The 57,671-nt window shown below is 55.2% G+C and carries 55 protein-coding genes (2 of these 55 cut by a window edge); 40 read left to right on the top strand and 15 right to left on the bottom strand.

Annotated elements, in window-relative coordinates:
• The 5 genes from dapE to map all read right to left on the bottom strand — a co-directional run.
• Positions 1-357 carry the 5' end (the start) of a succinyl-diaminopimelate desuccinylase gene (gene dapE, locus CJD38_RS05810; protein WP_107939366.1) on the bottom strand. 777 nt of this gene lie to the left of the window's left edge, so 357 of the gene's 1,134 nt are visible here — the first part of the coding sequence; its start codon is at positions 355-357; its stop codon lies beyond the left edge, outside the window.
• 58 nt (positions 358-415) lie between these two features.
• Positions 416-2,500, bottom strand: coding sequence for an LTA synthase family protein (locus CJD38_RS05805; protein WP_107939365.1), 2,085 nt, complete (start codon positions 2,498-2,500; stop codon positions 416-418).
• Positions 2,501-2,600: 100 nt separating this feature from the next.
• A complete protein-coding gene (dapD, locus tag CJD38_RS05800) occupies positions 2,601-3,422 on the bottom strand; it encodes a 2,3,4,5-tetrahydropyridine-2,6-dicarboxylate N-succinyltransferase (protein ID WP_107939364.1) in 822 nt (273 codons plus the stop codon).
• Between the two features lies 1 nt (position 3,423).
• Positions 3,424-6,105, bottom strand: a complete 2,682-nt coding sequence (glnD, locus tag CJD38_RS05795) for a [protein-PII] uridylyltransferase (RefSeq protein WP_107939363.1) — start codon at positions 6,103-6,105, stop codon at positions 3,424-3,426.
• Positions 6,105-6,890 carry a type I methionyl aminopeptidase gene (map, locus tag CJD38_RS05790; protein WP_107939362.1) on the bottom strand — a complete coding sequence of 262 codons (786 nt, stop codon included), beginning with the start codon at positions 6,888-6,890 and terminating at the stop codon, positions 6,105-6,107. The genes glnD and map overlap by 1 nt, the downstream gene beginning before the upstream one ends.
• A gap of 182 nt (positions 6,891-7,072) precedes the next feature.
• Between map and rpsB the strand changes: the two genes are divergently transcribed.
• The 26 genes from rpsB to CJD38_RS05655 all read left to right on the top strand — a co-directional run bounded on the left by rpsB (position 7,073) and on the right by CJD38_RS05655 (position 36,375).
• Entirely contained in the window at positions 7,073-7,897 is an 825-nt protein-coding gene (gene rpsB / locus CJD38_RS05785) for a 30S ribosomal protein S2 (protein ID WP_107939361.1), read from the top strand.
• Between the two features lie 137 nt (positions 7,898-8,034).
• Positions 8,035-9,069 (top strand): translation elongation factor Ts, encoded by a 1,035-nt coding sequence (tsf, locus tag CJD38_RS05780; RefSeq protein ID WP_107939360.1) that lies wholly within the window; start codon positions 8,035-8,037, stop codon positions 9,067-9,069.
• Between the two features lie 88 nt (positions 9,070-9,157).
• Positions 9,158-9,880, top strand: a complete 723-nt coding sequence (pyrH, locus tag CJD38_RS05775) for a UMP kinase (protein WP_107939359.1) — start codon at positions 9,158-9,160, stop codon at positions 9,878-9,880.
• A gap of 18 nt (positions 9,881-9,898) precedes the next feature.
• Complete coding sequence (gene frr, locus CJD38_RS05770; protein WP_107939717.1) at positions 9,899-10,456, top strand: ribosome recycling factor; 558 nt, start codon at positions 9,899-9,901, stop codon at positions 10,454-10,456.
• A gap of 6 nt (positions 10,457-10,462) precedes the next feature.
• Complete coding sequence (gene uppS, locus CJD38_RS05765) at positions 10,463-11,182, top strand: polyprenyl diphosphate synthase (protein WP_206362896.1); 720 nt, start codon at positions 10,463-10,465, stop codon at positions 11,180-11,182.
• A 67-nt stretch (positions 11,183-11,249) separates the two neighbouring features.
• Positions 11,250-12,068, top strand: a complete 819-nt coding sequence (locus CJD38_RS05760; protein WP_107939358.1) for a phosphatidate cytidylyltransferase — start codon at positions 11,250-11,252, stop codon at positions 12,066-12,068.
• Positions 12,068-13,261 (top strand): 1-deoxy-D-xylulose-5-phosphate reductoisomerase, encoded by a 1,194-nt coding sequence (dxr, locus tag CJD38_RS05755; protein ID WP_107939357.1) that lies wholly within the window; start codon positions 12,068-12,070, stop codon positions 13,259-13,261. Before CJD38_RS05760 ends, dxr begins: the two co-directional genes overlap by 1 nt.
• A complete protein-coding gene (gene rseP, locus CJD38_RS05750) occupies positions 13,254-14,600 on the top strand; it encodes an RIP metalloprotease RseP (RefSeq protein ID WP_107939356.1) in 1,347 nt (448 codons plus the stop codon). The genes dxr and rseP overlap by 8 nt, the downstream gene beginning before the upstream one ends.
• Before the next feature lie 41 nt (positions 14,601-14,641).
• Complete coding sequence (bamA, locus tag CJD38_RS05745) at positions 14,642-16,930, top strand: outer membrane protein assembly factor BamA (protein WP_240783538.1); 2,289 nt, start codon at positions 14,642-14,644, stop codon at positions 16,928-16,930.
• Positions 16,931-17,086: 156 nt separating this feature from the next.
• Positions 17,087-17,611: an OmpH/Skp family outer membrane protein gene (locus CJD38_RS05740; RefSeq protein ID WP_146165931.1), complete on the top strand. Its 525-nt coding sequence runs from the start codon at positions 17,087-17,089 to the stop codon at positions 17,609-17,611.
• A 121-nt stretch (positions 17,612-17,732) separates the two neighbouring features.
• The gene (gene lpxD / locus CJD38_RS05735) at positions 17,733-18,779 is read left to right on the top strand and encodes a UDP-3-O-(3-hydroxymyristoyl)glucosamine N-acyltransferase (protein ID WP_107939354.1); all 1,047 of its coding nucleotides are present in this window, start codon (positions 17,733-17,735) and stop codon (positions 18,777-18,779) included.
• On the top strand, positions 18,772-19,242 hold the full coding sequence (fabZ, locus tag CJD38_RS05730) for a 3-hydroxyacyl-ACP dehydratase FabZ (protein ID WP_240783537.1): 471 nt from the start codon (positions 18,772-18,774) through the stop codon (positions 19,240-19,242). Before lpxD ends, fabZ begins: the two co-directional genes overlap by 8 nt.
• 2 nt (positions 19,243-19,244) lie before the next feature.
• Positions 19,245-20,039 (top strand): acyl-ACP--UDP-N-acetylglucosamine O-acyltransferase, encoded by a 795-nt coding sequence (gene lpxA / locus CJD38_RS05725; RefSeq protein ID WP_240783536.1) that lies wholly within the window; start codon positions 19,245-19,247, stop codon positions 20,037-20,039.
• Positions 20,040-20,047: 8 nt separating this feature from the next.
• Positions 20,048-21,187, top strand: coding sequence for a lipid-A-disaccharide synthase (lpxB, locus tag CJD38_RS05720; RefSeq protein WP_107939351.1), 1,140 nt, complete (start codon positions 20,048-20,050; stop codon positions 21,185-21,187).
• A 2-nt stretch (positions 21,188-21,189) separates the two neighbouring features.
• The gene (gene rnhB / locus CJD38_RS05715; protein WP_107939350.1) at positions 21,190-21,801 is read left to right on the top strand and encodes a ribonuclease HII; all 612 of its coding nucleotides are present in this window, start codon (positions 21,190-21,192) and stop codon (positions 21,799-21,801) included.
• The gene (dnaE, locus tag CJD38_RS05710; protein WP_240783535.1) at positions 21,774-25,385 is read left to right on the top strand and encodes a DNA polymerase III subunit alpha; all 3,612 of its coding nucleotides are present in this window, start codon (positions 21,774-21,776) and stop codon (positions 25,383-25,385) included. The genes rnhB and dnaE overlap by 28 nt, the downstream gene beginning before the upstream one ends.
• Before the next feature lie 7 nt (positions 25,386-25,392).
• Positions 25,393-26,370, top strand: coding sequence for an acetyl-CoA carboxylase carboxyltransferase subunit alpha (locus CJD38_RS05705; protein ID WP_107939349.1), 978 nt, complete (start codon positions 25,393-25,395; stop codon positions 26,368-26,370).
• An 874-nt stretch (positions 26,371-27,244) separates the two neighbouring features.
• Complete coding sequence (gene tilS, locus CJD38_RS05695) at positions 27,245-28,555, top strand: tRNA lysidine(34) synthetase TilS (protein ID WP_107939347.1); 1,311 nt, start codon at positions 27,245-27,247, stop codon at positions 28,553-28,555.
• Positions 28,556-28,582: 27 nt separating this feature from the next.
• Entirely contained in the window at positions 28,583-30,211 is a 1,629-nt protein-coding gene (locus CJD38_RS05690; RefSeq protein WP_107939346.1) for a 3-(methylthio)propionyl-CoA ligase, read from the top strand.
• A 132-nt stretch (positions 30,212-30,343) separates the two neighbouring features.
• A complete protein-coding gene (gene pyrG, locus CJD38_RS05685; RefSeq protein ID WP_107939345.1) occupies positions 30,344-32,056 on the top strand; it encodes a CTP synthase in 1,713 nt (570 codons plus the stop codon).
• Positions 32,053-32,886 (top strand): 3-deoxy-8-phosphooctulonate synthase, encoded by an 834-nt coding sequence (kdsA, locus tag CJD38_RS05680; RefSeq protein ID WP_107939344.1) that lies wholly within the window; start codon positions 32,053-32,055, stop codon positions 32,884-32,886. Before pyrG ends, kdsA begins: the two co-directional genes overlap by 4 nt.
• A 43-nt stretch (positions 32,887-32,929) precedes the next feature.
• A complete protein-coding gene (gene eno, locus CJD38_RS05675; RefSeq protein WP_107939343.1) occupies positions 32,930-34,213 on the top strand; it encodes a phosphopyruvate hydratase in 1,284 nt (427 codons plus the stop codon).
• 9 nt (positions 34,214-34,222) lie between these two features.
• Positions 34,223-34,498, top strand: a complete 276-nt coding sequence (gene ftsB / locus CJD38_RS05670) for a cell division protein FtsB (protein ID WP_107939342.1) — start codon at positions 34,223-34,225, stop codon at positions 34,496-34,498.
• Positions 34,499-34,516: 18 nt separating this feature from the next.
• Positions 34,517-35,227, top strand: a complete 711-nt coding sequence (ispD, locus tag CJD38_RS05665; RefSeq protein WP_107939341.1) for a 2-C-methyl-D-erythritol 4-phosphate cytidylyltransferase — start codon at positions 34,517-34,519, stop codon at positions 35,225-35,227.
• Positions 35,224-35,715, top strand: a complete 492-nt coding sequence (gene ispF, locus CJD38_RS05660) for a 2-C-methyl-D-erythritol 2,4-cyclodiphosphate synthase (protein WP_107939340.1) — start codon at positions 35,224-35,226, stop codon at positions 35,713-35,715. The genes ispD and ispF overlap by 4 nt, the downstream gene beginning before the upstream one ends.
• A 27-nt stretch (positions 35,716-35,742) precedes the next feature.
• Positions 35,743-36,375, top strand: coding sequence for a TetR/AcrR family transcriptional regulator (locus CJD38_RS05655; protein ID WP_240783534.1), 633 nt, complete (start codon positions 35,743-35,745; stop codon positions 36,373-36,375).
• Between the two features lie 598 nt (positions 36,376-36,973).
• On the opposite strand, the gene CJD38_RS05650 is transcribed toward CJD38_RS05655, so the two are convergent.
• Entirely contained in the window at positions 36,974-37,516 is a 543-nt protein-coding gene (locus CJD38_RS05650) for a Smr/MutS family protein (RefSeq protein WP_107939339.1), read from the bottom strand.
• A gap of 212 nt (positions 37,517-37,728) precedes the next feature.
• Here CJD38_RS05650 and surE point away from each other — a divergent pair, with 212 nt between their 5' ends.
• The 8 genes from surE (at position 37,729) to recJ (ending at position 45,914) form a co-directional block, all read left to right on the top strand.
• Positions 37,729-38,475 carry a 5'/3'-nucleotidase SurE gene (gene surE / locus CJD38_RS05645; protein WP_107939338.1) on the top strand — a complete coding sequence of 249 codons (747 nt, stop codon included), beginning with the start codon at positions 37,729-37,731 and terminating at the stop codon, positions 38,473-38,475.
• Positions 38,472-39,149, top strand: a complete 678-nt coding sequence (locus tag CJD38_RS05640) for a protein-L-isoaspartate(D-aspartate) O-methyltransferase (protein ID WP_107939337.1) — start codon at positions 38,472-38,474, stop codon at positions 39,147-39,149. The genes surE and CJD38_RS05640 overlap by 4 nt, the downstream gene beginning before the upstream one ends.
• Positions 39,150-39,154: 5 nt before the next feature.
• Positions 39,155-40,051: a peptidoglycan DD-metalloendopeptidase family protein gene (locus CJD38_RS05635; protein ID WP_107939336.1), complete on the top strand. Its 897-nt coding sequence runs from the start codon at positions 39,155-39,157 to the stop codon at positions 40,049-40,051.
• A 266-nt stretch (positions 40,052-40,317) separates the two neighbouring features.
• Positions 40,318-41,631: a homoserine dehydrogenase gene (locus CJD38_RS05630; RefSeq protein ID WP_107939713.1), complete on the top strand. Its 1,314-nt coding sequence runs from the start codon at positions 40,318-40,320 to the stop codon at positions 41,629-41,631.
• Between the two features lie 30 nt (positions 41,632-41,661).
• Positions 41,662-42,279 carry a GNAT family N-acetyltransferase gene (locus CJD38_RS05625; protein ID WP_107939335.1) on the top strand — a complete coding sequence of 206 codons (618 nt, stop codon included), beginning with the start codon at positions 41,662-41,664 and terminating at the stop codon, positions 42,277-42,279.
• A 26-nt stretch (positions 42,280-42,305) separates the two neighbouring features.
• On the top strand, positions 42,306-43,412 hold the full coding sequence (gene thrC / locus CJD38_RS05620) for a threonine synthase (RefSeq protein ID WP_107939334.1): 1,107 nt from the start codon (positions 42,306-42,308) through the stop codon (positions 43,410-43,412).
• 40 nt (positions 43,413-43,452) lie between these two features.
• Positions 43,453-44,217 carry a sulfite exporter TauE/SafE family protein gene (locus CJD38_RS05615; protein WP_107939333.1) on the top strand — a complete coding sequence of 255 codons (765 nt, stop codon included), beginning with the start codon at positions 43,453-43,455 and terminating at the stop codon, positions 44,215-44,217.
• A complete protein-coding gene (gene recJ, locus CJD38_RS05610; RefSeq protein ID WP_206362894.1) occupies positions 44,214-45,914 on the top strand; it encodes a single-stranded-DNA-specific exonuclease RecJ in 1,701 nt (566 codons plus the stop codon). The genes CJD38_RS05615 and recJ overlap by 4 nt, the downstream gene beginning before the upstream one ends.
• Here the strand turns inward: recJ and CJD38_RS05605 are convergent.
• From CJD38_RS05605 to CJD38_RS05580, 6 genes are all read right to left on the bottom strand, one after another.
• Entirely contained in the window at positions 45,911-46,678 is a 768-nt protein-coding gene (locus CJD38_RS05605; protein WP_107939332.1) for a hypothetical protein, read from the bottom strand. The two genes, recJ and CJD38_RS05605, sit on opposite strands and share 4 nt — an antisense overlap.
• Positions 46,675-47,886 (bottom strand): SufS family cysteine desulfurase, encoded by a 1,212-nt coding sequence (locus tag CJD38_RS05600; protein ID WP_107939331.1) that lies wholly within the window; start codon positions 47,884-47,886, stop codon positions 46,675-46,677. Before CJD38_RS05600 ends, CJD38_RS05605 begins: the two co-directional genes overlap by 4 nt.
• On the bottom strand, positions 47,886-48,941 hold the full coding sequence (gene sufD / locus CJD38_RS05595) for a Fe-S cluster assembly protein SufD (RefSeq protein ID WP_107939330.1): 1,056 nt from the start codon (positions 48,939-48,941) through the stop codon (positions 47,886-47,888). Before sufD ends, CJD38_RS05600 begins: the two co-directional genes overlap by 1 nt.
• Entirely contained in the window at positions 48,942-49,685 is a 744-nt protein-coding gene (sufC, locus tag CJD38_RS05590) for a Fe-S cluster assembly ATPase SufC (protein WP_107939711.1), read from the bottom strand. It abuts the gene before it with no gap.
• A gap of 141 nt (positions 49,686-49,826) precedes the next feature.
• Entirely contained in the window at positions 49,827-51,278 is a 1,452-nt protein-coding gene (sufB, locus tag CJD38_RS05585) for a Fe-S cluster assembly protein SufB (protein WP_107939329.1), read from the bottom strand.
• 2 nt (positions 51,279-51,280) lie between these two features.
• On the bottom strand, positions 51,281-51,745 hold the full coding sequence (locus CJD38_RS05580) for an SUF system Fe-S cluster assembly regulator (RefSeq protein WP_107939328.1): 465 nt from the start codon (positions 51,743-51,745) through the stop codon (positions 51,281-51,283).
• 83 nt (positions 51,746-51,828) lie between these two features.
• Here CJD38_RS05580 and CJD38_RS05575 point away from each other — a divergent pair, with 83 nt between their 5' ends.
• A complete protein-coding gene (locus CJD38_RS05575; protein WP_107939710.1) occupies positions 51,829-52,272 on the top strand; it encodes an acyl-CoA thioesterase in 444 nt (147 codons plus the stop codon).
• A gap of 21 nt (positions 52,273-52,293) precedes the next feature.
• Here CJD38_RS05575 and CJD38_RS05570 read toward each other — a convergent pair whose 3' ends face one another.
• The 3 genes from CJD38_RS05570 to CJD38_RS05560 all read right to left on the bottom strand — a co-directional run bounded on the left by CJD38_RS05570 (position 52,294) and on the right by CJD38_RS05560 (position 53,924).
• Entirely contained in the window at positions 52,294-52,755 is a 462-nt protein-coding gene (locus tag CJD38_RS05570; protein WP_107939327.1) for a hypothetical protein, read from the bottom strand.
• A gap of 225 nt (positions 52,756-52,980) precedes the next feature.
• Positions 52,981-53,412, bottom strand: a complete 432-nt coding sequence (locus tag CJD38_RS05565; RefSeq protein WP_107939326.1) for a DUF3293 domain-containing protein — start codon at positions 53,410-53,412, stop codon at positions 52,981-52,983.
• On the bottom strand, positions 53,409-53,924 hold the full coding sequence (locus CJD38_RS05560; RefSeq protein WP_107939325.1) for an alpha/beta fold hydrolase: 516 nt from the start codon (positions 53,922-53,924) through the stop codon (positions 53,409-53,411). Before CJD38_RS05560 ends, CJD38_RS05565 begins: the two co-directional genes overlap by 4 nt.
• A gap of 6 nt (positions 53,925-53,930) precedes the next feature.
• Between CJD38_RS05560 and CJD38_RS05555 the strand changes: the two genes are divergently transcribed.
• The 5 genes in view from CJD38_RS05555 to phoB are tightly spaced (at most 58 nt apart) and all read left to right on the top strand, a layout consistent with a single transcriptional unit that may run on beyond the window.
• Positions 53,931-54,224, top strand: a complete 294-nt coding sequence (locus CJD38_RS05555) for a hypothetical protein (protein ID WP_107939324.1) — start codon at positions 53,931-53,933, stop codon at positions 54,222-54,224.
• Positions 54,221-54,517: a hypothetical protein gene (locus tag CJD38_RS05550; RefSeq protein ID WP_107939323.1), complete on the top strand. Its 297-nt coding sequence runs from the start codon at positions 54,221-54,223 to the stop codon at positions 54,515-54,517. Before CJD38_RS05555 ends, CJD38_RS05550 begins: the two co-directional genes overlap by 4 nt.
• 22 nt (positions 54,518-54,539) lie before the next feature.
• The gene (locus CJD38_RS05545; RefSeq protein WP_107939322.1) at positions 54,540-55,955 is read left to right on the top strand and encodes an alpha/beta hydrolase family protein; all 1,416 of its coding nucleotides are present in this window, start codon (positions 54,540-54,542) and stop codon (positions 55,953-55,955) included.
• 42 nt (positions 55,956-55,997) lie between these two features.
• Positions 55,998-57,116: a beta-ketoacyl-ACP synthase III gene (locus CJD38_RS05540; RefSeq protein WP_107939321.1), complete on the top strand. Its 1,119-nt coding sequence runs from the start codon at positions 55,998-56,000 to the stop codon at positions 57,114-57,116.
• A gap of 58 nt (positions 57,117-57,174) precedes the next feature.
• Positions 57,175-57,671, top strand: partial view of a phosphate regulon transcriptional regulator PhoB gene (gene phoB, locus CJD38_RS05535; protein WP_206362893.1) — the 5' portion only. Its footprint extends 196 nt past the window's final position; only the first 497 of its 693 coding nucleotides appear in the window; it begins with the start codon at positions 57,175-57,177; its stop codon lies off the right edge, out of view.

Here is a 57,671-nt window from a genome sequence, read left to right as displayed (position 1 = left end):
TTTTACAAAACGTTCAACTGCACAAACCATCGCGGCGAGGCCGCTCTTCATATCGGCAGCACCGCGGCCGTAGAGAATGCCGTCGCGAATCTCAGGCGTGAATGGATCGCTGTTCCACTGATCCAACGGGCCAGTCGGTACGACATCGGTATGGCCAGCCAAAATCATCAGCGGCGCACCGCTACCGAGAGTGGCCCAAAGATTGATAACACCTTCGGAGTTAATCCACTCCAGCTTGAAGCCGAGTTTGCTCAAACGTTCGCCGATCAAATCGCAGCAGCCAGCATCGTCTGGCGTGAGCGAGCGGCGCGAAATGAGTTCGCGGGTGAGATCCAGTGTCGGTGATGAGGTGGTCATAGCAACATTTAAACTTCTTTAGATGGCCATTGAGTTAGTGCAAGGGCACGCTGGAAATTCAGGGCTGTTGATGCACTGATTTCTCACAACGCATGCTGGTACTTGGCTGAAGCAACTCGCTGCGGATGTTCCAGTCTAACAGTGCAACATACGCTTTTTCTCGCAGTACCTGCGCTTTCATGCGCTCTGGCACGGTGTTTTCAGGATAGGGCTCAAAAGCCTTTCCGTCTGCCGTCCAGCGCAGGTAAAGAGGATGAGTAATATCCTGCACCGCACCATCCTCGCTGATCATATGGCGATATTCACTCAGCGATACGCCGACAGGATCCAAGGTTGGTGACAGCAGATTTTGTCCCGCAGAGAAGTAGCAGGCATCAGACAGCGAGTGTTGATACAGAGTCGAAAAGATATCGCGATGGCTCGCGTGTCGCTCCATATCGACCACATGCGTCGGGCGCAGGCGTTGAGGAATGTGCAGGAAAAGTGGCACGCCATAGGTGTAATGCATCTGCACATCGCCGGTGAACTTAAACAAATTGCGTGTGTAGTGATCGCCGCTTGCAGCGACCAAGGTTTTTTCTGCGAGGCCATCTGCATACAGCGCATCCATAAATCCGCCCAATGCGTCGTTGGCGTATTGATAGGTTTGCAGAATGCTGAGACTAGTCTCCGTGTCCTCGTTCAACTTGTTTCCGAATGCCGCCAGATTGATCGGATAAAGCGAATAGGTTTTGGGAACGACATAAGGAGGGTGGTTGGTTTGCGTGTTCATGTAGATGAACAGCGGCTTGCCTGTCGCCTCCGCTTTTTTGAGCAGGATGTTTGCGAACTGGAACATATAGGCGTCTGGCACGCCCCAAGCACCGATCTCACGTGCAGCCTGTGGGAAGTGCGTAATGATGTCGTTCATATCGAGAACTTCATCAAACCCTTGCTGAATCAAAACGCGATTCACACTGCGCCAACTGCGTTTGCCCGAGGTCAGAAAGATAACGTGATAGCCAGCATTTTTGTACGGCAGCGCAGCCGAGGTCTGCAACTGCGTCAAACCATTGCGTCCCAGAGCGAGCGGGGTAACGGGCGAGTTAAATAAGATGGCCTCGTAGGTCGCGCCAGTGCCGTTTTGAGCCGAGAGCAGATTTTTAAATAAATAATCTTTCTTGGTGTGCGCGCGCAGGCGGCCGAGCAAATCGTTGCTCGGACTATCAAAGTCCATCGCATAACGACCCCAGGATTCCATCTGAGCAAAGATCACATTAGGGCGGGCGTTTGCCAACTCGGCATTTAGCGGAGTTCTTAGGTAAAGCGCCTTTAAAATTTCGCTCTCGTCCGAAGCTGTCAGGCCATAGGCTTTTGCCGCTTCAGCCGGAGAGTGAAAGCCGAGCGCGCGCAATCCCACCATAGGATCTTTATCAATCTGATCGCTCTCACGATCATGGATTGCAATGCGCATTGCCCATGGACCATTCGGAACGATCTGATTGATCTGTTCGAACGGACTTACGGCAACTTCACTTTGGCGCAGCGGAAAAGTACCAAGACTGCCACGAGCAAATCCCACGAACAGCAGAAGCGTTGCGAAGCAAGCGATGACACTGACCAAACGGCCGCGGTGCGCAATCAGAGCGTCTGCTTGTTTGCTGATGACATTCCAGATTTTGTACAGAATCCAGTTAAGGACTAATACGGCAGCCAGCAATTTGATGATCGGGTAGTCCTGCCAAACCGACGTCAGCACGGCGAAGCTGTCGTAGTCCGCCAAGCCAAAAATAATGACGTTGATCGGAGACTGGTAGTAGCCGATATAGAAATGATTGATCAGGGCGAGAAGCACGGTCGTGATAATGACGACTGCGCCCCAGATCGAAATCAATTGGTGAAGATATTTTTGCGGCTTGGGAAAATTTTTCAGTCCCAATAAAAATAGTTCGCAAAGCAAGACTGGCATCGCGAGAAACGATGCAATTTTTAAGTCGAAGCGAAATCCGGTGATGAAGGCGTGTTTGACGTGAATTGCGGGCAGATGCTCAGGACGCACGTATGCGTACCAATCCCAAACGCGGAACAGCAGTAAGGTTATTCCCAGCAGTCCCCAGAGAATCAAGGATCGATTAAACGCGCGGGATTGAATCATATTGTCCATAAGGCGGCTGATTGAGACGCAGTATTCTTTTTGCTAAAAATCGATGGGCTTCGCATTGCGAAGCCCATCGACGAACCTACGGTATCTGAATCTTTGCGAGTTACAGATCGCGCAACAAAGCGTTGATGCCAACTTTAGCGCGGGTTTTAGCGTCTACGCGCTTCACGATAACGGCGCAGGTAAGGTTGTACCTGCCGCCATCTTTAGGCAGTGAGCCCGCGACCACAACAGCGCCAGCAGGTACGCGGCCATAGCTGATTTCGCCGGTTTCGCGATCGTAAATCGGCGTGCTTTGGCCGATGAAAACGCCCATCGAAAGCACTGCGCCTTTTTCAACGATGACGCCTTCAACGACTTCTGAGCGAGCGCCGATAAAGCAGTCGTCTTCGATAATTGTTGGGCTGGCCTGTAGAGGTTCCAGAACGCCGCCGATGCCGACGCCGCCTGAGAGATGCACGTTAGAACCAATCTGTGCGCAGGAACCAACCGTAGCCCAGGTATCCACCATGGTGCCGGAGCCGACATAGGCGCCGATGTTGACGTAGGACGGCATCAAGATTGCGTTCGGTGCGATGAATGAACCTTTGCGTGCAGCAGCAGGCGGCACGATGCGTGCGCCTTGTGCAACGAAGTCCGCTTCGGACCAATCAGCAAACTTCAAAGGTACTTTGTCATAGCCATGCAAGCGGCCCATTTCCACCGGTGCATTGTTATGCAGGCGGAAGTAGAGCAGTACGGCTTTCTTTAGCCACTCGTTGACCTTCCAGCCGTCGGCGGTAGGCTCGGCAACGCGAACTTCGCCTTTGTCCAGAAGACAAATGGTTTTATCTACTGCGCTGCGCAGAGTGGCATTGCACTTGTCGAGCGTGTCGCGCTGTTCCCAGGCAGATTCGATGATTTTCTGGAGTTCGTCTTTATTCATTTTAGTTGGCTTCAGTACGGTTGAGTGTGCGGGTGATGACTTCGCGGAGTTCTTCGATGACTTTCTCATCGAGAAGTGGGCGATGCATCCGATCAGTGATAAAGAAAACGTCTTCAGCGCGCTCGCCAATCGTGCCGATCTTAGCGGCGTCGAGCAGGATGCCGCGCTTCTGGAACACGCGGCCGATCATCGACAGCAGACCAGGTTGGTCGGCGGTGACAAGTTCAAGAATCGTACGCTTGCGCGCTTGATCCTGACTGAAATAAATCGTCGTCGGCGTGTTGAAGTGCTTGAGCTTATGTGAAGTGCGACGGTTCACATCGACGATGGAAATATCTGGATCGCTCAGCACTTTGCGTAGTGCATCGCGAATTTCATCGTAGCGATGTGCGCCATCAATCGGTGAGCCGTCGCCTTCCATCACCATGTATGAATCCAGCGTGTAGCCGTCGTCCGTGGTGTTGAGACGTGCGTCCAAAATGTTCAAGCCGAGGCGAGCGAGAACGCCCGTGGTGAGGCCAAACAAATGGTCGCGGTCGCGCGTGTATATGAAGACGGTCGTACCGCGGTCGGCGAGGGGCTCCACCAAAACCAGCGGCAATTTTTCTTCGGTGCTGGAGAGAATTTCTGGCAGGTGCCAAGCCAATTCTTCTGGCGTGTGGCGCAAGAAATAATCGTTTTCGAAACGCGCCCAAACTTCTTTCGCTTGTTGCGGATCAACGCCTTTGGCAGCGACGAGCGTGAGTGCGCGGCTGCGCTGTTCAGCAACCATCTCTGCTTCATTGACTGGGTTGTGCAGGCCACGTTCGAGTGCGCGAGCAGTCGCGTTGTAGAGATTGACCAGCAAGCTTTCGCGCCAGGAATTCCACAGTGCTGGGTTGGTGCCGCGAATGTCTGCGCAAGTGAGCAGGAACAGATAATCGAGCTTGCTGCGATCAGCGATCTTGCGAGCAAAATCGGAAATCACTTTTGGATCTGTGATGTCTTGTTTCTGAGCGGTGAGCGACATCAACAGATGGTTTTTCACCAGCCACGAAACAATCGCAGCATCGCCGTGCGAGAGACCGTGATTGAGGCAAAACTCTTCAGCTTCTTGTCCGCCCAATTCAGAGTGATCGCCACCACGACCTTTGGCCATGTCGTGGAAGAAAGCGCCGAGATACAGCACTTCCGGCTTGGTGAGGCGATCCATCACGTCGCTGCAGAAAGGGAACTCATCACGGAAACGCTTCATCGCAAAACGTCGTGCGTTGCGCAGAACGTAGAGTGTGTGTTCGTCGACGGTGAGCGTGTGAAACAGGTCGTACTGCATCAGACCGATGATTTGACCGAACGCAGGTAGATAGCTGCCCAACACGTTGTAACGATTCATGCGGCGCAGATTGCGTGTGAGGCCACGGCCTTCGCGGAACATTTCGATGAACAAGCTGCGTGCGCGTACGTCTTGGCGAACTGTATCGTTGATCAATCGAGCATCGCGCAGAATCAAACGCAAGGTACTGGCGCGGATGCCTTCAATTTTTGGATTTTGCTGCATCAGCAAAAAGATTTCGATCAGCGCATGCGGATGTTGTTTGAACACATCTTCACTACGCACTTCAATGAAGTTGCGACGCACTTCAAAGCGAGGGTTCAGTGCTTTCGGTTCTTCGCGAACTTCAGCATGCAGAATCGCTTCGTCGAACAGCTGCAACAACACGTCGTTGAGGCATGACAGTGATTTGATCGTGCGGTAGTAAAGCTGCATGAACTGTTCGACGGCGCGATTGCGGTCGGAGTCCACATAGCCAAACAATGCAGCGACTTTAATCTGATGATCGAACAGCAAACGATCTTCGCGACGGCCGGTGATCATGTGCAGCGAAAAGCGCACACGCCAGAGGAAATCTTGGCCAGCGAAAAGCTCGTCGCATTCTTGTTTTGTCAGGAAGCCGCGATCACGCAGTTCAATCAGATTGCGTGCGCCGAAGTGGCGCTTGGCAACCCAGCCAACGGTGTGAATATCGCGTAGACCGCCGGGGCCTTCTTTGACGTTCGGTTCCAGCTTGTAGCCGGTGTCGTCGTACTTTTTGTGACGTGCCGCTTGCTCATCGCGCTTGGCGCGATAGAACTCATCAGCGGGCCAGAGTTTGTCTGGCGCGATGGCAGTTTGCATGGCGCTGTAAAGGCGCATATCGCCGATCAGCGGACGCGCTTCCATCATGTTGGTCATGACGGTGATATCGCCATCCGCCTGCTGACGGCAATCATCAACTGTGCGCACGCTCTGGCCGACTTCGAGGCCAATGTCCCAGCCAAATGCAGTGAGCTGTTCCAGTGACTGGCGGTATTGCTCCAGCGCGCCGGGCTCGTGCAGCAACAGAATGTCGATATCCGAGTGCGGCAGCAGTTCGCCACGGCCGTAACCGCCGACAGCAATCATCGCCAAACCCTGCGGATTTTCTGGCAGAAACTTCAGCCAGGCTTCACGCAAAACTTCATCAACCAAATGGGCGCGGGCGTGGACCAGCGAGTCCGCAGGCATGCCTTCGTGAAACAGCGTGAATAGGCGCTCGCGGCCCCAAGTAAGGGTGTCGCGGAAGGCGGCGATAGAGCGGCCATCCAGATGCAGGCGAGCGCGGATTTTTGGCGTGCTAAAAATCGACGCGGCTTCGTCTTCGGCGAGTTCGATTTCTGCGCCCATTAGACGACTTCCCCTGCGCGCAGGGTCAGTACTTCATAGCCGGTTTCGGTCACGAGAATGGTGTGCTCCCATTGGGCGGACATTGAGTGATCTTTGGTGACCACGGTCCAGCCATCAGGCAGGAGTTTAACGTCGACTTTGCCGGCGTTGATCATAGGTTCGATGGTAAAGGTCATGCCGGCTTGTAATTCAACTCCCGTGCCAGCTTTGCCGTAATGCACGACTTGCGGGTCTTCGTGGAAAATTTGGCCAATGCCATGACCGCAATATTCCCGGACCACGGTGAAGCCGCGGGCCTCGGCGTATTTCTGAATCACGGCGCCGATATCGCCCAGTTTGGCGCCTGGACGCACCACTTTGATGCCTTCGATCATCGCTTCGCGCGTGGTTTCAGCCAGACGTTTGGCCAACACGGTGGGCTCGCCGACATGGAACATCTGGCTGGTATCGCCATGCCAGCCGTCTTTGATGACGGTGACGTCGATGTTCAAAGAATCGCCTTTTTTCAAGGTCTTAGGGCCGGGAATGCCGTGGCAGACCACGTGGTTGACCGATGTGCAGATCGATTTTGGGAAGGGCACGCGGCCGTTGCCGCCGCCGTAGTTCAGCGGGGCAGGGATGCACTTGAGCGTATTGACGATGTAGTCGTGGCAACGGCGATTCAGTTCATCGGTGCTGACGCCCGGTTTTACATATGGCGCAATCATGGTCAGCACGTCCCCGGCGGCGGCGCCCGCGGCGCGCATCATCTGCTGTTGTTCGGTGTTTTTTATAGTGATCGACATGGGCCGGAGCTAGGGGAAACGCAGGGGAACGCGTTGTTTTCAAAGGGTCGCTATGGTATAAAGCGCGCCCTTCAAAGGCAATTCGGCAATCCTGCCGCACTGTACTTTGATTAATCCAAACGCGTCGGTCTTGGGTGCTTGCACTTCGACGCGGTTTGCTATCAACCCAAGGAGTTGTACACATGTCGAATATCACTATGCGACAGTTGCTGGAAGCGGGCGTCCACTTTGGACACCGCACCCGCTACTGGAACCCGAAAATGGAAGCTTACATTTTCGGCGAACGTAACCGCATTCACATCGTTAACCTCGAACAGACCCTGCCGATGCTGAAGGACGCTTGCTCCTTCGCTGGCAAGCTCGCCGCCAACGGCGGCCGTATCCTGTTCGTAGGCACCAAGCGCGCTGCACGTGAGGCAGTTGAAGCCGAAGCGCTGCGTTGCCACATGCCGTATGTTTCCCAGCGCTGGCTGGGCGGCACGCTGACCAACTTCAAGACCATCAAGGGCTCGATCAAGCGCCTGCACGAGATGGAAAAAGCAATTGAAGATGGCAGCATCAATCGTCTGACCAAGAAAGAACAGCTCAACCACACTCGCGAAGTTGAAAAACTGCGCAAGTCGCTGGGCGGCATCAAGAACATGCCGAGCCTGCCGGACTGCCTGTTCGTTATCGACACCGGTTACGAAAAGAACGCGATTGCTGAAGCCAAGAAGCTCGGCATTCCGGTTATCGCCGTCGTCGACACCAACAACGATCCGCAGCCTGTTGACTACGTGATCCCAGGTAACGACGACGCAACCCGCGCCATCAAGGTCTACACCGCCTGCCTGGCTGAAGCCATTCTCGAAGGCCGTGGTTCGAACCCGAACCTCAAGCCTGACGAATATGTGCCAGAGCCAGAAGTGAAGATGGAAGCACCACGCAAACCGCGTCCGCGTAAGCCTGGCGAAAAAGATGGCAAGAACGACCGTGGTTCGCGCGGCCGTCGTGGCGCCGAAGCCTAAATCGTAGGCGAGCGGGAAGAGACTTCAATGTCTCTTCCCGTTCTGTTTTAGGCCTGCTGTTTTAGGCTCAATTTAGTTTCAAGCCAGATTTATTCCTCATCTGCTGCCTCAATGGCGGCAATAAAGATTTGATACCTATGACAACTCCAATTACTGCATCACAGGTTAAGGAACTCCGCGAGCGCACTGGCGCTGGCATGAGCGACTGCAAAAAAGCGCTCGAAGCCACCGGTGGCGACATCGACAAAGCCGCTGAAAAGCTGCGCACGGACGGCATGGCCAAGGCTGACAAGAAAGGCGGCCGTACGGCTGCTGAAGGCGTGATCGCGATGGCATCTGACGCCGGCTCGGTTGTGCTGGTTGAAGTGAACTCCGAAACCGACTTCGTCTCCAAAGGCGACGAATTCCAGGGCCTCGCTGCTGCTGCCGCACAGGCTGCACTCAAGCACAAACCTGCTGACCTCGCTGCGCTGTTGGCGCTCGACGTTGGTGGCGAAACGCTGGAAGAAAAGCGCCGCGCACTGATCGCCAAACTCGGCGAAAACATGACCATCCGTCGTTTTGAGATCGTGAACAAGGCAGCTGGCGAAATCGCCGCCTACCTGCACGGCACCAAGATTGGCGCGGTCGTGGCCTTGAACACGGGCAGCGCGGAAGTGGCCAAGGACGTTGCGATGCATGTCGCTGCTTCCAATCCACGTTTCCTCGACGTTTCGCAGATCTCGGCCGAAGTTCTGGCTACCGAGCGCCGCATCATCGAAGCCACGGTTGCGCAGGAACAGGCCGAAGCCAAGGCTGAGTCCGACAAGCTGGCCGGGTTCCTTAAAGAAATGGATGGCGAGAAGACCAATGGTCACTATGACGGCCTCTCCGCTGAAGGCAAGAAGGAATGGGATGACGAGTACGCCACGATCAAGAAGAAGTTCGGTGGTGGTTACAAGGCGAAACCTGCTGAAATCCAGTCCAAGATGCTCGACGGCAAGGTTGCCAAGTTCGTGAACGAAATCACCCTGCTGGGTCAGCCTTTTGTTAAGAACCCAGACGAGACGGTTGAAAAGCTGCTCGCGTCGCAGAAAGCCAGCGTCGCACGCTTCGTGCGTTTCGCTGTCGGCGACGGCATCGAAAAGGCTCAAACTGACTTTGCAGCAGAAGTGGCTGCAGCAGGCGGTTAAGTCCTTCTTTGCGGTAAACTATCGGTAAATCTGAGGCCCCGGAAACGGGGCCTCTTTCTAGGCGAACCAGAACGCGAGGATTCCTGACTTGAGTACAAAGCCAGCTTACAAACGAATCCTGTTGAAGTTATCCGGCGAAGCCCTGATGGGTAGTTCGCAGTTCGGCATTTCCTCTGAGGTGATGACCTTTCTCGCTAACGAGATCAAGGGCATCGTTGATGCGGGTGTTGAAGTTGCACTGGTGGTCGGTGGCGGCAACATCTTCCGCGGCGAAGGTCTGGCCCGCGGCGGCATGGACCGCATCACTGGTGATCACATGGGCATGTTGGCTACCGTGATTAACGGCCTCGCCATTCAAGACGCGATTGAACGCATCGGCCTGCAAGCACGTGTGCAGTCTGCACTGCGCATCAACGAAGTTTGCGAAGACTACATTCGCCGCAAAGCACAGCGTCATCTCGAAAAAGGTCGCGTGGTGATTTTTGCTGCCGGTACTGGCAACCCTTTCTTCACGACCGATTCCGCTGCGGCATTGCGTGCGGTTGAAGTCAGCGCTGATCTGTTGTTGAAAGCGACCAAGGTCGACGGCATCTACACCGCCGATCCTAAGAAGGATCCGAAGGCCACCAAGTATTCGACGCTGACCTACGATCAGGCGCTAGACCAGCGTTTGAGCGTGATGGATCAGACCGCGCTGGTGCTTTGCCGCGATAACAAAATGAAATTGCGGGTCTATGACATGGACCGCCCGGGCGCTCTGATGAAGATCGTGATGGGCGACGACACCATTGGCACGCACGTAACCGTCTAATTTTTGGAGACGATGGAAATGGTAAACAAGATCAAAGCCGACGCCACTGCCCGTATGCAGAAGTGCCTCGACAACCTCAAGACTCAGCTGACCAAGCTGCGCACTGGCCGCGCCAATCCCGCGCTGCTGGATCATGTGCGCGTCGATTTTTATGGTTCGGAAGTTCCTATTTCGCAGGCCGCTCAGGTCACGGTTGAAGACGCTCGTACGATCTCAATCACGCCTTATGACAAGACGCTGCTCGGTCTGATCGAGAAAGCCATTCTGGCTTCAGATCTGGGCCTGACGCCGAACACCGCTGGCACCACGATTCGCATCAATATGCCGCCGCTGACGGAAGAACGTCGCCGTGAGCTGACCAAAGTTGTGAAGACTGAAGCGGAAGAAGCCAAGATCGCGATTCGCAATGTGCGTCGTGATGCTAACCAGGCGGTGAAGGATCTTGGCAAGGCTAAGACCATCACCACCGACGAAGAAAAGCGCGCTGAATCCGATATTCAGAAGCTCACCGATCAGCATGTGGCCAAAGTTGATGAAACGGCTGCAACGAAAGAAAAAGATTTGATGGCGATGTGATCTGACGTGAGCAAGTCTTCACCTTCGCTGCCAAAGTCGTCCGCACCGCGCCATGTCGCGGTGATCATGGATGGCAATGGCCGTTGGGCAAAGCAGCGTTTGCAGCCACGCGCAATGGGGCATCGTGCGGGCGTTAAGAGCGTGCGCAAGATTGTTCGTGGGGCGCATAACGCCGGCGTTGAAGTGCTGACGATCTTTGCGTTTTCGCAAGAAAACTGGCGTCGCCCGCAAGAAGAAGTGAGCTTGCTGATGCAGCTCTTCGTGAAGACCTTGTCGCGTGAAGTGGACTCGATGCACAAGAACGGCATCAGCATTCGCTTCATTGGCGATCATCGTGATTTTGCACAAAGCCTGCGCGATGAAATGGCGCGTGCCGAACAACTCACTTTGCATAACACCTCACTTAAGTTGGTGGTGGCGGTGGGTTATGGCGGGCAGTGGGATATCGCACAAGCGGCAAAGCGTTGTGTCACGCTGGGTCGTGAAATCAATGTCGAGAACATCGAAGAGTACTTAGATACCGCAGGTCTGCCGGCGCCGGATTTGATGATCCGTACTGGCGGTGAGCAGCGAATCAGCAACTTCTTGCTGTGGCAGCTGGCCTATACCGAGCTGTTCTTTACCGACACGCTGTGGCCTGATTTCAATGAAGCCGAATTCAAGGCAGCAATCGCGTGGTTTGCTGGACGCGAACGGCGCTTTGGCCGAGTGCCTGAAGCGGCTTAAGTCGCTTTGAAAACCGCCATGGATAGCGCATCCTTACATCTGCAACTCACCGGATCGGACCAATAACATGTTGATGCAGCGCGTGATCACCGCCTTGCTGTTATTACCCGTGCTGTTGGGCATGATCTGGTTTGCGCCAACGCCTTGGCTTTATGTCTTCTTTTCTGCCGCTGGTCTGATGATCGCGTGGGAGTGGACCGGCCTGATGCGTTGGTCGGGGCATAGCGCCAAGCGCTATCTCTATGTGGCTGCAATGGCGATTGTGTTGTTTGCGGTTTGGGCTGCTCCGATTGAATACCGCCCTTGGTTGTTCGGTGTGGCTGCGGTTTGGTGGGTGTTTAGCTTCATTCTCGTCTCAGGATTCCCGCAGAATTTTCAGCGCCACCCACCATCTGATATTGCGATGAGTTTGTTGGGCTTGCTGCTTATTTCTTCAACGCTATTGGCGCTGGCAACACTGCATGCCATGCCCAATGGCGTGATGCGTTTGATCTATTTGTTCTTCCTGATTTTCGCTGCAGACACCGGCGCATATTTCGCAGGCCGCACGTTTGGTAAGCACAAGCTGGCGCCGAATGTGTCGCCTGGCAAAACCATTGAAGGCGCGATTGGCGGTGTGCTGCTCTGCGGTGCATGGTCGCTTGTGGGCGGGCATTACATTTTTCAGGCACAAGGCGATGCGCTGATCGCATTGTTCGTGCTGAGCATGGTGATTGCGGTGTTCTCGATTGTGGGCGACCTCACCGAAAGCATGTTCAAGCGCCATGCAGGTATCAAAGACAGCGGCAATATCCTGCCCGGTCATGGCGGCATTCTTGATCGCGTCGACAGCATTCTGTCCGCTGCACCAGTGATGGTGCTGGGCCTGCTGTTACTCAATATCTGATGCAAAACCTCGTCGTCCTAGGCGCTACTGGAACAATCGGGCGCAACACACTCGACGTTGCGCAGCGGCATAGCGACAAGCTGCGTGTTCTGGCGCTGACAGCCAATACCGACGACGCCGCTTTATTTGAACTGTGCCAAGCATTCTTGCCGCGCATTGCGGTGATGGCAGATGCAGCCGCAGCGCAGCGTCTTGAAGCCAAGATCAAATCCGCAGGTCTCAAAATTGAAGTGGGAACTGGCGTCGATGCGCTAGTTGCAGTTGCTGCACATGCTGAAGCTGATCAGATCATGTCGGCCATTGTTGGCGCAGCGGGCTTGTTGCCGACGCTGGCCGCTGTGCAAAAAGGTAAGCGCGTTCTGATTGCCAACAAAGAACCGCTGGTGATGGCGGGGCGTTTGCTGATGGATGCGGCGGATCAATCTGGCGCCACCATCATCCCGATTGATTCTGAACACAACGCGATCTTTCAGTGCTTGCCTGCGGCGTATCGCTGCGGCGCAGTGCCTAAGGGCGTAAAGCGTTTGGTGCTGACGGCATCCGGCGGCCCGTTCCGTGAAACGCCTTTAGCGGATTTGCCCAAGGTCACGCCTCAGCAGGCGGTGCGTCACCCCAATTGGGTGATGGGCCAGAAGATCTCGGTGGACTCCGCCACCATGATGAACAAAGGCTTGGAGCTGATTGAAGCGGCGACTTTGTATCGTCTGCCTGCCGCCCAGCTTGAGGTGGTGATTCACCCTGAGAGCGCGATTCACTCATTAGTTGAGTACGTCGACGGCTCGATGCTGGCCCAACTTGGTCAGCCCGATATGCGCGTGCCAATTGCTCATGCGCTGGCTTGGCCAGAGCGCTGGGAGTCGGGTGTAGATGGCCTTGATCTTGCTGCTTTGGGACGTATGCGCTTTGAGCCAGCGGACACGCAGCGCTTCCCCTGCCTGCGTTTGGCACGTGAGGCTTTGATTGCGGGCGGCAATGCCGCAAATGTATTGAACGCAGCGAACGAAATCGCTGTCGAAGCGTTTCTTAAGGGGAAACTTACGTATACCGGTATCGCAGAAATGATCGAAAGCTGCCTGAATGCTGATCACCAAGCTGTAGCGTCTGACCTTGCCGGCATTCTTGCCGTCGATGCTTGGGCCCGTGATTGGTCTATGAGTTGGCTCAATTCTGGACAGAAGGTCATCCATGCTTAATTTGGTTTGGAGCGTTGGCGGGTTTCTGGTCGCGATCGGTATTCTGGTCGCCTTTCACGAATTCGGTCACTACTGGGTTGCTCGACGCTGTGGCGTCAAAGTTCTGCGCTTCTCACTAGGCTTCGGCAAACCGCTGTGGACCCGCACCAGCAAAGATGGCGTGGAGTGGGTTGTATCCGCTCTGCCTTTGGGCGGCTACGTCAAAATGCTGGATGAGCGCGAAGGCGAAGTCCCCGCGAACGAACGTCACCTCGCCTTCAACACACAGAGCCTTGGCAAGCGCGCACTGATTGTGGCGGCCGGCCCCATATTCAATTTTGCACTGGCGATCCTGTTTTACTGGGCCGTCTTTATCCTTGGCGTTGAAGGCATCAAGCCGCTTCTTGCAGAGCCACCGGCTGCCTCTATTGCGGCCAAGGTTGGGTTGCATCAGGGCGACCAGGTTTTGCGCATCGGCGATGTTGAAATTGCCACTTGGAACAAACTCCGTACAGAACTGCTGAGCCGTGCGCTGGAAGGCAAGCCTGTGCCTGTCGTGATCAAGACCAGCGGCGGCGAGACCCGCGAGCTAGTGATTGATCTGGCCGCAGTCCGAGTGGATCCGGAGTTTCTGTTTAACGATCTCGGTTTTGAGGTTTTTCAGCCTGAGATTCCCGCCCTGATTGAAAGCGTGGTCAAAGGCGATCCAGCAGACGATGCTGGCTTGAAGACCGGCGATCTTTTCCTGTCCTTTAACGGCACGCCTGTGACCTCTTGGCAGCAGTGGTCCAAATGGGTGCGTGCGCATCCCGGCGAAGTGGCCAAAGTTCAGGTTAAGCGCGGCAATGAGACACTGGAACGCAACCTCATCATCGGCCATGGCGATCAAGGGCTTGGCAAGATTGGCGCGCGCGTAGCAGTCCCGCCTGAGTTGTGGCAGGATTTGCGCGCTGAAGACCGGCTTAACCCGATTGCCGCCGTTCCTGCGGCGATACGGTACACCGGGCAGATGTCTATGCTGACCTTGAAAATGCTCTGGCGCATGGTGCTGGGGGATGTTTCGATCAAGAACGTCAGCGGTCCCATCCAGATCGCAGAGGTGGCAGGAATTACTGCCCAAGTCGGCTTTGTGCCGTTCTTGGCTTTTATGGCCATTGTTAGTGTGAGTTTGGGTGTATTGAATTTGTTACCGGTGCCGCTGCTGGATGGCGGGCATCTGTTGTATTACGCGGTCGAAGCGGTGAAAGGATCACCGGTTTCTGAACGCATGATGGAGATGGGGCAGCGCTTGGGGGTGACCTTCTTGGTAGCCTTAATGGGGTTAGCGTTCTACAACGATATTGCGCGCCTGCTGAACTGAACTAAAACTAATTACGAACTGAACGCGGAACTACTAGAACAATGAGATTCAGCAAGACCGCTTTGTTGACCGCGGTAGCAGCTCTGCTGCTAGCGGGACAAGCCTTCGCGTTCAGCGCGTTTACGATTAAAGAGATTCGCGCTCGTGGTCTTGAGCGTCTCGATATCGGCACCGTACTGACGTATCTGCCCTTGTCTGTTGGTGACGAGCTTAACGACACCACCTCGCGTCAAGCGATCCGTGCGCTCTACCAGACCGGGCTGTTCCAAGATGTTCAGTTGGAACGTGACGGCGATGCGCTCGTTATTGCGGTGAAAGAGCGTCCTGCAATCACCACGTTTAAGATCGAAGGCAACGACAAGATCGGCGGCGATGAGCTGAAGAAATCGCTGAAAGATCTCGGCATGGCCGATGGCGAGTTGTTCAAGCGCGAACTGCTCGATCAAGTGGAACAAGAACTGCGTCGTCAGTACTACGCCAATGGTTATTACGATGTTGCTATCGATACCAAGGTAAAAGACGAATCCAATAATCGCGTGTCGGTCAACATCAAAGTGACTGAAGGTAAAGTCACCAAGATTAAAGACATCAACGTCATAGGCAACAAGGCCTTCAAGACGAAGGATTTGTTAGCGCAGTTCAAGCTTGAACGTACGCACTGGATTCCGTTTCAGAAGACCGACCGTTACTCCAAGCAGCAGCTCGGTGGCGACTTGGAAGCACTGCAGTCTTATTACCAAGATCGCGGCTATCTGAAGTTTGATGTGCGCTCCGTGCAGGTTGCGCTGACGCCAGACAAAGAATCGATTTACGTCACGATCAACGTTGATGAAGGTTCGGTCTACAAAGTTAAAGGCCACAAGTTCTCGGGTGAGATTATTCTCAACGAGACATTCTTGAATGTTCTGCTCTCAACGCCAGATGGCAGCACCTTCTCGCGTAAAGAAGCCACCGAAAGCGCAAATCGTATTGAAGCTGCGCTGTCTGATATTGGTTATGCCTTTGCCAAGGTCACGCCGATTCCGGATGTGGATGAAGAAAAGAAGCTGATCACGATTAATTACTACGTTGAGCCGGGCAAGCGCGCGTATGTACGCCGCATTACTTTTGCTGGCCATGGCACGACTAACGATGAAACGCTGCGTCGCGAAATGCGCCAGCTTGAAGCTTCACCATTCTCCAAGAGTGCTGTTGAGCGTTCACGCGTACGTTTGACTCGCTTGCCGTTTATCGAAGAAGCAGAAGTCGATACCAAACCAGTAGCGGGTTCTGATGATTTGGTTGATATCGCATTCCGAATCAAAGAACGTGCGCCTGGTTCTGTGCAGTTTGGTGTGGGTTTCTCGGGTTCTCAGGGCTTCCTGATCAACGGCAGCCTCACGCACACCAACTTCTTGGGTACGGGTGATCGCGTTGAATTGGCGCTGGATCACAACGCTATTTCTAAGAGTGTGAACCTGTCGCTTACCAATCCTTACTTCACCGCTGATGGCATTAGTCAGACGGTGGGCCTGTCCTATCGCAATTCGAAGTCGGTTATTCGTAATGCATCGGGCTTCAATTCGAATGTGATGGCTGCCAACCTGACTTACGGTATTCCGTTGTCAGAATTCGCAGCTCTGCGTTTGGGTGCCTCTGTAGAGCAAACCGCGATTACAACGTTTGCAAATACGCCTCGTGAGCTCGCAGAGTTCGTTGAGGAAAACGGAACGGTGTTCACGAACGTTCAGTTGCGTACCGGTATTAGCCGCGATACGCGTAACCGCACTTTCTTTGCTAACTACGGCTCTCTGAATCAATTTGACGTCGATGTTTCTGTCCCGGGCAGCGATTTGCTTTATTACACAATGAGCTACCGTGGGCAGGCGTATCAGCCGCTGTTCTGGAAGTTCTTGCTGGAAGCGAATGCTTCGCTCGGCTTTGTTGATTCATTTGGTAAAACAAAGATCGTGCCTCCATACGAAAACTTCTTCGCCGGTGGTTCACGCACGGTTCGTGGTTACCGCGATGGTGAGCTGGGTCCTAAGGACGAGTTCTTGAACCCATTCGGCGGCAAGTTCCGCACAACGGCGCAGATGAATATGATCATCCCAATGCCGATTGAGTCGGATGGTAAGTCGACACGTTTGGCACTGTTCTATGACATCGGTAACGTGTTTGCTGAGCGTCAGGATTTCGCCATTAATGAATTGCGCTATACGGCAGGCATCAACTTCCAGTGGTTCACGCCGTTCTTGGGCCTGCTCGATTTAAGCTATGCATTCCCATTGAACGAAAAGCAGGGTGACAGAATCGAAAGATTCCAGATCAACTTCGGTACGGGCTTCTAAGCCGTCCCACGCTGATCTGCCAGCTACGAAACGTTATATTTTATTAAATTTATTTAAGATCACAGATAGTTATTCACTTTAACTTTGATCAAAACCGCAGGTGCGGACGGCCTAAAGGCCGCACCGCACCGTTTACAGCAAGAGGAAAAGAAGCAAATGAAACTCCTGAATAAGACTCTGACTGCAGCCGTTATCGGCGCTACCGCCTTGATGATCACGGGCACGGCGCAGGCCGAAGTGAAGATCGCCACGATCCGTGTGGCTGACGTTGTGCAGCAGTCGCCGCAGTTCAAGGCCGGCGCTGACAAAATCAAAACCGAATTCGATCGTCGCAAGAATGACCTCGAAGCCGAGATGAAAAAATTCCAGGCTGATGCGGCCAAGTACCAGAAGGAAGGCTCGCTGATGAGCCCAGCCGACGTTGCCAAGACCGAGAAAGATCTGAGCGCACGTCAGGTTGATATCCAGTACAAGCAGCGCCAGTTCCAGGACGACTTCAAGGCTCGTGACACGCAGCTCACCACCGACATGATGAGCAAGATCAAGGCTGTGATCGAAGCCGTTGCCAAGGAAAAGGGCGTTGACGCTGTTCTTCAGGACCCTGTCTACGCGACCGCCGCTGTAGACATCACCGACGCAGTGCTGAAGCGCCTGCAGTCGACTCCAGCCGCCGCTAAGTAAGTTTCTGCATCACCGCACGCCGCTCCTTCCTGAGAAGGGAGGAGCGGCGTTGCGCGTTTGATGACGCCTTCGTTTATCCTTGCCGCAGGCGCGGAAGTAGCGCTAATAGGCCCTAGACCCCATGTCACACACTCTTGGCGAAATTGCAGCACGCTTCGGCCTCGAATTAAAAGGCGACGCGAGCATTGTCATCAGCGGCGTTTGCTCGCTGTCTCCTGGCAAGCCCGGCTGTATTGGTTTTCTGAACAACCCTAAATTCCGTCCACAGCTTGCGAGCACGCAGGCCGGTGCGGTGATTGTGGGCAAGCGTGATGGTGCAACGTTTACCGGCAATGGTCTGGTTGCGCCTGATCCTTATCTCGCATTCGCGCGCATCGCAGCGCTGTTTGATCGCAGCCGTGATTTTGAGCCGGGGATTCATCCCAGTGCCGTCATCGCAGCTGATGCCCAGTTGGGCGAGGGCAGCTGTGTCGCCGCGCAGGTGGTGATTGAGTCGGGCGCTGTGATTGGTGAGGGTTCTTACATTGGTCCCGGTAGCATCATTAGCCGTGGCGCACAGATTGGTAAGAAAGCATTTCTGGTCGCGCGTGTGCACATCGGGCACGACGTTCGAATTGGCGAGCGTTGCCAGTTTCAGCCGGGTGCGGTGATCGGCTCGCGTGGTTTCGGCAATGCGCCGAGTCCAACCGGTTGGGTGGAAGTGCCGCAGTTGGGCACTGTCGTGATTGGCAACGATGTTGAAGTCGGCGCCAACACCACGATTGATCGTGGCGCGATTGAAGACACGGTGATTGGCGATGGCGCACGCCTCGACAATTTGATTCAGATTGCACACAACGTGCATATCGGTGCGCATACCGCGGTGGCTGCTTGTACGGGAATTGCGGGCAGCACAAAAATTGGTTCACGCTGCATGATTGGTGGCGGCGTTGGTATTACAGGTCACATTGAGATTGGCGACGATGTCATCGTCATGGGCTTTGCCATGGTCACCAAGTCCCTCCCATCGAAGGGGGTCTATGGATCTGGTTTGCCGGTAGAAAATGCCAGGGAGTGGCGCAAGCAAGTGGCGCGTGTGCGACGCTTGGATCGATTGGAGCAAAGACTCCGCCATGCTGAGAACAAACTCGGCATTACAAGCAAAGCCGATGAGGGCGACAGTGAATAACACGATTTTTGATATCCGCGAGATCATGGGCATGTTGGCCCACCGCTATCCTTTTTTGTTGGTGGATCGTGTCATTGGCTACGAGCCGGGCAAATCCATGACGGCATTAAAGAATGTCACCATGAATGAGCATTTCTTTCTGGGCCATTTCCCCGGCCTGCCAACAATGCCCGGTGTGTTGATGGTGGAAGCCATGGCACAGGTTTGTGGTCTCTACACCTGTCAGGAGACTGGCCTGCGCGCCAATTCCGGCAAGATTTTTTACTTTGCAGCAATTGAAGAGTGCCGCTTCAAGCGCATCGTTGTTCCTGGCGATCAGCTCATACTGAAAATTGAGTTCGAGAAGCAGAAGCGCACCGTATATAAATTCAAGGGAACGGTTCATGTCGGCGATGAGATCGCTTGCGAAGCCGGGTTGACCTGCGTCATCAAAGACGTTGATCGTGGCGAAGAGGGCAAGTGAGCGTGAGCACCGTATTAATTCATCCCACTGCGATTATTGATCCCAGCGCCAAGCTACATGCCAGCGTAGAAGTTGGTCCGTACACCATCATCGGCGCAGGCGTTGAGATCGGCGAAGGTACGTGGATTGGTCCGCATGTGGTGCTGACCGGGCCGATGATCATCGGCAAGAACAACAAGATTTATCAGTTCGCCTCCATCGGCGAACTCTCGCAAGATCTCACTGCAACGCGTGATCAGCCAACCAGCACGGTGATTGGCGACAACAACGTGATCCGCGAATACGTCACGATTCAGCGCGGCACGATGAAAGAAGCCGAGCTCAAAAACGGCGAGACGCGCATCGGCAATCAAAACCTGATCATGGCGTATTGCCATGTTGCGCATGATTGCTGGATTGGTGACGGCAACATCTTTGCCAACAACACCAGCCTCGCTGGCCATGTGCATATCGGTAACACGGTGGTGATGGGCGGTTTCACCTTGATCTATCAGTTCATGAAGATCGGCGACCATGCATTCACCGCATACAGCTCAGCAATCACCGGTGATGTGCCGCCATTCGTAACCGTATCTGGCAGCCCAGCTGAGCCACGCATCATCAATAAAGAAGGCCTCAAGCGTCGCGGCTTCACGTCGGACGATATGGGCAAGATCGAAGATGCGTTCAAGCTGATCTATCGCTCAGGTAAGGTGTTGGCCGATGTCAAAATCGAGCTGGCGGAAATGGCCAAGGATTCGGTGCACGTGCAGCAGATGCTGGACTTCATCAACACTTCGCGCCGGTTGGCGCGTTAATCCCTGCTATGCGTTTTGCACTGATCGCCGGCGAACTTTCCGGGGACATCCTCGGCGCCGCGCTGATCACTGCACTGAAAGCACGCTATCCAGACGCAACGTTCTATGGCGTTGCAGGCCCGCGCATGATTGCGGCAGGTTGCGAACCGATTGCCAGCATTGAAGAACTTTCGGTGATGGGCTTTGCCGAAGTGATCAAGGTGCTGCCGCGTATTCTCAAGCTGCGCGCTTCAGTGATTGAACGCTTGTCGAAAGACAAACCAGACTGCGTGATTGGCATTGATGCGCCAGATTTCAATCTCACCGTCGAGCGCCGCCTGCGTGAGCAAGGCATTAAGACTGTTCACATGGTTAGCCCGACAGTGTGGGCTTGGCGACAGGGCCGCGTGAAGGGCATCGCCAAATCTGTTGATCTGATTCTGTGTTTATTTCCGTTTGAGCCTAAGTTTTACGCAGAGCACGATGTGCCTGCGGCCTACATCGGTCATCCGCTTGCTGATGAATTGAACGATGCAACCACGCAAATTTCCGCGCGTCGCGAGCTGGGTTTGCGTGAAGACGGTCCACTCGTCGCCGTGTTGCCCGGCAGTCGCGGCGGCGAGTTGAAATATCTAGGTGAAACATTTGCGCAAACAGCTGCGTGGTTGCAGCAACGTGTGCCCGGTGTGCGTTTCGTAACGCCTGTCGCAAAACCAAAACTGCGAGCAGGCATGGAGCAAGCGATTGCTCAGCACGCGCCCGGTGTTGAATGGACGCTGCTCGATGGCCAATCGCGCGAAGCGATGCGCGCTGCCGACGTCGTATTGCTCGCATCGGGTACCGCAACTTTGGAGTGCTTGCTGTTAGGCCGCCCGATGGTGGTGTCTTACCGCGCATCCTTCCTCGCTAAAGTTATTTTGCGTTGGATTGGTTTGCTGAAAACACAGTTCGTGAGCTTGCCGAATATTTTGTCGCCGAAGCCTGTCGTTGCTGAACTCTTGCAAGAAGAAGCAACGCCTGCGCTGTTGGGCCACGAGGTTTCTTACTTGCTGCGCAATCCGCTGATGCGTGAGCAGCAACTCGAGCAGTTCACGATTGTTCGCAATGAACTCAAGCGTGATTCCGCAGCACTAGCTGCTGATGCCATCGCCAAGTTGTTAGCGAAATAATCATGCAATCTTCAGCCAGCAGCCAGATTGATCTATTAGCGCCTACGCGAATTGTTGCGGGCGTTGATGAGGCAGGGCGTGGCTGTCTCGCTGGGCCGGTGTATGCAGCGGCAGTCGTGCTTGATCCGAAGGTCGAGATCAAAGGTCTTAACGATTCCAAAAAACTTTCTGCTGCTGCGCGCGAAAAACTCTTCGACAAGATTCAGCAGGGCGCTTTGTCGTGGAGTATCGCTCGCGCCGAAAGTCACGAGATCGATAGCATTAATATCTTGCAGGCCTCGTTGTTGGCGATGAAGCGTGCAGTCGAAACGCTGACGCATGCGCCGCACGAGGCGCTGGTCGATGGCAATCAAGCGCCGAAGTTGAACTGCAAAGTCACGACGATTATTGATGGCGATGCGCTGGAGCCTGCAATCATGGCCGCCAGCATTCTGGCCAAGGTTGCGCGTGATCGTGAGATGGAAAGGCTTGATGCAGAGTTTCCTGGGTATGGATTCTCCAAGCACAAAGGCTATGGCACTGCGCAGCATATGAATGCGCTGCGCGAACTGGGTGTCACTTCAATACATCGCATGAGCTTTGCGCCATGCGTGAAATTTGCGACGGCACGATGAGCTTCGTTCATCTCCGACTGCACACTGAATTCTCGCTGACCGACGGCATCGTTCGCGTTGAGCCACCACGTCGCAAGGGCGGTGGTAGCGGCGCGACGTTGACCGTGCGCGCAGCAGAACTAAACTTGCCTGCGGTGGCTATTACTGATCGCAACAACCTCTTTGCGATGGTGAAGTTTTACAAGGCCGCTGAAGGTGCTGGCATCAAACCAGTAGTGGGTGCCGATGTCTGGTTGGAAGAACGTGTGAAGGGCGATGGCCCTGAACGTCTGACGCTACTGGTGCAAAACGATCTCGGCTATCGCAATCTCACACGCATCATTTCGCTTAGCTATACCGATGGTCAGGCAAAGGGCTCTCCGCTGGTTCGTCGTGAGTGGCTCACGGCTTATAACGAAGGTCTGATTGCACTGACCGGACGTGATGGCGCGATCTACCGTTCACTGTTGGCCGACAATGTTCAGTCGGCGCTAGAAGCCGTCAAAGAGCTTCGTGCGAATTTTGAAGGGCGTTTGTATCTTGAAGTTGCACGCTGCAAGCGCCCCAATGATGAAGAATGGGTTCGTGCCGCAACGCTGCTCGCACGCCATGTTGGATTGCCTCTCGTCGCAAGCAACGACGTACGCTTTTTAAATCGTGACGAGTTCGAAGTACACGAAGCACGTGTCTGTATTGCGCAGGGCCGCATGCTCAATGACGAGAAGCGCCCACGTGAGTACACCGAGGAGCAATATCTCAAGAGCGCAGATGAAATGCGCGAGTTGTTTGCAGACTTGCCTGAAGCCGTTGAGAACACGTTAGAGATTGCGCGCCGCTGCACGCTGACGATGACCTTCGGCGTAAACCATCTGCCGCAGTTCCCGGTTCCAGAAGGCGATACCACCGATACGTATCTGCGTAAACGTGCGTTCGAAGGTTTGGACTGGCGCCTGACACAAATCACCGCAGCGCAGCCTGTTGATGTGTATCGCCAGCGTCTCGATTACGAGCTTGGCATCATCGAGAAAATGGGCTTTGCCGGTTACTTCCTCGTGGTGGCCGATTTCATTGAGTGGGCCAAGAAGAATGGCTGCCCTGTGGGTCCGGGCCGCGGTTCCGGCGCAGGTTCACTCGTCGCGTACACCATCGGCGTGACGGACCTTGATCCGCTGCCGTACAACTTGCTGTTCGAACGCTTCCTGAATCCGGAACGTGTATCGCTGCCAGACTTCGACGTCGACTTCTGCATGGACAATCGTGATCGCGTGATCGCGTATGTGTCGGAGAAATACGGCCGCGATCATGTGGGCCAGATCATCACCTACAGCACGATGGCCGCACGCGGTGTGGTGCGTGACGTGGCGCGTGTGATGGGCCATCCCTATCGTGTGGGCGACACGATCTCCAAGCTCATTCCCAATACTCCGGGTGCAACCCTCGCAGATGCTCTGGACGAAGTGCCCGAGCTAAAGCGTCTTTACGACACCGACGAAGAAACGCACGCGGTGCTTGATTTAGGTCTCGCACTCGAAGGCGTCACGCGCGGTGTTGGTGTTCATGCGGGTGGCGTGGTGATCGCGCCAAAAGCGCTGACCGCATTTGCACCGCTGTTCTGCGAACCGGGCGGCGAGGGCATGCGCACCCAGTTCGATATGAAAGATATCGAAACCGTCGGCTTGGTGAAGTTCGACTTCCTCGGCTTGAAGACGCTGACGATTATTCAAGAAGCAGTCAACCTCATTAGTGAAGGTCGCGGTGAAACCATTGATGTATTGCAACTGCCGCTGACGGACGCAAAGACTTACGAGCTTTACGCATCAGGCGGAACTGGCGCGGTATTCCAGATGGAATCTCCGGGCATGCAGAAAGCTTCGCGCGATCTGAAGCCAGATACGTTTGAAGACATCATCGCGCTCGTGTCGCTGTATCGACCAGGTCCGATGGACATGATCCCGGAATACTGCAAACGTAAACGCGGCGAAATGCCGATCGTCTATGAGCACCCGGATATGGAGGTCGTGCTGCATCCGACCTACGGCATCTTCGTGTATCAAGAGCAGGTGATGCAGATGTCGCAACGCCTCGCCGGCTACACGCTGGGCGGCGCTGACTTGTTGCGTCGTGCGATGGGTAAAAAGATCGCCGCGGAAATGGCCAAGCAGCGCACCGTATTTACGGAAGGCGCGGTTGGACGTGGCGTGACGACTGAAGTCGCCACGACAGTGTTCGACTTGATGGAGAAGTTCGCTAACTACGGCTTCAACAAATCACACGCTGCGGCTTACGCACTGGTTTCATACCAAACCGCGTGGCTGAAAACGCATTACCCCGCAGAGTTCATGGCGGCAGTGATGTCCTGCGATATGGACCACACGGAAACCGTTGTGGCCATGTTGGAAGAGTGCAAGCGCATTCATCTGAAGGTGCATGCGCCGGATGTGAATCGCAGCTTCTTTAAATTCACGGTGCCTTCACCGGGCGAAATTGTTTATGGCCTTGGTGCGATCAAGGGCGCAGGCGAAGCAGCGTTGGCAGGCATTGTTGCTGATCGACAAAAGAACGGACGCTTCCAAGATATTTTCGATTTCTGTCGCCGCATCGATTTGAAGAAAGCCAACAAGCGCGTGCTTGAAGCGCTGATCTTCTCGGGTGCAATGGACAGCTTGGGTCTCAATCGCGCATCGCTGCTTAAAACTTTGCCCAAAGCAATTGCACTTGCTGAGCGTGCGACTGAAAGCGCTAACAGCGGTCAAAACGAATTGTTTGGTCTCGGCTCATCAACGCCGAAAGCGGAAGAGCGCATCGAATCTGAATACGTTGATGAATGGTCGATCCGCGAAAAGCTCACGCATGAGCGTGAAACGCTGGGCTTCTATCTGTCTGGACATCCAATCGAAGCCTACCTCGATGTGATCGCGCAGATCTGTTCTGGCCGTATGGCTGAATTGATCGCTGGCATTCCGCCGCCGCTGCCACCCGGCCCCGATGGCAAAACCAAATGGCAGCCGCGCAGCAAGCAGATGTTCGCTGCTTGGGTCACTGATCTGCGTTTCTTCAAAGGCGATAAAGACGATAAATCTGGTCGAGCCAGTTACAAGGTCACGCTGAATGATCAAGGCTCGCTGATCTCCACGTGGATTGATGCAGACAAGTGGCTCAAGTACCAGCCCTTTGTGCGGGTCGATCAATTAATTTTCGTGATTGCTGAATTCGGCATGTCCGTGGCCAAAGACGGCCGCGAGGCCGAGCCGCGCATCTATAACCCGGATTTTCTCGAGCCCGGCGCGCTAATGGCGGACTACGCCACGCGCCTCACAATGGACTGGAAGCGTCCGGCGCCAGATGTCGTCCTGTTGCAAAAAGCCCTGACCCCGTACCGTTCTGCGCAAGGCGCGCCTGTGACGGTCAACTACCTCAATGCCCGGGCAAGTGCCACGCTCGAATTCGGGCAGGACTGGCGCATACGCGTTCAGGACGAATGCTTGGCCGCTCTACACCAACTTTTGGGCCCGAACTGCGTTAAAGTGCAGTTCCGCCGCTATACGCCGCCCGCTTCAGAACGCCGCTTTGAGCGCTCGTTCAGCGGTGGTTCTGACGACGAATAAATTACTTATGAACCTGAACTATCTAGATTTTGAACAGCCCGTTGCAGAACTTCAGCAGAAGATTGAAGAACTGCGTCACGCCACCGCCGGTAGCGAAGTCAGCCTCACGGAAGAAATCGCGCGCTTAGAGCAAAAGAGCAAGGAGCTGACCGAGCAGGTCTTCTCCAATCTCACGCCTTGGCAGGTCGCGCAGATGGCACGCCATCCGCATCGTCCTTATGCGCTCGATTACATCAAGACCATCTTCACGGATTGGGAAGAGCTGCACGGCGATCGTCACTATCACGACGATCCCGCAATTGTTTGCGGCGTCGCTCGTCTCGAAGGCCGCGCCTGCGTTGTGATCGGCCAACAGAAAGGTCGCGATGCCAAAGAACGCGTCTATCGCAACTTCGGCATGCCCAAGCCTGAGGGCTATCGCAAAGCGCTGCGCATCATGCAGCTCGCAGAAAAATTCAATCTGCCGATCATCACTTTGATCGACACGCCGGGCGCGTATCCGGGTATTGACGCTGAACAGCGCAATCAATCAGAAGCCATTGCACGCAACTTGATCGAACTGTCGAATCTGCGTACGCCAGTTTTGGCGACGGTGATCGGCGAGGGCGGTTCTGGTGGTGCACTCGCCATCGGCGTGGCTGACCACGTGATGATGTTGCAACACAGCATCTATTCCGTGATTTCGCCAGAAGGCTGCGCTTCGATTCTGTTCAAAGACGCAGGTCGTGCATCAGAAGCTGCTGAGGCGATGAAGATCACTGCCAAGGATTTGTTTGGCCTTAAGTTGATCGACGAAATTGTGCCTGAGCCACTGGGCGGAGCGCATCGTGATGTTCCATTGATGATGAGCACGCTGAAGCAGAAGCTCATCACCAATCTTGAACGTTTGCGACATGTACCGATGACGCAGTTGTTGGCAACGCGTTATGACCGACTAATGTCTTATGGCACGTATGACACGGCGCCGGTGGCGAAGTCGGCTTAATTGATTTGCTGCCTCACCGTAGCGAGAGGGATTGAGTAAGAGAGAAACGCGCCGCAAGGCGCGTTTCTTTTTTTGTCTGTCATGCCCGCGTAGGCGGGCATCCAGTTTGTCTTTTGAGCTAGTGCCTGTTGTTCTTTGAAGTGGCGTGTTTCGCACGCCGTGCGAGTTACTTTCTTTGCTTGTGCAAAGAAAGTAACCAAAGAAAACACACCCTGCGTACGCGCTCCCACAAAAAGACGTGGGAGTTCCCTGTGCTTCTCGTCTTGGCCGGGGTGCGTGACAGGACATCCCTGTCCAGACACGCACGCTTCGGCATCCTGCCTACGCCCGCGCTACTCGCGCGGCTATTACCGGCCAAGCCTGCGATGCTCGGCGCTGCCGAAGGGGCCCGACATCAAAAGCAAAGCGACTCTTGCTGTGAATGTGGAGAGGATCGCCTCAATGGCCGCTTCTATTCTTGAGAACAGTAAAAGTGTTGGCGGCACTTTTGTCCGCATGAAGAGCGACATCACGGCTCATTCGCTCGCTAGCTGATGAGATGTACAAGTGGCTTTGCTTTACCGGGTTCCCTTCGACAACGCCGAGCATCACAGCACTGATCGGTTAAATGCCGACGCTTGCGTCGGGCGAGGCAGGAGCCGAGCGTGCATGCCTGGCCATGGATGGCCTGTCATGCACCCCGGTCAGTGCGAGAAGCGCAGGGAACCGGAACGCTTTTTGTTCCGGCGTAGTCGCAGGGTGCCCTTTCTTTTGGTTACTTTTCTTTGGGCACGCAAAGAAAAGTCACTCGCGCCACAGCGCGAAAGACGTCACTTCAAAGAGGAGCAGGCAGTAGCCAAAGGCCACAAAGGAAATAGGCGCGGATGCGGCCCTGATGCGCTACCCTTCAACCGTGAAATCTCCAGCCAAAATCCCATCGCTACTACCAATGCCCGCATCGCCCAAAGGCGCTCGCGTATGGCTGGCCTTTAGCGGCGGTTTGGACTCCACAGCGCTACTGCACTTGCTGCACGCACAAGGCATCAAAGGTTTGCACGCGTTACACATCCATCACGGCCTGCAAGAAACCGCCGACGCGTGGGCCAAGCAATGCCAAGCGCAATGCCGAAAGCTGAAAGTGCCTTGTGAAGTGCTGCACGTAAAAATCGATCCGACCGACGCCTCAGGCCCTGAGGCTTCAGCGCGTATGGCGCGTTACAACGCTTTGCGTTCAAAGATGCGCGCGGGTGATGTGTTGGTGACCGCGCACCATCGTGATGATCAGGCTGAAACCGTGCTGCTGCGTTTGCTGCGTGGCGCAGGTGTTGCCGGGTTGGCAGCGATGCGACCAGTGACTGTATTTGCACCGGGCACATTGTGGCGTCCTTTGTTGCAAACGCCGCGTACAGAGATTCTGGCTTACGCAAAAAGCGCGAAGCTGAAATGGATTGAAGATCCACATAACTATTCACCGCGTTATGCGCGCTCGTATCTGCGTCAGGATGTGTTGCCGCGCTTGCGTGAGCATTGGCCGCAAGCGGATGTAAGTCTTGCGCGCGCAGCAGAGCATTGCGCGGAGGCCAATGAACTGTTGGATGAGTTGGCGCAGCAAGATCTTAAAACGCTGCAACGCAATGAAACACTCAGTGTTGTTTCATTGCAAAACTTAAGTACCGCACGTCGCCGGAATGCCATACGCTATTGGTTGAATGAGCGAGGTTTCGAAGCGCCTGCTGCTGCGATGCTGCAACGCTTGGAGCGCGAAGTTTTACAGGCACGTATTGATGCGCAGCCGCTGCTGAACTGTGGTGCGTATGAATTCCGTCGTTATCGCGATGAGTTGTATGTTATGGCGCCGTTACTGAAGGCGCCGCACGATGTTGAGTTGCAGTGGGATGGTAAAGGTCGACTTGAGTTGCCAGAAGGTTGTGGTGCGCTGACGTCCAGTTCGCGCAAGCCGCTGCCGCATCTCTTAACAATTCGCTTTCCAAGCGGTGGCGAAACTCTCCGAACGGGTGGGGCGTCTCGCACGCGAACGCTGAAGAATCTTTTTCAAGAAGCTGCTGTCCCACAATGGCAGCGTCTAAGAACGCCGCTGATTTATTCAGAAGGACGTTTGGTTTCTGTAGCGGATCGCTGGCTTGGCCCGGAATGGTCTGCAGAATTGGCACGCCGTAAGCTCCGCATTACATGGAGCGACGTTTAAAAAGTAGCACCAAAAATATAAGAGGAGATGCACATGCTGGGTCAGATGATGAGTATGCCGTTGATGATTTCGTCGCTGGTGAAACATGCGGATCGTTATCACGGCGATGTTGAAATTGTATCGCGTCGTTGTGAAGGTGATATTCATCGCTATACCTACAGCGATGCCCATACACGCTCGCGCAAGCTGGCCAATGCGCTGAAGCGTTTGGGTGTGAAGTCGGAAGATCGCGTGGCCACGTTGGCATGGAACGGCTATCGCCATTTCGAACTGTATTTCGCCGTCTCCGGATCTGGCGCGATCTTGCACACGGTGAATCCCCGTTTGTTCCCTGAGCAACTCGGCTGGATCGTTAATCACGCTGAAGACAAATACGTCTTCTTCGATCTGTCCTTTGCTCCGCTGGTTGAAGCGCTCGCACCTCACTGTCCAACGGTGAAGGGATGGGTGGCACTGACGGATCGTGCGCATATGCCCACGATCAAGGGCGTGACGCCGATCTGCTACGAAGAATTATTGGAAGCCGAGAACGACACGTTTGAATGGCCGAGCTTTGATGAAAACACCGCCGCAGTGCTGTGCTACACATCCGGCACGACGGGCAACCCCAAAGGCGTGCTCTATAGCCATCGCTCGACGATCCTGCATGCCTATGCCACCTGTCTGCCGGACGTGATGTGCCTGTCCTCGCGCGATGTGGTGTTGCCGGTGGTGCCAATGTTCCACGTCAATGCTTGGGGCTCGCCGTATTCCTGTTCCATGGTCGGTGCCAAGCTGGTGTTCCCCGGCCCGGGCCTCGATGGCGCTAGTCTCTATGAGTTGTTTGAATCGGAAAGCGTGACCTTCTCAGCCGGCGTGCCGACGGTCTGGCTCGGCCTGTTGCAGCATCTTCAGAAGAACGGCCTGAAATTCCGCAAGCCTTGGCGCTCGGTCGTCGGTGGTTCGGCATTGCCGCCTGCGCTGATGAAGGCCTTCAAGGACGACTACGGCGTCGAACTCAGCCAAGGCTGGGGCATGACCGAAATGTCGCCGCTGGGCACTTACAACACGCTGAAAGAAAAGCATCTGAAACTGAGCGCGGACGAGCAGTTCGCGATCCGCACCAAGGCTGGTCGTGTGATTTACGGTGTTGACCTCAAGATTGTGGACGCCGATGGAAAGGAACTGCCGCGTGACGGCAAGGCTTTTGGTGACTTGCTGGTCAAAGGCCCGTGGATCATCGACCACTATTACCGTGGCGAGAACAGCCCGCTGGTCGACGGCTGGTTCCCGACGGGCGACGTCGCCACCTTGGACCCGGATGGTTATATCCAGATTACCGACCGCTCCAAGGACGTGATCAAGTCCGGCGGCGAGTGGATTAGCTCGATCGATCTGGAAAACGTCGCCATCGGCCATGCGGCGGTACAAGAGGCGGCCGTCATCGGCATTTATCACCCCAAATGGGATGAGCGCCCGTTGCTGATCATCGTCAAAAAGCCGGGGCAGGAAGTGACCCGCGAGGAACTGCTCAAGTTCTACGAGGGCAAGATCGCCAAATGGTGGATGCCGGACGACGTCGCCTTCGTCGACCAGTTGCCGCACACCGCCACCGGAAAGCTGCTGAAAACCAAGCTGCGTGAGGATTTCAAAGGCTACAAGCTGCCCACAGCCTAAGCTCGAATGTTGATGGGCCGTCGCCCGGTCTGCACTGAAATGCGGCCGGGCGACATTTTTTGCACCAACACGGGTGCAGATCACCCTGCTGCTAGCGTAAAATAACGTCTTACGAACTAGAACAGCTCACTCATGACCGCCGAGACGAATACGCGCTACATCTTTGTTACTGGAGGCGTGGTGTCCTCGCTAGGTAAGGGTATCGCCGCTGCCTCGCTAGGCGCGATCCTTGAATCGCGCGGCCTCAAAGTCCACATCATCAAGCTCGATCCGTACATCAATGTCGATGCGGGCACGATGAGTCCGTTCCAACACGGCGAAGTCTTTGTTACTGAAGATGGCGCTGAAACGGACTTGGATCTGGGCCACTACGAGCGCTACCTGCGCAGCAAGACCAGCCGCAAGAGCAACGTCACCACTGGCCAGATCTATCGCAACGTTCTTGAGAAAGAACGCCGTGGCGATTATCTCGGTAGCACCATCCAGGTGATTCCGCACATCACCGACGAAATCCAGACCCGCATCCGTATCGCCGCACAGGGCGCTGATGTTTGCATGGTGGAAATCGGCGGTACGGTGGGCGACATCGAATCGCTGCCTTTCCTTGAGGCAATCCGTCAGATGGCGGTTGAACTCAATAACGGCAGCAATCAGAAGAATGCGCTGTTCATGCACCTCACGCTGGTGCCGTTTGTAAAAGCTTCCGGCGAGCTCAAGACCAAGCCGACGCAGCACTCTGTTAAAGAGTTGCGCTCGATTGGTATTCAGCCAGACGTGCTGCTGTGCCGTACTGAGCGTTCACTGCCAGAGTCCGAGCGCCGCAAAATTTCGCTGTTCACCAACGTGCCGAATCGCGCCGTTATCTCGGCTGTGGATTTGGACGATATCTACAAGATTCCGGGCTGGCTCAATCAGCAGGGTTTGGACGATTTCGTCGTCGAGCATTTTGGTCTGGAATGCCGTCAAGCCGATCTGAGTCAGTGGGAGCGTGTGGTTAATGCGCGCACAGCTATGGATACCGAGATTGAAGTCGCGATGGTCGGCAAATACGTCGATCTCGCAGACGCCTATAAATCTATCAACGAAGCGCTGTACCACTCCGGTCTACACACGCGCACGCGCGTGAAGATTCGCTATGTGGAATCCGAAGCCGTACAAGGCCAAGGCACACGCTTGTTGCAAGGCGCTGACGCCATCCTCGTTCCCGGTGGTTTCGGTGAGCGCGGTGTAGAAGGCAAGATTGCCGCTGCACGCTATGCACGTGAAAACAAAATTCCATACTTGGGCATTTGCCTCGGTATGCAGGTTGCTGCGATTGAATTCGCGCGCAACGTTGCAGGTCTCGAAGGCGCGCACAGCACTGAGTTCGCGCCCAAGTCGCCGCATCCGGTTATTGCACTCGTCACTGAGTGGCGTGATGCCGCAGGCTCAGTGCAGCAGCGCAGCTCGCAGTCCGACAAGGGCGGCACGATGCGTTTGGGTGTGCAGACTTGCCGCCTCAAAGCCGGTTCCAAATCACGTGCGTTGTATAACGCTGAACTGATTAGCGAACGTCATCGTCATCGCTACGAGTTCAACAACAACTATCGCGAGCAGCTGACGCAGAAGGGCATGGCGTTGGTCGGTGAATCAGAAGATGGTTCGCTGATCGAAATGATCGAGCTGCCAGATCATCCTTGGTTCGTGGCTTGCCAGTTCCATCCAGAATTTACATCGACGCCACGTGACGGCCATCCGCTGTTCGAAGGCTTCGTCAGTGCCGCGCGTGAGTATCATCTTGCCAATCAGGCGGGCAATCCAAACAGCGCTGGCGCTTCAGCCAGCAATAAGGTGAAAGCAGCATGAAGCTTTGTGGCCACGATGTAGGTATTGAACATCCGCTCTTCCTGATCGCAGGCCCAGACACGCTGGAATCTGAACAGCTCGCACTCGACGTCGCTGGCTACATCGCGCCGCTGTGCAAGAAGCACGGCATTCTCTACATCTTCAAAGGCTCGTTCGACAAAGCCAACCGCACCTCTCACAAGAGCTACCGCGGCCCCGGCATTGAAGAAGGCCTGAAGATCATGGAGAAGGTCAAAAAGCAGATCGGCGTGCCAGTGCTCACCGACGTGCATGAAGACACCCCGCTGAACGAAGTCGCTGCTGTGATCGACGTGATCCAGACGCCAGCCTTCCTCTGCCGTCAGACCAATTTCATGCAGAACGTTGCCAAGACCGGTCGTCCGATCAACGTCAAGAAAGGCCAGTTCATGTCGCCATGGGAAATGGGCAACGTGATCGAAAAAATGAAAGCCGTTGCACCGCATCAGTTCATGCTGTGCGAGCGTGGCTTCACCTTCGGCTACAACAATCTCGTCGCTGACATGCGTGGCCTCGCCATCATGCGCGAGTACGCACCGGTGGTTTTCGACGCGACCCACACCGTGCAGTTGCCCGGCGGTCAGGGCAATGCTTCTGGTGGTATGCGCGAAATGATTCCAGTGCTCGCACGCGCCGCTGTCAGCGCTGGCGTTGCCGGCGTGTTCATGGAAACGCACCCGCGTCCTGATGAAGCTTTGTGCGACGGCCCGAACTCGCTGCCACTCAAGCATATGGACTCGCTGATCGAAACCTTGGTGGAGCTGGATCGCGTTACCAAGAAGAGCGGTCTGCTCGAAACGAAGCTCAAGTAAGAACTCATTACCTCGTCACTCATCGAAGAAATCTAACTTAAACATGTCAAAAATTACTGAAGTCACAGCGCTGGAAATTATCGACTCACGCGGCAATCCGACGATTGAAGCAGAAGTTGTTCTTGAATCCGGCGCACGTGGTCGTGCGGCTGCGCCATCGGGCGCGTCGACCGGTACTCGCGAAGCCGTTGAGCTGCGCGATGGTGACAAGAAGCGCTTTGGTGGCAAGGGCGTTCGCAAAGCTGTTAAGCACGCTGAAGGCGAAATCGCTAAAGCTGTGATTGGTCTCGACGCACAGCGTCAGGGCGACCTCGACCAGCGCATGATTGATCTCGACGGCACGCCTAACAAGGCACGTCTCGGCGCCAACGCAATTCTTGCGGTGTCGCTGGCTGCTGCTAAAGCGGCTGCAGAAGAAAATTATCTGCCGCTGTATCAGCACCTCGGCGGCATCTCCAGCGTAACGCTGCCTGTGCCGATGATGAACGTCATCAACGGCGGCGCGCACGCTGACAACAACGTCGACATTCAGGAATTCATGATTCTGCCAGTCGGCGCGTCGAGCTTCTCCGAAGCACTGCGTCAGGGCACGGAAATTTTCCACACGCTGAAGCAGGTTCTGAAAGCACGCAAGCTCAACACCGCAGTGGGTGACGAAGGCGGTTTTGCCCCAAACCTCGCTTCCAACGTTGCTGCACTCGATTGCTTGATGGAAGCGATCGACAAGGCTGGCTACAAGGCAGGCAAAGATATTTATCTCGGCCTCGACGTTGCTTCCAGCGAATTCTTCAAGAACGGCAAATACCACCTGCACGGCGAAGGCAAAGAATTCACGCCGGACCAGTTCACCGATTTCCTCGCCAAGATCTGCGCCAAGTATCCAGTGATCTCGGTTGAAGACGGCTGCGCCGAAAACGATTGGAAGGGTTGGGAACTGCTGAGCAAGAAGCTTGGTAGCAAGGTGCAGTTGGTTGGCGACGATTTGTTCGTTACCAACACCAGCATCCTGTCGAAGGGTATTGCCAAGGACATCGGCAACTCGATCCTGATCAAGCCGAACCAGATCGGCACGCTGACCGAAACGCTGGAAGCCATTCAGATGGCAACCGACGCCGGTTACTCCAGCGTAGTTTCACATCGCTCGGGCGAAACCGAAGACAGCACGATTGCAGACATCGCAGTCGGCACCGCCGCCACGCAGATCAAGACCGGCTCACTGTGCCGCTCGGATCGTATGGCCAAGTACAACCAGCTGCTGCGTATCGAGCGTCAGCTCGGCAAGCGCGCACGCTACCCCGGGAAGTCGGCTTTCCCGGTCAAGATATAAGACGAAGTCATGCCCAGATTCGCCGTCATTCTGTTAGCCCTGCTTCTGGCAGGGCTGCAGTGGCGACTCTGGGTTGCTGACGGCGGTATCGCGCACACGCATCGCCTGCAAGTGCAGGTTGATGAGCAACGCGCTGAAAATGAAAAGCTGAAAGTGCGCAATGCTGCGCTGGATGCTGAAGTCGCTGATCTCAATTCCGGTGTACAAGCCATCGAAGCGCGTGCGCGTACAACGATGGGCATGATCCGCCAGGGTGAAACGTTCTACCTCGTAGTCGAACCCTAGAGTTGGCGTGACAACACTGTGAATCAAACTCCTCGTTATTGGGCCGTCATTCCTGCTGCTGGCGGCGGCACGCGCATGGGCCTTAATCGCCCCAAGCAATATCTGCCGCTGCGTGGCCGCACGATTTTGGAATGGAGCCTTGCGTCGTTTCTTGATCATGATCATATCGACGGCGTGGTGCTGGTACTGGCCAAGAACGATCAGGAATATTCCAAGCTACCGATTGCACGCCATCCCAAAATCGTGACGACGCATGGTGGTGTTGCGCGTGCTGATTCTGTGCTCGCAGGACTGGAAGCTGTTGCTGCGCGTACGCAAGGTTTCGAAGAAGTTTTCGTGATGGTTCACGATGCTGCACGTCCTTGCGTGGAGTGGGCGGATATCGAACGCCTGCGTGAAGAAGCCGATGACGAACACGGCGGCCTGCTCGCATTGCCAGTGACCGACACGCTGAAAAAATCCAAACAAGGCAAAGTCAGTTCGACGGTTGATCGTGAATTTATCTGGCGTGCACAAACGCCACAGATTTTCAGACTCGATTTGCTGATGAGTTCCCTTAAGGAATGCGCCGAGCGCGGCCTTGAAGTGACCGACGAAGCTAGTGCGATGGAACGTGCCGGCTATACGCCGCGTCTCGTTCGCGGTCGCGACAGCAACATCAAAGTCACCTACGCAGAAGACCTCGCCGTTGCCGAATTCTGGCTGGCGCGACAGGAGCAGCAACCGTGAACGCATTCAGTCTTCGCATCGGTCATGGTTTTGATGCGCATCGCATCGAAGCAGGCGAGGGCGTTACGCTCGGTGGCGTCTGGATTGAGTGCAAGTACCGCATCATTGCTCACTCTGACGGTGACGCGATGATTCACGCGCTCTGCGATGCACTGCTTGGCGCGATTGGCGGCGGTGATATTGGCAAACTGTTCCCAGACACCGATGCGCAGTTCAAAGGCATCAACAGCCGCGAATTGCTCAAAGAAGTGATGTCACGCGTCAAAGCCAAAGGTTTTGCTGTGGTCAATGCAGATCTAACGCTGATTGCGCAGGTGCCACGCGTGTCGCCGTACACGCAGGCGATGCAGGCTGTGTTGGCACAGGATATGAGCGTAAGCGTTGATGTTGTTAACGTTAAAGCCACCACCAACGAAGGCATGGGCCACATCGGCCGTAAAGAAGGCATCGCGGCACACGCCGTTGTCCTTTTAGGCCCCGCTAGCTAGAGCGAGTGGCGAGGGTATACTGCAATCATGCTGGATATTCTTAAACCGACTGAAGCTCGTAAACGCGGCATGCGTCTAGGCCGTGACACGCGCGAAGAAATTCTCAACGCCGCAGAAGAACTTCTGCAGCGTCGCGGCTACAACGCCTTCAGCTATCAGCACATCGCCGTGCAGCTCGGCATCCGCAATGCTGCGATTCATTACCACTTCCCAGGTAAAGAAGATCTCGGCGTTGCCTTGGTTAAACGCTATCGCCAACGCTTTCGCGATTGGACCGATGAAGTCGCACGTTTGAGCAACGCTTGGGATCGTCTCAACGCGCATTTTCAAACTTACGTTGAATACGCAGTTGCAGGTTCAAAGATTTGTCCCGGTGGTGTGTTGAGTAGTGAGTTCGAAGCAATCCCAGAAGTCATGCGTCACGAAGCGCGTTTGCTGATGCGTGAAATTTTTGAGTGGTTGATTGAGACGCTGGACGCGGGGCGTGCGCAAGGTAGCCTCAATTTCATCGGTGACTCTCGCCACAAAGCTGTCGAGATCGGCGCTGCGCTACAAGGCAGTTTGCAGATTGCGCGTATGGCGGGGGAGGAGCGGTTCCATCAGGTCTTGCAGCAGCTAGCGCTTGAGTTGCGGCATTCGAGTGCGGATTCGCTGCCCTGATTTTGGGTTTTGTGAGCGCTTCGCGGGCTACTACCTGTTCTGATTGAGACGGCGTGTTCCGCACTGTGGTGCGGGTTACTTTCTTTGCTGGTGCAAAGAAAGTAACCAAAGAAAGCACCTCAATCCACTTGTGTCTTTAATAGGATTGGGGTTGATACGTTCGCCATTCAATTTCTCGATGTGAGAAACGGGTAACCGCTTCAGCATTTGTGCGAACGATGAATTCGCGCGGCTCATTCGTTATAAGCGGCAACCAACTAAGGATTGTCATCCCGAACGCAGTGAGGGATCTTGCTTTGAGAGTTACAGCAAGATCCTGAAGTGTTGTATCGAATGAGCCGAGCTGCCGCGATTGCTAAGACTAAATGCTGAAGCGGTTACCTGTTTCTTGCATTAAGAGTTAATGCTGCAAACGTATCAGCCCCATTCCCAAACACCGTAAAAGTGGGCTGGTGATGTTTCTTTGGTTACTTTCTTTGCGCCAAAGAAAGTAACCCGCACCACAGTGCGGAACACGCCGTCTCAATCAGTACAGGCAGTAGCCTCGCGCAGCGCGTAAAAAGCCAGAACTGGATTCCCGCCTTCGCGGGAATGACAGCTAGCTAGTCGACCGTAGCAATACGTAAACAGCCCCAGTGCCGCCATCCACTGGCCGCGCCGAACAAAACGCCAACACATCCTTTCGCTTGCGCAACCAACTATCCAAATGCGTTTTGATCACCGGCCCACTATTCGGTGATCCATTCCCCTTGCCATGAATGATCCGAACACTGCGATAGCCTCGATCCTGACAATGCGCGAGAAACTCCGTCAGTACTAGCTTCGCTCCTGCGCGATTGAAACCGTGCAGATCCAGTTCTGACTGCATGTGAAATTGCCCGCGCCGCAGTTTGCGGAATACGCCGTCTTGCAGACCTGGGCCTTGATAGATCAGCGTGTCGCCGCTCTCCAGCATGTCTGGTTCTGGATCGTTCAGTAGCTCAGCAAGTACGGCGCGCTCGTCCGCTTCTTTTTGCAGTGGTCGAGCAGAAGGTTTGGGGCGTTCGTGCGCGTGATGGCTGACAGCCAGTGGTTTGACGCCCGCGATGGCCGCGCGGAATAGCTCCGCATCATCTCCATCGTCCGGCAATTTCTTCGTCATTCCGAGTCCTGCTGGACCGCGTTAGCTGCCCAATTCGGCGCCTTAGCATTGATGTTAATAAATATTTGCATATAATTGCATTAATTAATCAAAACCAACGAGCGCTACTAGGCAAAGAGGTTTTGCGAGTGCCGCTTTCAATGATTAAAACGGTCACCCAATGATAGCGGTGATCAAGCTAAACTGACGCTGATTTTTCGACTCGAATCTAGATGCGCATCCTGCTTTCCAATGACGATGGCTGCACGGCTCCAGGCCTGCGTTGCCTGCAAGAACATTTGCTGACGCGACACACTGTCGACGTCGTGGCGCCTGACCGTAACCGCAGTGGCGCGAGCAACTCGCTGACGCTGCTGAATCCTCTGCGTGTGCAGAAGCATGCGGATGGTGTGATCTGCGTTGATGGCACACCTAGCGACTGCGTTTATCTCGCGCTGACGACGCTGATGGATCAAGCGCCAGAGATGGTTGTGTCTGGCATCAATGCTGGCGCGAATCTCGGAGACGACACGTTGTATTCCGGCACTGTCGCGGCAGCAATGGAAGGACGTCATCTCGGCTTTCCGGCCATCGCGATCTCTACCGTTGCAGTGAACCCCAAGCATTACGACACCGCTGCGCGCGTAACGCTGCGTTTGATTGATCGTTTGCAAGAAGATCGTTTGCCCGGCGACACCATTCTGAATATCAATGTGCCAGACGTTCCTTGGGAAGAGCTGCAAGGTTTTGAAGTCACGCGCCTCGGCAATCGTCATCGCTCGGGCGATGTGACGAAGTCACAAGACCCACGCGGCCGCACCATTTATTGGATTGGCGCTGCAGGTGCAGAAGCAGATTGCGGCCCCGGCACAGATTTTTATGCAGTCGCCAACAAGCGCGTGTCCATTACGCCGCTGTTGGTTGATCTCACGCGACACAGTGCTGTCGAGCGTCTGCAAGGCTGGGCGCAAAGTCTATGAACTACGTTTACAGACAGGCCGCCGCCGCACGTGGACACGGTTATCTCTCCGCGAATCGTCGCGCAGGGCTCATCGAAAAACTGCGCGCCGAAGGCATTCATGATGAGCGCGTGCTCAAGGTCATGGAGAAAGTGCCGCGCCATGAATTTGTCGATGAAGCGTTGAAAGAACGCGCTTACGAAAATTCCGCGTTGCCGATTGGTCACGCGCAAACCATCTCACAGCCGGTCGTTGTTGCCTTGATGACGCAGGCGTTGCTTGACGGCAAAAAGCTCAAGCGTGTTTTGGAAATTGGTACGGGCAGCGCCTATCAGACTGCAGTGTTGGCAGAACTGGTCGAGACCGTATTCAGCGTTGAACGTATCAAGCCGCTGACAGAAATCGCGCGCAAACGTATGACGGCGATGGGCTATCGCAATGTGCATTTCGGCTACGCCGACGGCATGGGCGGTTGGCTGCCTTATGCGCCTTACGACGGCATCATCGTCACTGCGGGCGCTGAAAAAGTGCCGCCTGCTTTGTTGGCGCAATTAGCGCTCGGTGGTCGCCTGATTATTCCCGTAGGCCCGCAAGGGCGTCAGTCGCTGCGACTGATTGAACACACCACCGCTGGCATGAAGGAAACGGATCTGGCTTCCGTCAGCTTTGTGCCGCTACTCGCGGGCAAGGTCTAAAAGCGATGCAGCGTCGGATCGCGCAATGTTTGCTGCCGGTCCTCTTGTTGAGCTTGAGTGCCTGTAGCGGATTGATGCGTTGGGGCAATGAACCGGCGCAGCGCACCAGCTCTGCAGGACGTACGCCCGCAGCCGCTGCTCAAGTGCGCCGCTCCGATGGCGACAGCTACACCGTGCGTCCCGGCGACACGCTGTACTCCATCGCTTTTCGCAACCAGATCGACTATCACGAGCTCGCCAGTTGGAATGGCATCGATTCGGACTTTCGAATCATTCCGGGCAAAGTATTGAGGCTCAAGCCTCGAACAGATCGCCCAGCTGCTAAGCCTGTCACGGTGTCACCACCGGTCAGCCGGCCTCAGTCGCCGTCTGATGCCGAGCGAGTTGCGTCCAAGCCGGTGCCATCAGTGATTGTGCCGGCGAGTCCGAGCGTCATTGTGACCCCGTCGGCCCCAGTCGCAACGCCCGTGTTTACGGTGCCTCCATCCGCCGCCAGCAGTGGTTTTGAGTGGTTTTGGCCAACAACGGGCACCATTCTCAAAACTTATGCCCCACAAGCGGGCTTTAAGGGCTTGGATTTCGGTGGAAATTTCGGTCAGCCGGTGTTTGCAGCCGCGCCGGGTCGAGTGGTGTACAGCGGCAATGCCCTCAAGGGTTATGGCGAGCTGATCATCATCAAGCACAACGACACCTACTTGTCGGCCTACAGCTACAACCGCCACCGCAACGTAAACGAAGGCGATGTGGTGACTGCTGGTCAGCCGATCGGCGAGCTCGGAAATGGGCCTGAAAACAAGCCGTTCCTGCACTTTGAAATCCGCGAGCGCGGCCAGCCGGTAGACCCCATGCGATTCCTGCCTAAACGTGAAACCACGCCCGGGGCAAAACTTAGCGGTAATTAACCGCCGGTTTCTTTGCAATATCAGGGGTCTGAATCGATAATACCGCCCCTTTTTCCGTCCCCAATCCCAGCGTCAATGCAGATACAGGGACGGCTGCCTTAAAAGGCAAGAATTTGCGTAGGTGAAATGGGTGAGGCGGATCAAGGACGACTGCCTTGAATGGCAGTCGGCCCCGCCGAACGACCGCACATGGATGTGCGGGCAGGTGGCCGTTAATGGCATGCAGTTGCGCCACGGATGGCATGAACTTTTTAGGTGAAATGGTTATGAGTAATGCAGTTCGCGTAGGTGTTATCGGTCTCGGCACCGTCGGCCAAGGCGTCGTCCGTCTTCTCAAGAACAACGCTGCAGAAATTGAACGCCGCGTTGGTCGCCCGATTGTGGTGACGCACGCGTCTGCGCGTGATCTGTCGCGCCAGCGTGATTGCGACCTCACTGGCATTACGATTGCTGCTGACCCGATGACGATTGCACGCGATGCCGACGTCGATGTCGTCGTTGAGCTCATCGGTGGCAAGGATGTCGCACGCGAATTGATCCTTGCCGCGATCGCACGCGGCAAACATGTCGTCACTGCTAACAAAGCGTTGATCGCGGAACAGGGCAATGAAATTTTCGCCGCTGCTCGCGCCAAAGGCGTGATCGTCGCGTTTGAATCTGCTGTTGCTGGTGGCGTTCCCGTGATCAAGGCGATCCGCGAAGGCATGGCGGGCAACCGCATCGAAAGCCTCGCCGGCATCATCAACGGCACCGGCAACTACATCCTCACGCAGATGACGGAGAAGGGCGAGAGCTTCGCCGATGCGCTCGCACAGGCGCAGAAGCTCGGCTATGCCGAAGCGGATCCAACCTTCGATGTCGAAGGCATCGACGCTGCACACAAGCTCACCATTCTTGCCGCCAGCGCGTTTGGCACGCCGCTGTCGTTCAAGTCAGTCAACACCGAAGGCATCACCAAAGTGACGCCGCAGGACATCACCATCGCGCAGGCGATGGGCTATCGCATCAAACATCTGGGCATCGCCAAGCGTGGCGACAACGGTGTTGAAGTGCGCGTGCAGCCAACGCTGATTCCTGAAAATAAATTGCTGGCGAAAGTGGATGGCGTTCTGAATACGGTATTGCTCAAGGGCAATGCGGTGGGTCAGGTTGGCTTCTACGGTCGTGGTGCAGGTGGTGATGCAACGGCTTCGGCCGTGGTTGCCGATCTGGTTGATGCCGCGCGCCTGCTCGCAGCTGATGCCAAGCACTTCGTGCCGTCGCTGGGCTTTCAGCCAGACGCCATTCGCGAACTGCCGCTGGTCGCAATGGACGATGTACAGAGCGCGCATTACCTGCGCCTGCAGGTGGCGGATGAAGCGGGCGTGCTGTCGCGCATCACTGCGATCCTCGCTGCTCATGACATCAGCATCGAAGCGATCATCCAGCGCGAACCACGCGACGATGAAGACGCCACGATCGCGATCATCACGTCGGTTGTGCAAGAAAAGAAATTCAATGAAGCGCTGGTCGAAATGCAGTCACTGCCTTTCGTTCACGCTGGTGTGTCGCGCTTCCGCGTGGAGCATTTCAACGACTGAGTTCGTTCGCGAACTCAGCTGGGCACAGTCATGGCAGGCGATCTCAGCATTCCGGAATTTTTGCCGGTCACGCTCCAAGGCACTTATGTGACTTTGGAGCCGATGCAGATTGAGCATCATGCCGGGCTTTGTGAAGCGGGTTCGGATGAAGTGTTGTTTCGTTGGTTTCCAACGTCATGCGCCGGTGATGAGCCGATGCGCAAGTGGATTGAAGAAGCGTTAAAGGATCAGCAGGCGGGCAAAGCTTTGCCGTTTGTGATTCGCACGAAGCACGATGGACGCATTGTCGGTAGCACGCGTTTTGGCAATATCGCTGCCGTGCATCGCAGTGCAGAGATTGGTTGGACTTGGTACACCGGCAGTGTTCAACGCACCCCAGTAAATACCGAGTGCAAAATTTTGTTGTTGAAGCATGCGTTTGAAACGTTGAAGTTGAATCGGGTGGAGTTGAAGACCGATTCGCTCAACGAGAAATCTCGTGCTGCGATTGCGCGTATTGGCGCAACGCAAGAAGGTATTTTCAGGAATCACATGGTGGTGCAGGGCGGACGTATTCGCCACACCGTCTACTTCAGCATCACGCGTGAAGAGTGGCCGCAGGTCAGCGACAATCTCAAGCGTATGTTGGACAAGCCCTTTAAGTTTTAACGATCAGTTTTACTCAGGACAAGAACATGACTCGCTATACCGGATTGGTTGATGCATACCGCGACCGCCTGCCTTTTGGACCAGACGTTCGCGCCATCGCGCTCGGTGAAGGCCGCACGCCGCTGATCAAGCTTGAGAACCTGCCTAAGAAGGTTGGTTTTGGCGGCGAGATCTATGTGAAGTTCGAAGGTCTGAACCCAACCGGCTCGTTCAAAGATCGCGGCATGACCTCGGCAGTAACCGATGCTGTGCATCGCGGTTCACGCGCGATCATCTGCGCATCGACCGGCAACACTTCTGCAGCTGCTGCGGCCTACGCCGTGCGTGCAGGCGTGACGGCATTCGTGCTGATTCCTGATGGCAAGATTGCACTTGGCAAGCTTGCACAGGCTGTCGTGCATGGCGCGGTTGTCGTGCAGATCAAAGGCAACTTCGACGATGGCATGCGTCTAGTGAAAGAAGTCGCGCAGACTACGCCGGTTGCGATTGTTAACTCGATCAACCCGTATCGCCTGCAAGGCCAGAAGACCGCCGCGTTCGAAATTCTCGAAGCACTCGGCCGTGCGCCGGACTATCACTGCTTGCCTGTCGGCAACGCAGGCAACATCACTGCGTACTGGATGGGCTACAGCGAATCCGTTGGCATCCGCACCTCCGCCAGCATGGAAGGCTACAAGCTCGGCACCGCAACGCACGGTCGCCCGAAGATGGTTGGCTATCAGGCTGCAGGCGCTGCACCGTTTCTGCGCGGCGGCATCGTGAAAGATCCAGAGACCATCGCTACTGCGATCCGCATCGGCGATCCGCAGTCATGGGATCACGCTTGGAAAGTGCAGAAAGAATCTGGCGGTTGGTTTGATGAATGCGTTGACGCAGACATCCTCGCAACGCAGCGTTTGCTCGCTGGCACCGAAGGCGTGTTCTGCGAGCCTGCTTCGGCAGCATCGTTGTGCGGCGCACTGCGCGATATCAAGAACGGCAAGATCGCAGATGGCAGCACCATCGTCTGCACGCTCACCGGCAATGGCTTGAAAGATCCAGACGTCATTATTCAGGGCGGTCTGAAAGATCTGATTCAAGTTGCTGCTGAACGCTCAGAAGTCGAAGCGGCACTGCGCGCGAATATGAAGTAATCGGACGGCCGCGCAATGCGGCCTCACGATTTCTTCACTCATGGATCAACTGCCCCTACTACTCACCGGCTTCGTCGCGAGTTTCTTCTCGGCGCTAGCCGGTGGTGGTGCGGGGCTGGTGCAGTTTCCCGCGCTGATCGCGCTCGGTCTGCCTTTTACACTCGCTATCGTCACGCACAAGGTTGCAGTCGTTGCACTTGGCGTTGGCTCTGCTGGAAAACTCCTTCGCAGTTTTAAATTTGATTGGCCGCTGATTGGTCTGATGCTCGCCGTTGGCGTGCCGGGCCTCATCATCGGCAATCTCTCTGCACTCGTGATTCCTGCAGCGCCGGGCAAAGTTTTATTTGGCGTAACGAATATCGCGATGGCGCTGTATTCCATTCTCAAGCCTGACTTCGGCGTCATTGCAGCACCGCGTAATCGCGAAGGCCGCGGCCTCTGGATTGGCGCTGGTTTGATGAGCGTCGTCGGATTTCTCTGCGGTGTATTTCCTTCTGGCCCCGGCCTGTTTGCGACGCTGGTATTTCTGCGCTGGTTTGGTTTCGACTACCAAGCCGCTGTTGCCAGCACCATGCTGATGGTGGCCTTGGTTTGGAACAGCATTGCAGGCGTCACTGTTGCGCTTGCTGCGCCTGTACGTTGGGATTGGATTCCCGCACTCGCAGTTGGCGGTGTGCTCGGTGGATATTTCGGAAGCTCGCTCGCATTGCTAAAAGGTAATCGCTTCATTAAGCGTGCGTTCGAATCAGTGACGCTGTTGATGGGTGCGTGGCTGTTGTTGCAAGGTGTGGAGACTTGGCAGTGAGTCAGCCACTTATTCGTCAGCGCGCCATAGGCGATATCAATGCACTGCCTGCAACGCTGCATCCAGTGTTGCGTCGCGTCTACGCTGCACGCGGTGTAGTCGAATCTGATCTCCCGCTCGAATTGAAAAATCTTGTTCCGCCATCTTTGCTTAAAGGCATTGATGCGGCGTGTGCTCTCCTTGAAGACGCGCTGCGTCGTCAACGCAAGATTGTGATTGCGGGTGACTACGACGCTGACGGCGCAACGAGTACTGCATTGGCAATGCTTGCACTGCGCGCGATGGGCGCGAAGTCTGTTGGTTATGTGGTGCCAGATCGTTTCCTGATGGGCTATGGCTTATCACCTGCATTGGCGGACCTCGCAGCAGAGCAGGGCGCAGAATTATTAGTGACGGTGGATAACGGTATCGCCAGCGTTAGCGGTGTTGCACGCGCAAAAGCTTTGGGCATGGATGTGCTAATCACCGATCACCATTTGCCCGGACCTGAATTGCCAGCAGCTGACGCCATCGTGAATCCGAATCAGCCCGGCTGTACATTCCCGAGCAAACATCTCGCGGGTGTTGGCGTGATGTTCTACGTGTTACTCGCATTGCGTGCGTGCTTGCGTGAGAGCGGTTGGTTCGCTGATCGTCCTGAACTGAATCTGGCGGACTATCTTGATCTCGTCGCACTCGGCACTGTCGCTGACGTTGTGCGACTCGATCACAACAACCGCATTCTCGTTCAGCAAGGTGTTGCGCGTATTCGTGCAGGCCGTGCGCGGCAGGGCATGTTGGCGTTGTTGGAAGCTGCAGGCCGTGCGCCCGCACAGATTTCAGCAACTGATCTGGGTTTTGTCATCGGCCCGCGCATCAATGCGGCAGGTCGACTGGAAGACATGCGCATCGGCATCGAATGCCTGATGTGTGAGGACGGAGCTGCCGCTGAAGAATCAGCGCGCACACTCGACAAGCTCAATCGTTCGCGTCGAGAAATTGAAACGCAGATGAAGGATGAGGCGCTGCAGATTGTTGCAGAGGAAGGCAGCAATGTCGGCGTCTGCTTGTTCGATGCTGACTGGCACGAAGGCGTAGTCGGCCTCGTCGCTTCACGCGTCAAAGAAAAACTACATCGCCCTGCAATTGCCTTTGCACGCGCAAAAGAAGGCGGCTTGTTGAAAGGTTCAGGCCGTTCAATTCCTGGTCTGCATATTCGCGATGCCATCGCTGCGGTTGATGCAAGATTCCCCGGCATGATTGAACGCTTCGGTGGTCATGCCATGGCGGCAGGTCTTACGCTGCCAGAGCAACACTACGAAACATTCAGCGCGGCATTCGATGCGATCTGCAGTGCATGGCTCGCGCCTGCGCAGTTGGAACAGGTGATTGAGACAGACGGCGAGTTAACGCCGAAAGAACTGCATATCGAAACGGCTCAAGTTCTCGAACGCGCTGGCCCATGGGGTCAGGGTTTTCCGGAGCCGCGTTTTGAAGGCGTGTTCGAAATTGAAGAAGCGCGTCTCGTTGGCGCGACGCAAACGCACGTGAAATATAAAGTACGTGTGAACGGCGTGAGCTTGGCTGCAATGGATTTTGGCGGCGTTGAGCGCATGCAGCGTCGTGGCCTTGTGCAGCTGGTGTATCGCTTAACGATTAATCGTTGGCAGGGTCGTGAGAGTATCGACCTGCAGATTGAAGACCTTCGCGCCGCTTAATGTTTTTTAGCGTGATGCGTTGCAAACAAGCCAACAGCAACACCGCCGAATAATGCAGGCAGCACAGCCCAAGCGCCCAAAGCGCTCATGCTGTGGCCAAGAATCAGAAAGAACACTGCAAATCCCATCAGCCCGGTGAGAAATCCGCGCAACGTGATCAACAGCGCATCGCGACCGCTATTCGCCATAGTGAAAGCAGGAATAACGACGGCAGCAACTGGTGCGCCCGCCAACACGCCGGTGAGATGTGTTCCCAAGTGTTCGGAGATCGTCGTCAGCGTCCACACCAATAACGCAGCGGCAGCCATGCGCGCGAACAATTCAATTTGCGGAAGTGCGGCGGGTATCGGTGCTGCTTTGGGTTTGGGTAACACGCGCGTGGCAGCGATCCAGAGTCCAGGAATAATCGCGATGCCAAGAACCAGTGATTGCGAGAAGCCCGAAGCATCAATCAACAGCGCGGTGATTAGATAGCACAGCCATGAAAATGGAATGGCGCTATACCAAGGCCAGCGCACGCTGATAAAACCAAGTACCAGCAAGTAGACCATCGTGGCCCAGACGCCGATCGGCGCGGCCAGTGAAACCTGCGTGGCGTACTCAGATCCGTGCAGCAACCACACGGCCAGAACTACAGGGCCACCGACTAGCGGTAAGCCGCCCATCAGTCCTGCGATGTTAGGGCCCCAGCGTTTACCTGCGAGGCTGGCCAGTCCAATCAATGCTGGCGAGACTAACAACTTGGCCGCGAGTACCGCGCTCATGAGAATAGGCGTTGGACTTTGTGTAGTGCTGCGACAAGTTGGTCGATATCGTCAGTGCCGTTGTACACAGCAAGCGAAGCGCGCGCAGTTGCAGGCACGCCAAAGCGCTCCATCAGCGGCATCGTGCAGTGATGGCCGGTGCGAATCGCAACGCCTTCCTGATCGAGGATGGAGCCGATATCGTGCGGATGCGCGTTGTCCATGACGAAGGACAAGATGCCGCCCTTGTTACGTGCAGTGCCAATCAAACGCAGGCCGGGAATTTCAGCAACGCGTGGCGTGGCGTATTCAAGCACGGCATGTTCGTGTGCATGAATCGCGTCGATGCCAATGCTACGGATGTAATCGAGTGCAGTGGCGAAACCAATCGCACCCGACATATCCGGTGTGCCAGCCTCAAACTTGTACGGCACATCGTTCCAAGTACTGCCGCTGAAGGCGACGGTCTTGATCATGTCACCGCCACCATGCCAAGGCTGCATTGCTTCGAGATGTTCGCGTTTTGCGTAGAGCGTACCGAAGCCAGTAGGGCCGTAGGCTTTGTGTGCGGAGCAGGCGAAGAAATCGACGTCGAGTGCTTTCACGTCGACAGCGATGTGTGCGATCGATTGCGCGCCATCAACCAAGACAGGAATGCCGCGAGCGTGAGCTTCGCGAATCATGTCTTCGATTGGGTTCACGGTGCCGAGTGAGTTGGAGCAATGACCGACAGCAACCAACTTGGTGTGTGGCGAGAGTAGCTTGAGCCACTCTTCGAAAATCAGTTCGCCTGCGTCGTTAACCGGCGCAGCAATCGTCTTGGCGCCAACCAACTGCCAGGGCACGATGTTGGAGTGATGCTCCATCGCAGTGACGAGTACTTCGTCGCCCGGCTGAATACGTGGTGCGAGATAGCAGCGTGCGACGAGGTTGATGCTCTCTGTCGTGCCGCGTGAGAATACGATCTCTTCGCGCGTTGCGTTGAAGAAGCTGGCGATGGTGTCGCGAGCACCTTCGTAGGCGTTGGTCGCGCGCTCAGCAAGTTCATGCACGGCGCGGTGCACGTTGGAGTTCTGGTGGCGGTAGTAGCGATCGAGTGCAGCCAGTACAACTTCTGGTTTCTGTGTCGTCGCCGCGTTGTCGAGATAAGCGAGACGTTTGCCGCGCACCTTCTCCGACAGAATCGGAAAGTCAGCGCGGATGCGCGCCAGATCAAATGGCGCGCTCATTAGGCTTTGCCCGACGTATTGCCTTGGGGCAGGCGTGAAAGAAAACGCTGCGTGATCTTCTCGCGCAGTTCATCGTTGCTGATGTGCTCGATGATTTCCTGTGCAAATGCCTGCGTCAGCAGCGCGCGAGCCATATCGCGATCAAGACCGCGGGCGCGCAGGTAGTACACCGCGTCTTCGTCGAGCTGACCGAAAGTCGCGCCGTGCGCGCATTTAACGTCGTCGTTGTAGATCTCGAGTTCCGGCTTGGCGTAAACCTCAGCGGTTTTCGATAGCAGCAGATTCGCAACGCGAGTTTCGGAGTCAGTCTTGATCGCCTTCTCATGCACGAAAATCTTGCCGTTGAAGACAGCACGTGCAGAACCGGAGACAACGCCACGGAAAAATTCACGGCTGCTGCAATGCGGCGCGCGATGGTGGATCCAGCTGTGGTTGTCGACGTGCTCGGAACCCGTCGGTGCATAGAGGCCGTACAGTTGTACGCCAGCGCCAGGTTCGTTGAGGTGAACATACAGATCGTTGCGGACGAAGCGGCCGCCGAGATCTACCGTCACTGCATCCAGCTGCGCATCACGCGCCAAAAGGATTTTGAGATTAGTCAGGCGTTGAGCTTGCGAATCTGCCTGCTGTACGCGTAGCAGACGCAGTCGCGAATTGGGTGCTACTTCAATCTCAGCGAAGAACGTCGCAAAGCGTGAAGGTGTGATGTCTTGCAGAACCAGTTCAACATCGCCGCTGACTTTGAGTTTCAGGCGCTGGTGCAGGCCGGTGTCGAGTTCGACTTTGCCTTCGAGCGTACGGGTTTGCGTACCGCCGGAGAGCGCAGTATTCAGCGCGTCGAGTCCGTCTTCGTAGGCGCTCGGATAATCGTGGTTCAGTGCGCTCGGCGCGATGTCGGCAGCGCTGAGCTGATCGAGGATGGAAAGATCGGTATGGCGCCAATCTTCATCTTTCTTCCCCGGCAGGCCCTGCTTCAGCAGCGCATCAAGCGCCGCACGCCGCGGCGCAGGCAGCGCGGGTAGCGCTTCAAGAGCGGTGGTGATGTTGTTGAGCATTTATGCAGCGTCCAGCCAGCCGTAGCCTTTTTCTTCAAGCTCACGTGCCAGTTCTGGTCCGCCGCTCTTGATGATGCGGCCGCCAGCGAGCACATGAACGAAATCTGGTTTCACGTAATCAAGCAGACGCTGGTAGTGCGTGACCAGCAGCGTCGCGCGCTCAGGTGAGCGCATGGTGTTGATGCCTTCGGCGACGATTTTGAGTGCGTCGATATCGAGACCGGAGTCGGTCTCGTCGAGAATCATCAGCTTTGGTTCCAGCAGCAACATCTGCAGAATTTCGTTGCGCTTCTTTTCGCCACCGGAGAAGCCTTCATTGACGCCGCGCTGGAGCATCTTGATGTCCATGCTCATTTTCTTGACGCGGTCTTTCACCCAAGCGAGGAAATCTACCGCTTCGATTTCTGGCTGGCCTTGATGTTTGCGCTTGGCGTTGATCGCCGCTTTCAAGAACACCATATTGCTGACGCCGGGAATTTCGACCGGATACTGAAAGCTCAGGAAGATGCCTTCGCAAGCGCGAATCTCGGCGGGCAGTTGGAGAAGATCTTTGCCGCCAAATGTCACGCTGCCTTCAGTGATCGTGTAGTCCTCGCGACCGGCGAGCACATTGGAGAGCGTCGATTTTCCTGAGCCATTAGGGCCCATGATGGCGTGGACTTCGCCAGCATTAATCTTGAGATTAATACCTTTGAGGATGTCTTTACCTTCGACACTGGCGTGCAAATTTTTGATTTCGAGCATATTCATTTCGCTATTCGTAAGACTTCGCTAGGCCATCCCTGGCGTGACTTCAGTTCATTTTCCAAACACCGGCCCGCACATCCATGTGCGGGCGTTCGCCGGCGTGAATTGCCATTCAAGGCAATTCACGAAAGCCCCGTCTCACCCAACTGCTCCCTCGAGAGTTACGGAGAGGAGTTTCTGTGCTTCAACGGCGAATTCCATCGGCAGTTCTTTGAACACCTGCTTGCAGAAGCCGTTGACGATCATCGACACGGCGTCTTCGGCATTGATGCCGCGCGACAGGCAATAGAACAGCTGGTCTTCACCAATTTTGGAAGTGGTGGCTTCGTGTTCGAGATGCGCGCTTGGATTGCGCACTTCGGTGTAAGGGAAGGTGTGCGCGCCGCAGGTATCGCCAATCAACAGCGAGTCGCACTGCGTGTAGTTACGTGCGCCTTCAGCCGATTGCTGGATACGCACGAGGCCGCGATAGCTTTGTTGGCCGTGACCGGCAGCAATACCTTTGCTGACAATCGTCGACTTGGTGTTCTTGCCGATGTGAATCATCTTGGTGCCGGTGTCGGCCTGCTGACGATGATGGGTCACTGCTACCGAGTAGAACTCACCGACGGAATCGTCACCGCGCAAAACGCAGCTCGGATATTTCCATGTGATCGCGGAGCCGGTCTCAACCTGCGTCCACGAAATCTTGCTGCGCTTGCCACGGCAGTCGCCACGCTTGGTGACGAAGTTGTAGATGCCGCCTTTGCCGTTTTCGTCGCCCGGATACCAGTTCTGCACCGTGCTGTATTTGATCTGTGCGTCGTCCATCGCAACCAGTTCAACCACGGCGGCGTGCAATTGGTTTTCGTCGCGCTGCGGTGCGGTGCAGCCTTCGAGATAGCTGACGTGCGAGCCTTCTTCGGCAATGATCAGCGTGCGCTCGAACTGGCCGGTGTTGCGCTCGTTGATGCGGAAGTAGGTGCTCAGTTCCATCGGACAACGCACACCCTTCGGGATGTAGACGAAGCTGCCGTCAGTGAACACAGCGGAGTTCAGCGCGGCGTAATAGTTGTCGCCTTGCGGCACAACGCTGCCGAGATATTTCTGGATCAGCTCTGGGTACTCACGCACGGCTTCGCTGATCGGGCAGAAGATCACGCCAGACTCTTTGAGCTTTTCGCGGAAGGTGGTGGCAACAGAAACGGAGTCGAACACGACATCGACCGCAACGCCTGCGAGCATTTCCTGTTCGCGCAGCGGGATGCCGAGCTTCTTGTACGTCTCCAGCAACTTCGGATCGACTTCATCGAGCGACTTGGGGCCGTCCTTCATCGACTTCGGCTGCGAGTAATACGAGATGCTTTGCAGATCCGTCGGCGCATAGTGCACATGCGCCCACTTTGGTTCCTTCATTTTCAGGAAGCGTGCATACGCTTTCAGGCGCCAGTCGAGCAGCCACTGCGGCTCTTTCTTCATTGCGGAGATGAAGCGGATGGTGTCTTCCGACAGGCCTGGTGGCACGGTGTCGGATTGAACGTCGGTGATGAAACCGGCGCTGTACTCGCTCTTACGAACGATGTCTTGGATGTCTTGTGAGGTCGTGGACATGATCAGCTGCCAGCCAGCGAAGTGGCTGGATGAAAATGGATGGGGGACTCCTGGCGGCGCATCGGTGCCGGCGCGGCCATTTGCGCCAGTGACACAGCTTGCAGCGCTTCATAAATCGCGCGGTTGATCAGGCGCCAGTTGGTTTTGGTGGCGCAGCTGGATTCCATGCTGCAACCGCTGTGATCTTCGGAACATTCAGTGACGGCGATTGGGCCTTCAACGGCGCCAATGATCTCGGCCACCGTGATGCGCTCAGGCGAGCGGCTCAGGCGATAGCCGCCATGCGCACCGCGCAGCGACTCAACAAGACCGCCTTTAGTCAGTAGTTTCAAAAGCTTGGCTGCGGTGGGTGCGGACACATGGGTGCGATCAGCCAGTCCCTGCGCCGTATGCACCTGCGACGGTGCCGATGCCATCGCGGTCATCAGTGCCGTTGCGTAATCCGCTAATTTGCCGAGCTTGAGCATGTTCAATCAAGACTAAATGGGTCCTGATTGGAATTGTAATGCTGCGACGCGACAATCTCAATGATTTTCCGGCATATTTAGGTATGACTACGACTATTTCTTGGGACGTTCCAACCCCATTTACGGAACGCGTGACGGTAGGTCCAGAGCATCTGGACCAGTTCGGCCACACTAATAATGTGCAGTATCTGCGCTGGGCGGAGCAGGTGGCTTGGGGCCATTCCGTTAGTTTGAAGCTGGGTTTTGACGACTATGAGCGGCTCAACGCTGGTTGCGTGGCCCGCCGTCACGAGCTTGACTACCTTGCCGCAACCTTTGCGGGCGACGAGCTACTGCTGGGAACCTGGATCGCCGAATGCGACGCCAAGCTGACGATGTGGCGTGCTTATCAAATCATCCGGGTCGGCGATGGCAAAACCGTGCTGCGTGGTCGCACGCAGTGGGTTTGTATTGATATGAAGAGTGGCAGGCCCAAGCGCATGCCCCCTGAGTTTGTTGAAGCCTACAAGCCGATAGAGACCGTCTAAGCCATTGAGCTGATCCGTTGGCTAAGGCGCTATCAATGGCTCGTCTTGGATATTCGTCTCTACTGGATTGCTTGTAGAGAGCGCTGTGAGCTTGGCCTCGGTGGTGCTGGGTGAAAAGCTAAACATGGCGCCTGTCGCTGGATCGACAATTAACATCCCAATCACACCGCCAATTACCAAATTGGCGAAATACCAGTTATTGACCTTGCCAGGCACGGCAATGATTCCTGGTTTAAAGCCCGGTTTTGTCACGACGGCGGTGTATATCTCGGGTTTGAAAAAGCCGGCGCTACGGTTAAGGGTAACCGTGGCTGGCGTGGTGACTCTATGCGTTATTTCGCCAGCTCGATTTGAGATGACCACATCTGCTTGGTCCGGCGTGCTTCTAAATTGAACAGCTTCTGTGCGGCCATTAAAAATTGTGGCGCAGCCAGTGGTCATTAAAGTCAAAAGTGCTACTAGCACAAAATTTTTTCTTATCATTTTTGATCTCCCCAATGATTAAACGGCCACTTTTATTATTGAATGAGCGCGCAGTTTGGTCTCTGAGCTATATAATTTTTATCAGAATGCTCAGAGAGCAAAACTACCGCAAAAACTTCAACCTCTATTAAGGGCTAAAGCTTAGGCGATAGCTATAGATAAGAAAGCGATTGGGCCCAATATTTTGAATTGAAGCGGCGATTCAGTGGCCGCAACGGCTGGGTTTTACAGCAGCCAAATCAACTTCGGCGCTTCGCCTTTGGTGCCGCTGACAAACGCGTTCTGACGATAGCGGCGGCCGAGTGCCTTGGCTTTTGCAGGTTCAGGGTCGGCAACCAGATAGCCATGCTCTGGCCATTCGCCATCCGGGCTTTGATTGATGGCGGTGAAATAACGCAGTCCCACCACTTCCAGTTCCTGTCGCAAACGCGTGAGCGCTGCAAGGTTGGCGTCGTCATCGGTTTTTTCTGAATTCGGATTGCAGGGCGTGATGATCGCCCAGCTTTCTTGAATGTCGCAGTGCTTGAACAAGCTGCTTTCGGCTGCAGCGTCGTACTCGCCAATGCGAAGGGTCAGCGCATTGCGTGGCAACAGGACGCGATAGTCCGTGTTGTTATAAGCCTCTTCGAGTTTTTGACGATCTATTTTTATATTCACAAGATTTCTGTTTTGACTTGGTCAAGAAAATCGCCGAATAAAAGCGCGAGCGCTGCAAGCTGATCGTTAAGGCCGTGATCCGAATTCAATACATGTAGCGTCGCATGATTTGACTTTGCGAAACGTAAACCACGCTCCATCGGCACAATATCGTCATGCCAGCCATGGACCACGCTGCAAAGTGCCGGCACGCCCTGAGGCTCTTCATCCCAACCCGTGAAATACAAAGCCGGGGCCATCAAAAACAGTGCCTGCGGTTTGAGCGTGGCACAGGCCTGAGCCGAAACATAGCCGCCCATACTGGAACCCACCAAGACCAAACGCTTTGCTGTAGGTGCCAGCGCCAGTAATTGCGCTACACGCTCCCTAGGATCGTGGGTGTGACTATAATCTGGACTCATCACCTCAAAGCCGCGTCCGCGTGCGGTCTCGGCCAAGTGGGTAATCTTAGTGCCCCAAGGCCCGCTTTCTTTTCCGTGGGCAAATACGACGAGATTTTCGACGAGGTTCATCCAGTCATGATAGCCAAAACCAAAGGCGACAAGATGCAGGAAAAAAGCTCGTCCCGTAAGAAAGGCCCGAAAGAACCGTTGGATGTAAACCTCACCGTTAAATTCAATTTCGGCAATGAACCAGATGACGCTATTACGGTTCTAAACGATGTTCGCGTACCGATGGTCGACAGCGTTTTCTCGAACCGCGATCGTATCGTCCGCGGTTTTGTTTCTTTGTTGCTCAAGAGTGGCTTCAAGTCTCCTGCCGTTACTCGCGAACTCTTTCCCGTAGTCCGATTACTGAAGCGTAAAAAATGACATTTCTTCGTTGGTGGACCGTTGCGCTGATGCTGTTTGGTGGGGTTATGGCGCTGGTTATGGGCGTTGTCTGTTTTCTGTATTACATCTATATCGACAGTGCGCCAGAACTGCGTGAGCAATTGCCGCTGTTGGTGAAGCTGGTCGGCTTGTTTACAACGCTGGGCCTGCTTGGGCTCGCTGCGTTTATCCCCATGCGGCGCAACAACCGTTGGGTATGGCCAACACAACTCTTACTGGGCGTGGGCGCCGTTGTTATAACGATGACGTTCTGGCGTTTGCTGAGCACCTAAAAGCAATTAGTTTGGAAACACCATGACGCAAATGCCACAACCCAAGCGCTGGGAAATTCTCAGCTGGATTCCTATCGCGGTCGGCCTTTACTGGCTGCTCGCGCGCAATGATGGTCAATGGTTGTTGTGGGCATTGCTACCGGGCAGCGTATTGCTGGCAACGGGCATCGCCTTGCTGCTAATGCCGGGTGACCCACGCATCACGGCTTACATGGCATTGGCCAGCGTCGTCGGAGCAACGTTCGCGGTGATCCTGTTTTTGATGGGCAATGTTGGAACAGCGTTCGTCTGTTTCATTGGCTGCGTTGGTTCATTTTTGGTGGCGGGTCGTGTTGGACTTTTATCCGAGTCGGTCCATCCGGATGCGCCACTGCCTGAGATGTCTTTGGAGATGGATGCCAAAGCCGGTCTCGATGAAGCCATGTTGGGTTACTTCGTTGCAGGCGTTAAAGCGCCAGTCGGCGATTCCGCTGCGCTGATGTGCGAAGACACCTTCAAGCTCGAAGCCATCATCAAAGCGCAGGGCTGGGATAAAGATGCCTCCAGCTTCCATCAAGCGCCGCCCGCGCCGACCAATGTCGGCATCGAAAAGAAACGCATCTTCGGCCACGACTACGAAGAACTGCGTTGGGAAAGCGGCTTTTTGCCAGACGACGCTTTGCCTGGTGCGGCGCTATGGAAACGCCACACCACTAACAACCAAGCCGTTGTGCGCGTGATGCGTCACGCCGGTGTTTCGCGTCCTTGGCTGCTGTGCGTGCATGGTTATCGCATGGGCATGCCGTGGACGGATTTTGGTTTGTTTCACCCCAACTGGTTGCATCAGAGCCTTGGGCTCAATGTTGTGCAGCCGGTGTTGCCACTGCACGGCGCGCGTCGTATCGGCGCACGCTCGGGCGATCATTTTCTCGACGGTAATTTGCTGGATCTGATTTACGCGGAAGCCCAATCGCTGTGGGATCTGCGCCGCACTGTCGCGTGGATTCGCGAACAAGAACCCGATGCGCGAATCGGTGTGCTCGGCATCAGTTTGGGTGGGTACAACGCCAGCCTTTTAGCGAACTATGAACCCGGTTTGGACTTTGTCGTTGCCGGTATTCCCGTCACCGACTTTGCCGCCAGCGTGTGGCGCTTTATGCCGCCGCCGTATTTGCGTTACTTCAGCGCGCAGGGTCTGGACGAAGAGCGTTACCGTCAGGCCTTGAGCTTGGTGTCGCCTTTGAGCAAGCCGCCTTTATTGGATAAAGAGCGCTTGTTGGTTTTTGCAGCATCGGGTGATCGCATTGCGCTGCCACGGCACGCGCTGGCCCTCGCCAAACACTGGGATGTGCGTGTTAACTGGTATTACGGTTCGCATTTAACGCTGCGACACGAGCCAGAAACCCGCGAAACCCTCAGGGAAGCGATTTTGCGGGCCGGCTGGCCTGCGGTCGGTTAAAATCAAGCCATTACGACTTACAGAATAATTAGGACGGCATCCATGAAGCGCGTCGCCATTACAGGTTCCGGCCTGTTCACCCCGGCAGAATCCATCAGCAACGACGAACTGGTCGTGGCTTTCAATCAGTACGTTGATAACTTCAACGCTCGCAACGCTGATGCGATTGCGGCAGGCACCGTGCAGCCGCTGGCGCACTCCTCGAGCGAGTTCATTGTGAAGGCCTCCGGCATTCACTCGCGTTTTGTCGTCAACAAGTCCGGCATTCTCGATCCGGAAGTGATGCGTCCGCAGATTCCGCGCCGTGGCAATGATGAGCCATCGATTCTTGCCGAAATGGGCATGGCTGCAGCACGTCAGGCGCTGGAGCGTGCAGGGCGCAAGCCTGAAGATGTCGATGCCGTCATTGTGGCTTGCTCCAATCTGGCCCGTCCGTATCCTGCGATTGCCGTTGAGTTGCAGCACTATCTCGGCATTAAAGGTTTTGCTTATGACATGAACGTCGCCTGCGCCTCGGCAACGTTTGGTATTCAGGCCGCTGTGGATTCCGTGCGCAACGGCAATGCCCGTGCAGTATTAGTGGTCTGTCCAGAGATTTGCAGCGGACATCTCAACTTCCGTAATCGTGATTGCCACTTCATCTTTGGTGATGCAGCGACGGCGGTGTTGATTGAGCCGCTGGAAAACGCCGTCAACGGCGGTTTCGAAATCCTCGGCACGCGCCTGCAGACCTCGTATTCCAACAATATCCGTAACAACTTTGGCTTCCTCAATGCCAGCGAACAGCCGCCACGCGAGTGGAACGATGTGCTGTTTAACCAGGAAGGCCGCAAGGTGTTTAAAGAAGTGGTGCCGATGGTCTCTGAGCAGATCACCAGCCATTTGGGCGATCTGGGCATCGAGCCCAGCGGCGTCAGCCGTTTCTGGCTGCATCAGGCCAATTTGTCGATGAACCAGTTCATTTCGCGCAAAGTGCTCGGCCGCGAGCCGGACGAGAAAGAAGCGCCGGTGATTCTGAATGAGTACGCCAATACCAGTTCAGCCGGTTCGGTCATTGCATTTCATAAGCATCATGAAGATCTCAAGACAGGCGACATCGGCGTTTTATGCGCCTTTGGTGCAGGATATTCGGCTGGCAGCGTGATTTTGCGCCGCTTGTAACGAATCCTTCACACGCTCGTCATATTCTGAACAAGGAAGACCTACAGAATTTATGAGCATGAGCAATAAACTGATTCTCGTTGTTGAAGACGAAAGCGCGATTCGCGAGATGATTCGCTTTGCGCTGACTCGCGCTGAGTTCCGCGTCATCGAAGCGGGCAACGCCCAAGAGGCGCGCTTGCGACTCGCGGAAGAGCGTCCGGACCTGATCCTGATGGATTGGATGATGCCCGGCATCTCTGGCGTTGAACTCACCCGTGAATTGAAATCGGCTGCGACGACCAAAGACATTCCGGTGATCATGGTCACCGCACGCGCTGAAGAAGAAGACAAGGTGCGCGGTCTGAATACCGGTTGCGATGATTACGTCTCGAAACCATTTTCCTTCCCAGAACTGATCGCACGCATTTCAGCCGTCATCCGTCGCGCTCAGCCGGGTGGGGAAGAAGAGAAGCTGTCGGTGGATGGTCTTGAAGTGGACGTTGCGAGCCAGCGCGTCACTGCCAAAGGCTCGCCTGTGCATCTCGGCCCGACGGAATATCGCTTGTTACATTT

It is taken from the genome of Stenotrophobium rhamnosiphilum (genome assembly GCF_003052265.1).
GTDB lineage: Bacteria > Pseudomonadota > Gammaproteobacteria > Nevskiales > Nevskiaceae > Stenotrophobium > Stenotrophobium rhamnosiphilum.
Note: the sequence above shows the minus strand (reverse complement) of the source record. Positions and strands in the feature narration are given on the sequence as shown.

Coding starts and splice junctions, on each gene's coding strand:
- sufB (WP_107939329.1), bottom strand. CDS start 51,278: ATGTCCACGACCTCACAAGACATCCAAGACATCGTTCGTAAGAGCGAG.
- CJD38_RS05550 (WP_107939323.1), top strand. CDS start 54,221: ATGACATTTCTTCGTTGGTGGACCGTTGCGCTGATGCTGTTTGGTGGG.
- CJD38_RS05625 (WP_107939335.1), top strand. CDS start 41,662: ATGGCAGGCGATCTCAGCATTCCGGAATTTTTGCCGGTCACGCTCCAA.
- pyrG (WP_107939345.1), top strand. CDS start 30,344: ATGACCGCCGAGACGAATACGCGCTACATCTTTGTTACTGGAGGCGTG.
- CJD38_RS05690 (WP_107939346.1), top strand. CDS start 28,583: ATGCACATGCTGGGTCAGATGATGAGTATGCCGTTGATGATTTCGTCG.
- dapD (WP_107939364.1), bottom strand. CDS start 3,422: ATGAATAAAGACGAACTCCAGAAAATCATCGAATCTGCCTGGGAACAG.
- CJD38_RS05640 (WP_107939337.1), top strand. CDS start 38,472: ATGAACTACGTTTACAGACAGGCCGCCGCCGCACGTGGACACGGTTAT.
- thrC (WP_107939334.1), top strand. CDS start 42,306: ATGACTCGCTATACCGGATTGGTTGATGCATACCGCGACCGCCTGCCT.
- frr (WP_107939717.1), top strand. CDS start 9,899: ATGGTAAACAAGATCAAAGCCGACGCCACTGCCCGTATGCAGAAGTGC.
- surE (WP_107939338.1), top strand. CDS start 37,729: ATGCGCATCCTGCTTTCCAATGACGATGGCTGCACGGCTCCAGGCCTG.
- rseP (WP_107939356.1), top strand. CDS start 13,254: ATGCTTAATTTGGTTTGGAGCGTTGGCGGGTTTCTGGTCGCGATCGGT.
- CJD38_RS05760 (WP_107939358.1), top strand. CDS start 11,250: ATGTTGATGCAGCGCGTGATCACCGCCTTGCTGTTATTACCCGTGCTG.
- CJD38_RS05570 (WP_107939327.1), bottom strand. CDS start 52,755: ATGATAAGAAAAAATTTTGTGCTAGTAGCACTTTTGACTTTAATGACC.
- CJD38_RS05635 (WP_107939336.1), top strand. CDS start 39,155: ATGCAGCGTCGGATCGCGCAATGTTTGCTGCCGGTCCTCTTGTTGAGC.
- CJD38_RS05615 (WP_107939333.1), top strand. CDS start 43,453: ATGGATCAACTGCCCCTACTACTCACCGGCTTCGTCGCGAGTTTCTTC.
- CJD38_RS05605 (WP_107939332.1), bottom strand. CDS start 46,678: ATGAGCGCGGTACTCGCGGCCAAGTTGTTAGTCTCGCCAGCATTGATT.
- CJD38_RS05555 (WP_107939324.1), top strand. CDS start 53,931: ATGATAGCCAAAACCAAAGGCGACAAGATGCAGGAAAAAAGCTCGTCC.
- CJD38_RS05630 (WP_107939713.1), top strand. CDS start 40,318: ATGAGTAATGCAGTTCGCGTAGGTGTTATCGGTCTCGGCACCGTCGGC.
- dnaE (WP_240783535.1), top strand. CDS start 21,774: ATGCGTGAAATTTGCGACGGCACGATGAGCTTCGTTCATCTCCGACTG.
- CJD38_RS05805 (WP_107939365.1), bottom strand. CDS start 2,500: ATGGACAATATGATTCAATCCCGCGCGTTTAATCGATCCTTGATTCTC.
- CJD38_RS05545 (WP_107939322.1), top strand. CDS start 54,540: ATGACGCAAATGCCACAACCCAAGCGCTGGGAAATTCTCAGCTGGATT.
- eno (WP_107939343.1), top strand. CDS start 32,930: ATGTCAAAAATTACTGAAGTCACAGCGCTGGAAATTATCGACTCACGC.
- lpxB (WP_107939351.1), top strand. CDS start 20,048: ATGCGTTTTGCACTGATCGCCGGCGAACTTTCCGGGGACATCCTCGGC.
- rpsB (WP_107939361.1), top strand. CDS start 7,073: ATGTCGAATATCACTATGCGACAGTTGCTGGAAGCGGGCGTCCACTTT.
- glnD (WP_107939363.1), bottom strand. CDS start 6,105: ATGGGCGCAGAAATCGAACTCGCCGAAGACGAAGCCGCGTCGATTTTT.
- lpxD (WP_107939354.1), top strand. CDS start 17,733: ATGTCACACACTCTTGGCGAAATTGCAGCACGCTTCGGCCTCGAATTA.
- ftsB (WP_107939342.1), top strand. CDS start 34,223: ATGCCCAGATTCGCCGTCATTCTGTTAGCCCTGCTTCTGGCAGGGCTG.
- map (WP_107939362.1), bottom strand. CDS start 6,890: ATGTCGATCACTATAAAAAACACCGAACAACAGCAGATGATGCGCGCC.
- dxr (WP_107939357.1), top strand. CDS start 12,068: ATGCAAAACCTCGTCGTCCTAGGCGCTACTGGAACAATCGGGCGCAAC.
- CJD38_RS05740 (WP_146165931.1), top strand. CDS start 17,087: ATGAAACTCCTGAATAAGACTCTGACTGCAGCCGTTATCGGCGCTACC.
- rnhB (WP_107939350.1), top strand. CDS start 21,190: ATGCAATCTTCAGCCAGCAGCCAGATTGATCTATTAGCGCCTACGCGA.
- sufC (WP_107939711.1), bottom strand. CDS start 49,685: ATGCTCGAAATCAAAAATTTGCACGCCAGTGTCGAAGGTAAAGACATC.
- CJD38_RS05560 (WP_107939325.1), bottom strand. CDS start 53,924: ATGAACCTCGTCGAAAATCTCGTCGTATTTGCCCACGGAAAAGAAAGC.
- CJD38_RS05575 (WP_107939710.1), top strand. CDS start 51,829: ATGACTACGACTATTTCTTGGGACGTTCCAACCCCATTTACGGAACGC.
- CJD38_RS05540 (WP_107939321.1), top strand. CDS start 55,998: ATGAAGCGCGTCGCCATTACAGGTTCCGGCCTGTTCACCCCGGCAGAA.
- kdsA (WP_107939344.1), top strand. CDS start 32,053: ATGAAGCTTTGTGGCCACGATGTAGGTATTGAACATCCGCTCTTCCTG.
- CJD38_RS05650 (WP_107939339.1), bottom strand. CDS start 37,516: ATGACGAAGAAATTGCCGGACGATGGAGATGATGCGGAGCTATTCCGC.
- tsf (WP_107939360.1), top strand. CDS start 8,035: ATGACAACTCCAATTACTGCATCACAGGTTAAGGAACTCCGCGAGCGC.
- bamA (WP_240783538.1), top strand. CDS start 14,642: ATGAGATTCAGCAAGACCGCTTTGTTGACCGCGGTAGCAGCTCTGCTG.
- CJD38_RS05705 (WP_107939349.1), top strand. CDS start 25,393: ATGAACCTGAACTATCTAGATTTTGAACAGCCCGTTGCAGAACTTCAG.
- tilS (WP_107939347.1), top strand. CDS start 27,245: ATGCGCTACCCTTCAACCGTGAAATCTCCAGCCAAAATCCCATCGCTA.
- CJD38_RS05600 (WP_107939331.1), bottom strand. CDS start 47,886: ATGAGCGCGCCATTTGATCTGGCGCGCATCCGCGCTGACTTTCCGATT.
- CJD38_RS05580 (WP_107939328.1), bottom strand. CDS start 51,745: ATGCTCAAGCTCGGCAAATTAGCGGATTACGCAACGGCACTGATGACC.
- CJD38_RS05655 (WP_240783534.1), top strand. CDS start 35,743: ATGCTGGATATTCTTAAACCGACTGAAGCTCGTAAACGCGGCATGCGT.
- sufD (WP_107939330.1), bottom strand. CDS start 48,941: ATGCTCAACAACATCACCACCGCTCTTGAAGCGCTACCCGCGCTGCCT.